This window comes from Vibrio agarilyticus, assembly GCF_012641465.1.
Classification (GTDB): Bacteria; Pseudomonadota; Gammaproteobacteria; order Enterobacterales; family Vibrionaceae; genus Vibrio; species Vibrio agarilyticus.
Map to the genome: position 1 here is coordinate 1 of NZ_JABAIK010000018.1, position 57,671 is coordinate 57,671.

Annotated in this window: 50 protein-coding genes, 2 tRNA genes and 1 rRNA gene (1 of these 53 running past the window's edge); 41 read left to right on the plus strand and 12 right to left on the minus strand. The window is 46.9% G+C overall.

The features are described from left to right. The first annotated feature begins 158 nt into the window (after positions 1-158). The 3 genes from rrf (at position 159) to HGP28_RS15275 (ending at position 524) form a co-directional block, all read left to right on the plus strand. A 5S ribosomal RNA gene (gene rrf, locus HGP28_RS15265) occupies positions 159-275 on the plus strand. 58 nt (positions 276-333) lie between these two features. Next, positions 334-410, plus strand: a tRNA-Asp gene (locus tag HGP28_RS15270). A 37-nt stretch (positions 411-447) separates the two neighbouring features. Then, a tRNA-Trp gene (locus tag HGP28_RS15275) sits at positions 448-524 on the plus strand. Between the two features lie 181 nt (positions 525-705). Here HGP28_RS15275 and HGP28_RS15280 read toward each other — a convergent pair. The 3 genes from HGP28_RS15280 to pulA all read right to left on the minus strand — a co-directional run bounded on the left by HGP28_RS15280 (position 706) and on the right by pulA (position 5,870). Continuing rightward, positions 706-1,128 carry a universal stress protein gene (locus HGP28_RS15280; RefSeq protein WP_168837340.1) on the minus strand — a complete coding sequence of 141 codons (423 nt, stop codon included), beginning with the start codon at positions 1,126-1,128 and terminating at the stop codon, positions 706-708. Then, positions 1,128-1,655: an HPP family protein gene (locus HGP28_RS15285; protein WP_168837341.1), complete on the minus strand. Its 528-nt coding sequence runs from the start codon at positions 1,653-1,655 to the stop codon at positions 1,128-1,130. Before HGP28_RS15285 ends, HGP28_RS15280 begins: the two co-directional genes overlap by 1 nt. Positions 1,656-1,847: 192 nt before the next feature. Continuing rightward, the gene (gene pulA / locus HGP28_RS15290) at positions 1,848-5,870 is read right to left on the minus strand and encodes a pullulanase-type alpha-1,6-glucosidase (RefSeq protein ID WP_168837342.1); all 4,023 of its coding nucleotides are present in this window, start codon (positions 5,868-5,870) and stop codon (positions 1,848-1,850) included. Between the two features lie 460 nt (positions 5,871-6,330). Here pulA and HGP28_RS15295 point away from each other — a divergent pair, with 460 nt between their 5' ends. From HGP28_RS15295 to HGP28_RS15305, 3 genes are all read left to right on the plus strand, one after another. After that, a complete protein-coding gene (locus tag HGP28_RS15295) occupies positions 6,331-6,672 on the plus strand; it encodes a DUF1904 domain-containing protein (protein ID WP_168837343.1) in 342 nt (113 codons plus the stop codon). Positions 6,673-6,817: 145 nt separating this feature from the next. Next, positions 6,818-7,651 carry a penicillin-insensitive murein endopeptidase gene (mepA, locus tag HGP28_RS15300; RefSeq protein ID WP_246225760.1) on the plus strand — a complete coding sequence of 278 codons (834 nt, stop codon included), beginning with the start codon at positions 6,818-6,820 and terminating at the stop codon, positions 7,649-7,651. Positions 7,652-7,961: 310 nt separating this feature from the next. Then, positions 7,962-8,270, plus strand: a complete 309-nt coding sequence (locus tag HGP28_RS15305) for a hypothetical protein (RefSeq protein ID WP_168837397.1) — start codon at positions 7,962-7,964, stop codon at positions 8,268-8,270. Positions 8,271-8,303: 33 nt separating this feature from the next. Here HGP28_RS15305 and HGP28_RS15310 read toward each other — a convergent pair whose 3' ends face one another. Continuing rightward, complete coding sequence (locus tag HGP28_RS15310; RefSeq protein WP_168837345.1) at positions 8,304-8,558, minus strand: YfhL family 4Fe-4S dicluster ferredoxin; 255 nt, start codon at positions 8,556-8,558, stop codon at positions 8,304-8,306. Positions 8,559-8,560: 2 nt separating this feature from the next. Next, positions 8,561-9,961 carry a prephenate-dependent tRNA uridine(34) hydroxylase TrhP gene (gene trhP / locus HGP28_RS15315; protein ID WP_168837346.1) on the minus strand — a complete coding sequence of 467 codons (1,401 nt, stop codon included), beginning with the start codon at positions 9,959-9,961 and terminating at the stop codon, positions 8,561-8,563. 209 nt (positions 9,962-10,170) lie between these two features. Between trhP and HGP28_RS15320 the strand changes: the two genes are divergently transcribed. Beyond that, positions 10,171-11,328: a permease gene (locus HGP28_RS15320; RefSeq protein WP_168837347.1), complete on the plus strand. Its 1,158-nt coding sequence runs from the start codon at positions 10,171-10,173 to the stop codon at positions 11,326-11,328. 148 nt (positions 11,329-11,476) lie between these two features. Here HGP28_RS15320 and rdgC read toward each other — a convergent pair whose 3' ends face one another. After that, positions 11,477-12,382 carry a recombination-associated protein RdgC gene (gene rdgC, locus HGP28_RS15325; protein ID WP_168837348.1) on the minus strand — a complete coding sequence of 302 codons (906 nt, stop codon included), beginning with the start codon at positions 12,380-12,382 and terminating at the stop codon, positions 11,477-11,479. A gap of 346 nt (positions 12,383-12,728) precedes the next feature. Here rdgC and phoB point away from each other — a divergent pair, with 346 nt between their 5' ends. The 3 genes from phoB to HGP28_RS15340 are packed head-to-tail and all read left to right on the plus strand — an operon-like array spanning position 12,729 to position 15,760. Then, positions 12,729-13,418 (plus strand): phosphate regulon transcriptional regulator PhoB, encoded by a 690-nt coding sequence (gene phoB / locus HGP28_RS15330; protein WP_168837349.1) that lies wholly within the window; start codon positions 12,729-12,731, stop codon positions 13,416-13,418. 18 nt (positions 13,419-13,436) lie between these two features. Further along, positions 13,437-14,741 carry a phosphate regulon sensor histidine kinase PhoR gene (phoR, locus tag HGP28_RS15335; protein WP_168837350.1) on the plus strand — a complete coding sequence of 435 codons (1,305 nt, stop codon included), beginning with the start codon at positions 13,437-13,439 and terminating at the stop codon, positions 14,739-14,741. After that, entirely contained in the window at positions 14,732-15,760 is a 1,029-nt protein-coding gene (locus HGP28_RS15340; protein WP_246225761.1) for a PstS family phosphate ABC transporter substrate-binding protein, read from the plus strand. The genes phoR and HGP28_RS15340 overlap by 10 nt, the downstream gene beginning before the upstream one ends. Positions 15,761-15,767: 7 nt before the next feature. Here the strand turns inward: HGP28_RS15340 and ppx are convergent, their stop codons facing one another. Both ppx and ppk1 read right to left on the minus strand, forming a co-directional pair. Continuing rightward, positions 15,768-17,291: an exopolyphosphatase gene (gene ppx, locus HGP28_RS15345; protein WP_168837351.1), complete on the minus strand. Its 1,524-nt coding sequence runs from the start codon at positions 17,289-17,291 to the stop codon at positions 15,768-15,770. Next, complete coding sequence (gene ppk1 / locus HGP28_RS15350) at positions 17,272-19,377, minus strand: polyphosphate kinase 1 (RefSeq protein ID WP_168837352.1); 2,106 nt, start codon at positions 19,375-19,377, stop codon at positions 17,272-17,274. The genes ppx and ppk1 overlap by 20 nt, the downstream gene beginning before the upstream one ends. Positions 19,378-19,893: 516 nt before the next feature. On the opposite strand from ppk1, the gene HGP28_RS15355 reads away from it, so the two are divergent. From HGP28_RS15355 to phoU, 4 genes are read left to right on the plus strand one after another with little or no spacing between them, the layout of a single operon-like run. After that, positions 19,894-22,077, plus strand: a complete 2,184-nt coding sequence (locus HGP28_RS15355) for an ABC transporter permease subunit (RefSeq protein WP_168837399.1) — start codon at positions 19,894-19,896, stop codon at positions 22,075-22,077. Between the two features lie 27 nt (positions 22,078-22,104). After that, complete coding sequence (gene pstA, locus HGP28_RS15360; RefSeq protein WP_168837353.1) at positions 22,105-23,778, plus strand: phosphate ABC transporter permease PstA; 1,674 nt, start codon at positions 22,105-22,107, stop codon at positions 23,776-23,778. Beyond that, on the plus strand, positions 23,778-24,596 hold the full coding sequence (pstB, locus tag HGP28_RS15365) for a phosphate ABC transporter ATP-binding protein PstB (protein WP_168837354.1): 819 nt from the start codon (positions 23,778-23,780) through the stop codon (positions 24,594-24,596). Before pstA ends, pstB begins: the two co-directional genes overlap by 1 nt. A gap of 32 nt (positions 24,597-24,628) precedes the next feature. Then, positions 24,629-25,327 carry a phosphate signaling complex protein PhoU gene (gene phoU / locus HGP28_RS15370; protein WP_168837355.1) on the plus strand — a complete coding sequence of 233 codons (699 nt, stop codon included), beginning with the start codon at positions 24,629-24,631 and terminating at the stop codon, positions 25,325-25,327. 162 nt (positions 25,328-25,489) lie between these two features. On the opposite strand, the gene HGP28_RS15375 is transcribed toward phoU, so the two are convergent. Together HGP28_RS15375 and HGP28_RS15380 are read right to left on the minus strand one after the other, a co-directional pair. Next, positions 25,490-26,239, minus strand: a complete 750-nt coding sequence (locus HGP28_RS15375; RefSeq protein ID WP_168837356.1) for a copper homeostasis protein CutC — start codon at positions 26,237-26,239, stop codon at positions 25,490-25,492. Between the two features lie 264 nt (positions 26,240-26,503). Then, complete coding sequence (locus tag HGP28_RS15380; RefSeq protein ID WP_168837357.1) at positions 26,504-27,112, minus strand: peroxiredoxin C; 609 nt, start codon at positions 27,110-27,112, stop codon at positions 26,504-26,506. Positions 27,113-27,310: 198 nt separating this feature from the next. Here HGP28_RS15380 and HGP28_RS15385 point away from each other — a divergent pair, with 198 nt between their 5' ends. From HGP28_RS15385 to aceA, 3 genes are all read left to right on the plus strand, one after another. Further along, entirely contained in the window at positions 27,311-28,216 is a 906-nt protein-coding gene (locus tag HGP28_RS15385) for a hydrogen peroxide-inducible genes activator (RefSeq protein ID WP_168837358.1), read from the plus strand. A gap of 635 nt (positions 28,217-28,851) precedes the next feature. Beyond that, the gene (gene aceB / locus HGP28_RS15390) at positions 28,852-30,408 is read left to right on the plus strand and encodes a malate synthase A (RefSeq protein WP_439333866.1); all 1,557 of its coding nucleotides are present in this window, start codon (positions 28,852-28,854) and stop codon (positions 30,406-30,408) included. A gap of 281 nt (positions 30,409-30,689) precedes the next feature. Beyond that, positions 30,690-32,015 (plus strand): isocitrate lyase, encoded by a 1,326-nt coding sequence (aceA, locus tag HGP28_RS15395; protein WP_168837360.1) that lies wholly within the window; start codon positions 30,690-30,692, stop codon positions 32,013-32,015. 132 nt (positions 32,016-32,147) lie between these two features. Here the strand turns inward: aceA and HGP28_RS15400 are convergent, their stop codons facing one another. Next, positions 32,148-32,609, minus strand: coding sequence for a CBS domain-containing protein (locus HGP28_RS15400; protein WP_168837361.1), 462 nt, complete (start codon positions 32,607-32,609; stop codon positions 32,148-32,150). 374 nt (positions 32,610-32,983) lie between these two features. Here HGP28_RS15400 and queA point away from each other — a divergent pair, with 374 nt between their 5' ends. The 6 genes from queA to HGP28_RS15430 all read left to right on the plus strand — a co-directional run bounded on the left by queA (position 32,984) and on the right by HGP28_RS15430 (position 39,156). Then, positions 32,984-34,036, plus strand: a complete 1,053-nt coding sequence (gene queA, locus HGP28_RS15405) for a tRNA preQ1(34) S-adenosylmethionine ribosyltransferase-isomerase QueA (RefSeq protein ID WP_168837362.1) — start codon at positions 32,984-32,986, stop codon at positions 34,034-34,036. Positions 34,037-34,091: 55 nt separating this feature from the next. After that, positions 34,092-35,231, plus strand: a complete 1,140-nt coding sequence (gene tgt / locus HGP28_RS15410) for a tRNA guanosine(34) transglycosylase Tgt (RefSeq protein ID WP_168837363.1) — start codon at positions 34,092-34,094, stop codon at positions 35,229-35,231. A gap of 127 nt (positions 35,232-35,358) precedes the next feature. After that, positions 35,359-35,688 (plus strand): preprotein translocase subunit YajC, encoded by a 330-nt coding sequence (gene yajC / locus HGP28_RS15415; RefSeq protein WP_168837364.1) that lies wholly within the window; start codon positions 35,359-35,361, stop codon positions 35,686-35,688. A gap of 22 nt (positions 35,689-35,710) precedes the next feature. Continuing rightward, entirely contained in the window at positions 35,711-37,567 is a 1,857-nt protein-coding gene (secD, locus tag HGP28_RS15420) for a protein translocase subunit SecD (RefSeq protein WP_168837365.1), read from the plus strand. A 14-nt stretch (positions 37,568-37,581) separates the two neighbouring features. Continuing rightward, positions 37,582-38,529, plus strand: coding sequence for a protein translocase subunit SecF (gene secF / locus HGP28_RS15425; protein ID WP_168837366.1), 948 nt, complete (start codon positions 37,582-37,584; stop codon positions 38,527-38,529). Positions 38,530-38,604: 75 nt separating this feature from the next. Next, positions 38,605-39,156, plus strand: coding sequence for an isochorismatase family protein (locus HGP28_RS15430; RefSeq protein WP_168837367.1), 552 nt, complete (start codon positions 38,605-38,607; stop codon positions 39,154-39,156). Between the two features lie 210 nt (positions 39,157-39,366). On the opposite strand, the gene suhB is transcribed toward HGP28_RS15430, so the two are convergent. Then, complete coding sequence (suhB, locus tag HGP28_RS15435) at positions 39,367-40,170, minus strand: inositol-1-monophosphatase (protein ID WP_168837368.1); 804 nt, start codon at positions 40,168-40,170, stop codon at positions 39,367-39,369. 186 nt (positions 40,171-40,356) lie between these two features. Between suhB and trmJ the strand changes: the two genes are divergently transcribed. The 18 genes from trmJ to der form a co-directional block, all read left to right on the plus strand. Continuing rightward, positions 40,357-41,088, plus strand: coding sequence for a tRNA (cytosine(32)/uridine(32)-2'-O)-methyltransferase TrmJ (gene trmJ / locus HGP28_RS15440; protein WP_168837369.1), 732 nt, complete (start codon positions 40,357-40,359; stop codon positions 41,086-41,088). 124 nt (positions 41,089-41,212) lie between these two features. Next, positions 41,213-41,719 (plus strand): Fe-S cluster assembly transcriptional regulator IscR, encoded by a 507-nt coding sequence (gene iscR, locus HGP28_RS15445; RefSeq protein ID WP_168837370.1) that lies wholly within the window; start codon positions 41,213-41,215, stop codon positions 41,717-41,719. 32 nt (positions 41,720-41,751) lie between these two features. Then, complete coding sequence (locus HGP28_RS15450) at positions 41,752-42,966, plus strand: IscS subfamily cysteine desulfurase (protein ID WP_168837371.1); 1,215 nt, start codon at positions 41,752-41,754, stop codon at positions 42,964-42,966. A gap of 60 nt (positions 42,967-43,026) precedes the next feature. Further along, entirely contained in the window at positions 43,027-43,410 is a 384-nt protein-coding gene (iscU, locus tag HGP28_RS15455) for a Fe-S cluster assembly scaffold IscU (RefSeq protein ID WP_168837372.1), read from the plus strand. A 77-nt stretch (positions 43,411-43,487) separates the two neighbouring features. Beyond that, a complete protein-coding gene (gene iscA, locus HGP28_RS15460) occupies positions 43,488-43,811 on the plus strand; it encodes an iron-sulfur cluster assembly protein IscA (RefSeq protein ID WP_168837373.1) in 324 nt (107 codons plus the stop codon). Positions 43,812-43,856: 45 nt separating this feature from the next. Continuing rightward, positions 43,857-44,372, plus strand: a complete 516-nt coding sequence (gene hscB / locus HGP28_RS15465) for a co-chaperone HscB (protein ID WP_168837374.1) — start codon at positions 43,857-43,859, stop codon at positions 44,370-44,372. 167 nt (positions 44,373-44,539) lie between these two features. Further along, positions 44,540-46,393, plus strand: a complete 1,854-nt coding sequence (gene hscA / locus HGP28_RS15470; RefSeq protein WP_168837375.1) for a Fe-S protein assembly chaperone HscA — start codon at positions 44,540-44,542, stop codon at positions 46,391-46,393. 11 nt (positions 46,394-46,404) lie between these two features. Next, complete coding sequence (gene fdx, locus HGP28_RS15475) at positions 46,405-46,743, plus strand: ISC system 2Fe-2S type ferredoxin (RefSeq protein WP_168837376.1); 339 nt, start codon at positions 46,405-46,407, stop codon at positions 46,741-46,743. A gap of 97 nt (positions 46,744-46,840) precedes the next feature. Continuing rightward, positions 46,841-47,035, plus strand: coding sequence for a Fe-S cluster assembly protein IscX (gene iscX / locus HGP28_RS15480; protein ID WP_211092029.1), 195 nt, complete (start codon positions 46,841-46,843; stop codon positions 47,033-47,035). 189 nt (positions 47,036-47,224) lie between these two features. Then, positions 47,225-48,520, plus strand: coding sequence for an aminopeptidase PepB (gene pepB / locus HGP28_RS15485; RefSeq protein WP_168837378.1), 1,296 nt, complete (start codon positions 47,225-47,227; stop codon positions 48,518-48,520). A gap of 143 nt (positions 48,521-48,663) precedes the next feature. Continuing rightward, the gene (gene ndk / locus HGP28_RS15490; protein ID WP_168837379.1) at positions 48,664-49,092 is read left to right on the plus strand and encodes a nucleoside-diphosphate kinase; all 429 of its coding nucleotides are present in this window, start codon (positions 48,664-48,666) and stop codon (positions 49,090-49,092) included. 170 nt (positions 49,093-49,262) lie between these two features. After that, a complete protein-coding gene (rlmN, locus tag HGP28_RS15495) occupies positions 49,263-50,375 on the plus strand; it encodes a dual-specificity RNA methyltransferase RlmN (protein ID WP_168837380.1) in 1,113 nt (370 codons plus the stop codon). A gap of 441 nt (positions 50,376-50,816) precedes the next feature. After that, entirely contained in the window at positions 50,817-51,782 is a 966-nt protein-coding gene (locus HGP28_RS15500; RefSeq protein WP_168837381.1) for a RodZ domain-containing protein, read from the plus strand. 7 nt (positions 51,783-51,789) lie between these two features. Further along, positions 51,790-52,908, plus strand: coding sequence for a flavodoxin-dependent (E)-4-hydroxy-3-methylbut-2-enyl-diphosphate synthase (ispG, locus tag HGP28_RS15505; protein ID WP_168837382.1), 1,119 nt, complete (start codon positions 51,790-51,792; stop codon positions 52,906-52,908). 28 nt (positions 52,909-52,936) lie between these two features. Next, positions 52,937-54,205 (plus strand): histidine--tRNA ligase, encoded by a 1,269-nt coding sequence (hisS, locus tag HGP28_RS15510; protein WP_168837400.1) that lies wholly within the window; start codon positions 52,937-52,939, stop codon positions 54,203-54,205. Between the two features lie 68 nt (positions 54,206-54,273). Then, positions 54,274-54,888 carry a tetratricopeptide repeat protein gene (locus HGP28_RS15515; RefSeq protein ID WP_168837383.1) on the plus strand — a complete coding sequence of 205 codons (615 nt, stop codon included), beginning with the start codon at positions 54,274-54,276 and terminating at the stop codon, positions 54,886-54,888. Positions 54,889-54,901: 13 nt separating this feature from the next. Then, on the plus strand, positions 54,902-56,062 hold the full coding sequence (gene bamB, locus HGP28_RS15520) for an outer membrane protein assembly factor BamB (protein WP_168837384.1): 1,161 nt from the start codon (positions 54,902-54,904) through the stop codon (positions 56,060-56,062). Between the two features lie 209 nt (positions 56,063-56,271). Further along, a protein-coding gene (gene der / locus HGP28_RS15525; protein ID WP_168837385.1) for a ribosome biogenesis GTPase Der crosses the window boundary here: on the plus strand, positions 56,272-57,671 show its 5' portion. 94 nt of this gene lie beyond the right edge of the window; 1,400 of the gene's 1,494 nt are visible here — the first part of the coding sequence; its start codon is at positions 56,272-56,274; its stop codon lies off the right edge, out of view.

The window sequence follows — 57,671 nt, forward strand, 5'->3', positions numbered from 1 at the left end:
CCTGTACTAATTGCCCGTGAGGCTTAACCATACAACACCCAAAGGGTTTTGATGGACTCGATTAAGAACGATTGAATGTGTAGAGAACGCATTAACGGCTTTCCGAATTTTTTGCCTTCAGTTTTTAGAAGAAGCTGAAAGTAAAAGCAAGAATTTTGCTTGGCGACCATAGCGATTTGGACCCACCTGATTTCCATTCCGAACTCAGAAGTGAAACGAATTAGCGCCGATGGTAGTGTGGGGTTTCCCCATGTGAGAGTAGGACATCGCCAGGCTTTGAACATTCATCTGCTTGAAGCGCTTAAGAGATAAGACTTTAAACAGAGACCGTGTGGAGCGGTAGTTCAGTTGGTTAGAATACCGGCCTGTCACGCCGGGGGTCGCGGGTTCGAGTCCCGTCCGCTCCGCCACTTATTCAGAGAGTCGTCTCATAAAATACGAATCAACAGGGGTGTAGCTCCAATTGGCAGAGCAGCGGATTCCAAATCCGCGTGTTGGGAGTTCGAATCTCTCCACCCCTGCCATATTTAAGCCTCAGCAGAAATGCTGAGGCTTTTTTATATCTGGTGCTTTTAAATGAAAACACTCAGTGCTTTCTAGAACCGCGATCTTTCTTCAATGTGGTAACCTACCCACTGTTAACTCTCTAGCGTTGCTGTTTGAGTCTTTCTTTGATTAAAATATTCGCACTATCAATCGAGTGACCTATTGCTCTCTCAGGCTTAAGACATCGCAATGAGCAGCCATACGAATCAAGGTGTCAGGTTTTACAAGAAGATGAAAGTGCGGGTGGCTATGACTGACAATCACCAAGTCGACATCTAGCTGCTGTGCTAGGTGATCTATTGCCATTCCAATCGGGCCATCGACAATGTGGACTTGCTTTTGAGCGATATCCGTTGCTTGAATAAGCGTTGAAATTTGATTTACAACATTTTGTTTTGCATGCTCGCTCAAGGCGTTACCTAGCTCATCGCCAAAATATATCTGATTATCTGTGTAAACCTCACCAAGATTAGTGGCGTATCCTATATGGAACTCTGTATTTAATTGATCTGCGACGGCCTTGGCTTTCAATAAGTTTTCTTTAGACTCAATATCTAATGCATAAAGTACTTTGCGATACATTAACGCTCCTCCTTAGGCTTATTTACCCACGCGTATTCGAGGCGAGATACAAATGCATGATAAAGCAATGCAATAATCACAATTAAGATTGTGCCAGTCAAAATTGGGCTTACGGCGAAGAGAATACTCGTATGGCCCCCCATCATGATTAAAATGGGGTTGCCTCCTGCCGGAGGGTGGGTCACGTTAAAGAGCAACATAAAAAAGATCCCAATACCAACCGCAAGCCCTATGGACCAGTAGTCAACGGGTAATAGGTTGGCCGCTACAATGCCAACAATCGCTGTCGTCAAATGACCTAAAATGACATTCTTTGGTTGAGCTAAAGGGCTTTTAGGCACGCCAAACACTAAAACCATCGTCGCACCAAAGGGTGCAATAAGTGTATAGTCACCGTGCCCGACTTCATCAATGAACGCTAAAATGGCAATACATAAAGCACTGCCAATGCCAGCCACGAGTGCAATACCCCAAGGCGTTGTTGCGACTTTAGGTCGGCGTGTTTCGGGGGGAGAGTTTGTTGTCATTTCGTTGCTACCATCCCATTAGGTATCGTGGGAGTATAGCTGTTCAAAAGGTGATAAGGGGTGTGAGGCCGACTCAAAGTTAAGAGTTTGTGTTTGATGAACTAGATGGCGACTGATGAATAGCGTTTATTTCACGATAGAAAAAGGGAGGTATTACCCTCCCTTTAATAGCCAAACACTGAACGTGTTAGTTTAGTTTGCCGTTACAGTTAGTATCGGTGCTGTCTTATCGGCTGCGTTAAAATGAAAGTTGTAGCTGCCTTCTTCAGGAAGAGTAATTGCAATGTCTGAGCTGCCTGCTCCTACTGCCATCGCAAACTCAGCGTCTAGTTCAATAGCACTGCCTTTATCCCCACCGAAATTTGTGGTTTTATTATTTGCATCCCAGTCTGCTGAAGCAATTTTCATTTGATAGGTGCCCGCTTTAAATTCCATATCGAGTGAGTAAACATCATCTGCGATATAGTCGAACTTTGCAGGAGAATCTGCAGCCGGTGTATCCCATGTTGTGATGGTGCCGCGTAAGAACAGTGCTGTATCTCCAAATGTAGGTGCATCAGCTGCCTTCACAACCGAAATAGTCGGTTTTTCGATATCATCATTTTGCATATGAAGCGCATCGAAAATAAAGGTATATTTACCCGTTTCCGCAACATTGAGCTTACAGTTACCTTCCGTACCTAAATCAATTGAATCCTCGGCTTGTTCTGCCCAAGTACACGGAATATTCACAGGGTTCCAGTCTTTATCACCAAATTTGAAGTCATATTCACCTTTTTCGACAACGGTGGTGAGTGAGTAGCGACCATTTTTCAGGAATGTCATTTCCCAGGCACTATCCACAAGCGGGTCGCTATCCACAAGCCAGCCATTCATTCCGCCACGAACGTAAACCTTGGTGTCGCCGTACGGCGGAATGGCTGAAACGTCTTTGTTTTCGGTATTAACAGGTAGGCCTGCACCTTGTGCATTACCTTGAGGAAGAACAAACACTGCGGTAGTCAATGCAGGAACCGTGAATGTACTATCAGCAAAGCTTGCCTCTTTAACAGTGCCATCCGCGGATTGTTGCTGAATGGAGTGTAATACAAATCCTTCAGCGCCAGCGATTTTAGGTGTTTGTTCATCTTTTGTGGCGTTAATAACGACCACGATAGCATCGTATTTGGTGTCGATATCGCCACCTGCACTCTTACCGTCGTCAATAGACATCACAATCAAACCTTCAGTTTGATCTTTTCCAACGTTACGGAAGTCAACACGAGCCATGACTTCTTGTGCGCTCGGCAAACGGAACAATTCGCTGTCACTACGGATTTTGAGTAGCTCTAAGAATTGCTGTTTGGTCAGCTCGATGTCATCGGTGGTTGGTTTTGCAGTGCTATCGGTTAGAATCGTTTTGATCAGATCCCAGTTCGCGCCATCTTTGTCTTCGCGAGGTAGACCAACGTTCCAGTTGTTGTCACTGCCATCGAAGTAAACACGGTTAAACCAGTCACCAGAGTCATAAGAGTCGCGTTGCATTGATTTTGAACGCAATAGCTCTGAGCCCATGTGAATGAACGGGATACCTTGACCTAGCATGACAGTCGATAGCGATACTGCTTGCATGCGAGCACGCTCTGCCGAAGAAACCCCAGTGCCAATCTTATAGGCGTTATTGTCCCACAGTGTTTGGTTATCGTGTTTCGATACATAAGAAATATTTTCTGATGGATCTTTGGTGTAGCCGGCTGGCGCGCCATTATAGTCGACGTTTTTACCCAGTTTGGTATTGCCTTCAGAGTCAAGTAACACAAAGTCTGCTAAGTTACCTGCCATACCTAAACGAACCAAATCTTGGTTGTGTAGACGGCCTGCAACAGCCTCTGCATCGGTTTTGGTTTCTTCGTTTGGATACGCGGCGTTACCAAAACCTTGGTTGAAACGGATTGGGTGTTCACCATTGGAGTCTACGCCACCATCAAATGGGCTACCACCACGTACCGCGTCGCGAAGACGGTCAGAGAAGGTACCAATTTCAGTTCCGGCCATGTTGATTTGTGTCGCTTGGTCGAAGCGGGCATTTTGTGCTACTTCACCAAAGTCCCAACCTTCACCGTAGAACAACGTATCTTCATCAACTTTACGTACTTGTTCAAGGGCTTCAATCATGACATTTTTGGGTTGGTGTCCCATTAAGTCGAAGCGGAAGCCATCAACCTTGTACTGATCAGCCCATACCACAAGAGAATCAACCATCAGTTTACCCATCATTAGGTTTTCTGTTGCCGTGTTATCACAGCAGGTTGAGTTTTCTACGCCGCCAGTATTGACGTTCAAACGGTGATAATACCCAGGGACGATTTTATCTAATACCGATTTATCATTGACCCCTGACGCGTTGGTGTGGTTATACACCACGTCCATGATCAATTTTAGATCCATGTCATGGGTTGCCTTGACCATTTCACGGAATTCGAGAATACGTTTAGAACCATTGGCGTCGGTCGCATAGCTCCCTTCTGGCACCGTGTAGTGGAACGGGTCGTAACCCCAGTTGAAGCTGTCTAGCATGCGAAGATCGTTCATCAATGCTTGAGCGTCGCCTGTTTCGGGTTTGTAACCATCAAGGACATCTTCAATGATAGAGGCATTGTCTACTTTGCCACACACAGAAGCATTTTTGTTCACTTCACATAACTTGCCAATGGTATCTGTAATATCAACACGTTTTGCTTCATCTTCATCAACGGTTGCAATATCGAAAGCAGGAAGAATGTGAAGCGTCGTTAGACCTGCGTCTTTCAGCGCTTGTAGGTGAGTAACGGACTCACGCTCTGCTTCTGTTAGCGCAAGGTACTTACCGTTGTACTCCGCACTGCCTTTGCTGTCACTGAAGCTGAAGTCGCGAAGATGAGACTCATATAGAACGTGGTCTTCATCTTTTTTTAGGGAAGGAGGCGTGTAATCATCCCAGTCAGCTGGTTTTAGATCGGCTGAATCAAGATCAACAACCTGAGAATAGAGGGAGTTTTGCGATAAGCTTAATGAGTATGGATCAGTAACTTCGCGGGTTTCAACCACGCCGGTCGTTGGATGATACACCTTGACTTGGTAGCGATAGAATTTACCAACAACATCACTTTGAGTCTCAGAGGCCCAAATGCCGGTTTTCGCGTCCGCTGTCATTGCAACTTTCGCTTCTTGTTTTAAGTCAGCATCATAGATAACGAGTTCGACATTTTGGGCTGTTGGCGCCCATAACTTAAATGTGGCGTCGTCACTTTCCACAATAGCGCCAAGCGTTTGACTAATTGCGTTACCCGCGTCTTTGGCTGAAAATACTGCGTCAAGGACGCCTGGTTTTTGTACTTGAGTGGCGGCAATCACTTCACCATCGGCGCTGTATGCGGCCATCACGATTTGTGATTTTAGGATTTCGTTGAATATGTCATCTTCTACGTCCAATTCGGCAGAATGCAGACTGGCAAGATGACGGAAGCGAGTTTTAAGCTCGTCTGAGAGCTCACCTGTGATTGTTAAATCAATGGATTTACCACCGACGATTTGCTTGTCCTCGTCCATGGAAATACCCGCTTCAGGGCTGTAGTGAAGCTTGACGGTTTCTGCGTTGGTATTGGCTTCCCACGCGATTGTTTTCGCATCGAGCCAGTGGGCTTTTTGACCGTCAATCGCTACTGGACGTTCTTCAATTGGCTCGTAAGAAAGTTCGCTGCTACCGTGGAAACCAAAGACGCCTTTAGAGTCACCAAGTTCATCTAACTTGAGCACCATATCATCAGCACCAAATGCTTTTTCGTCCCCCTTATGAACAACAAAGTTCATACATTTGTGAGGATCGGGTGCATCGGGATCGACCTTAAGTACGTAATACGCACCATAAGTCTCACTTATACCATCGAATGGTACAGGGTTTTCCCAAGTTGTTCCTGTCTTGGGAATATTCATAGCCTCTAGATCAGTACTGCTACAGGCACTGTTATTCCATAAATGTATGCCCCATCCCTCGTAATCACTTTCTGATGAGAATGATGCGACATCACGCTTGTAATAGATCACAACTTCATTTTCACCCGCAGGGTGCAAACCGTCATTGGGCGTTGGTGTTGAATTGCCGGAACTATCACTGCCACAGCCACTGATAACAGCAATCGAAATCAGAGGTAATACGGTTTTAGCAACCGTTGATAAGTTAAATTTTTTTTTGTCCACGTTTACAAATCCATTGTTATTGAATTGATGTTTAATCGAGAAAAAGGCTAACACGATGAGCTGGATGCAAACTGTGAGTGAAAATTGTCAAGTTTATTTATGGCAATAAATATCCATTTGATGTGCTCTTGATAACAAATTAGGCCCCAAGACACGAGAGAGAATGAGAGGTTAAGCACGGTTTGCTGAAGCGAAATTGGGTAGGCGTAGAGAAAAAGGAGGAGAGGGGGGGAGGAGTTGCTCAACCTGAAACTTGTGATTTGTCTCGAGAAAAAAAAGGCGATAATTATTTAGGAAAAATAAGTTGGTAAAAACAAAAGCAACAATGGATAACCTCCGTTTGGCTATTTTTCATGTAAGGATAATAATTTGCCGCCAAATGTTGTTGAGCAAAGCTAATATTTAAAGAGGCTTGGGTATATACTCAAATTGTTTTTTACGTTTATTTTAAAGGTATGTTATGCCTCATTTTCGATTTCGCGCGGTTCAGCCAGATCTGGTTCAGACAATTGCTAAGCCACTAACTGATACGCTAGCACCAGTGATGAATTCACCGCGAGAAGATTTCACGTTTGAATATATTCCCAGCACTTTCTTTTTTGATGATGCGATCAGCGCGGCTTATCCTTTTGTCGAAATTCTATGGTTTGATCGTGGTCAATCAACTCAAGATCACGTGGCAAAAACAGTCACGGCGCAAGTTCGTGATGCTCTGGGCGCGGATGTGAATGTCGCGGTGATTTTTACTGCACTCGTACCAAGTGCGTATTACGATAATGCAGTGCATTACGGTAATCCGTAAGTCTGAGAGCGGTGCTGTTGGCGGCTTAAGCTCTTTGGGGGCAACCTTGTTGGTGCTCATCCATAGAGCTTATTATCTTACTCATTTATTGGTAAAGATCGGCTTCTACCACCTTGTTTTTACTATTAAGCGCAGCATCGTTTTTTTGTCATTGTTATCTCATTCGCTATACGCCTCTCCTTGGGAAAATATATTAGAGCCTGAGTTGCCTCCTTCGGAGTCGATCGGCAGCTACGCAAATGGCTGTCTGAAAGGTGCTCACGCATTACCATTAGAGGGAGAGGGGTATCAGGTATTGCGCCCTCAAAGAGCACGTTATTTTGCTCATCCTACCACCATTGCTTTTATTCAAGAGTTTGCTCATCTTACCCATACAAAAACCTCACGCACTATTTTGGTCGGGGATTTATCCTTGCCTCAAGGAGGGCGATTTGCGTCAGGCCACACAAGTCATCAAAATGGGTTGGATGTCGATATTTGGCTCAGGTTACCCAAGGCGCGATGGGCGCGGCGTCAACTCGAGTTGCCTGAGCCCATGAGCGTGGTGAACCTGGACCGCTTTGAATTGAACGAAGAACGCTGGCAAACAATGCACTTTCAACTGGTGAAATTGGCTGCGTTGGACTCTCGTGTCGCACGCATTTTTGTGCATCCTACAATTAAAGATAAATTATGTCGTCAGACTAAAGAGGAATCCGACTGGCTACGAAAAATTCGTCCATGGTGGGGGCACCATTACCATATTCATGTCCGTTTAGCTTGCCCTGAGAGTGATAAGCTATGCCAAGATCAGCCATCGCCTCCTGAAGGGCCTGGATGCGGCGCTGACCTTCGTAGCTGGTGGCCAACACCCCCACCGACAGGAGCGGTTAAAGCTGATTTGGTAAAAAATACAAACTCATCAAAAAAGCCACGCGTGTTGCCTTATGAATGTCAGCGCCTACTCAGTAAAATAATTGAAACCGTGGACGACTTCTAAGACATCAGACGGTTAGCGAGCCGCCTAGCTAGAGAAACTTATCAGCCTTGACTACAGTGGTAATGAGGTGGAAGCGTTTTTGCGTGAAATATGTCGTTATAGAGCTAAGTTATCGCGTATGTATTAAGTACGATAAGACAGACGTTTACCATTCAAAAAAGCCGGTGTTAATACCCACTTTCTTTAGCCGAGCCGCCGCGTTGCCGGATACTCTAATATTTTAGGCTTAGAAAACCGAAGACTTCACTACCTGCCTGTACGCATAATGACTTGGGTATATTGCGCCAGAAATGTCGAGAACTGGGGGATGATCAATATGATATGTGCACGTGAATTTGCCGAATGGTTAATGTTGAGATTTGAGCAAGAAAAACAGTCCATTACTATGACTCGAGAGGATGTGAACCATTTAACTGGGCGGCAGAGCTTTCATATCGGATTTGTTCATGATGTGCACTATGAATTGATGCGCCATGGCATGGCATTTGTCACCGATATGGGGCGAGAAACGTTTCATCTCGTCTCAATTAAACAAGCGCGGCCGTGGCGTGAGTGTTTGGAGCATCAATATGAAAGGGAGTTATTTTGTAATATTTATCCGATTGAAAAGTCGGGATAAAGAAGCAGCCACCGTGAAGGCAGCTGCTGACATCTAGGCAAGACCTTGAATGATTACAAACTTCTCAAATAAAGCGTCATCGCTTTCGATGTGTTGCGGATCCGTAATAATGCACTTATTGATCGGGCAAACTGATTGACACGTCGGTTTATCATAATGTCCTTTGCACTCCGTACAGAGTGCAGGATCAATTTCAAAGATATTCGCACCCATTGAAATCGCGTCATTTGGACACTCAGGTTCACACATATCACAATTGATGCATTTTTCGGTAATGAGGAGTGCCATGATTATTTTCCGGTTGGATTACGAGTATCCTGACCATCATTGAGGTTGCGCATGATCAAGGCAAACTCTAGTGCCAAATCCTCAGGCACGGGAATATAAACAAAGTGGCCATTACCTTTTGCATCATCGATTGCTTCACCTTTACGGTTTTGCATCGCTTCCAATGTGAAATTAACGTTACCTTTTGGCGTCATTAATTCAAGGCTATCGCCGACAACAAATTTATTTTTAACTTCCACTTCGGCCATGCCATCGCGGCGTTTGCCCGTAAATTCTCCGACGAACTGTTGGGCGTCGGAAACGGAGTAACCGTAATCATAATTTTGGTACGCGTCATGAGTGTGGCGACGCAAGAAACCTTCGGTGTAGCCACGGTGCGCGAGGCTTTCCAAGGTTGTCATCAATGTTTCATCGAATGGCTTTCCTGCAACGGCATCATCTATCGCTTTACGATAAACTTGAGCGGTGCGCGCACAGTAGTAGAACGATTTGGTCCGGCCTTCAATTTTAAGTGAATGAACTCCCATCTTTGTCAATCGTTCTACGTGCTGAATCGCTCGCAAATCTTTTGAATTCATGATGTAAGTACCATGCTCATCTTCAAAAGCAGCCATCTTTTCCTCAGGACGATGACTCTCTGACAGTAGCACAACATCGTCAATAGGCTTACCACGACCAATGGTGGTTTCTGGACGACTGTCCGCCACCTCAATAGCGTGCGCTTGTTTGGGATCAAACGCTTCAACAATCTGGCCCGCGTCGTTCTCAGTGCCTTCTTCCACTTTGTATTCCCAGCGACACGCGTTGGTGCAGGTGCCTTGGTTTGGATCGCGTTTATTGATATAGCCAGAAAGCAAACAACGACCGGAATACGCCATGCAAAGCGCACCGTGAACAAAGACTTCAATTTCGGTATTTGGGCACTGTTCGCGAATTTCTTCTATTTCTTCAAGAGATAACTCACGCGATACGATAACGCGCTCAACCCCTTGGCTGGCCCAAAACTTCACTGTCGCCCAGTTGACGGCGTTAGCTTGCACTGACAGATGAATCGCCATGTCTGGAAATGCTTCACGTACCATCATGATGAGCCCAGGATCTGACATGATCAGCGCATCTGGCCCCATTTCGACTACGGGTTTGAGATCGCGGATGAAGGTTTTTAGCTTTGAGTTATGTGGCTGAATGTTGCAAACCACATAAAATTTCTTACCCAAGGCGTGGGCCTCATCGATGCCAATCTTTAGATTTTCGTGGTTAAACTCATTGTTGCGTACGCGCAAGCTATAACGAGGCTGGCCTGCATATACCGCATCGGCGCCGTAGGCAAAGGCGTAGCGCATATTCTTTAGGCTACCCGCTGGGGAGAGAAGTTCTGGTGTAAACATGTCGTTGGTACTCATTCTGATTGCAAATCAGTTCGCATCACCTAGTGATACGAAGGAAAAGCGCGATTTTACGATGTTCGCCGAGTGAACGCCACTATTGGATCTCTTCGCGCATGATCATTGGTGAGATTGGCACGCATTATCGCACGGTTGCACTGTCGTTTGTCCGTTGTGCTCACTACGCTCTAGAAAACCTTACCGAGTTTAAATCAGGAATAAAATGAATGGTTAGCGAGTTATTAGTCGCGGTCGAACACTTTTTACAGACACTCTTCAATATGGTTTGGCAAATATATTGGCCACTTGCGATGGGGCTGATTGTCTCCTCTTTGATTCGTAATTGGTTGCCCGTGGAGGCCGTACTGAAATACTTAGGTAAAACCAACTACAAAAGCGTCGCGACTGCGACGCTAATGGGCATGATGTCTTCATCGTGCTCTTACGTTGCCGCGTCAATGTCACGAACGCTACTGATTAAGCGCGCGGCCGTACCCAATGCGATGGCGTTTTTAGTCGCCAGCACCAATTTGATCCTTGAGATGTTCATCGTGCTCGTAGCCCTACTGGGATGGGCTTTTTTCTGGGGCGAGGTGATTGGTGGTTTGATTTTGATTGTCACTGTAGCGATTGTTTTTCAATTTTTTTACCCTCAAGCGGTCAGTGACGAGCTGAGAGACAATCTAGCGATTCAGGCGCAAAAAGAGGCGCAATCAATGGCAAGTATGCAAAGTGATATGCCAGAGACTGCATCGCCCGAGTCGAGCTCGAAGCCTCAAGTGGCTAAGCTGGGTTTATGGCAGAGTTTGAGTCACTCTGCTGGGTATTATCGAATGGATATCGATATGATTGGTCGCGAAATTCTCTTTGGCGTCGTCGTCTCATCATTTTTGATTGCAGTGGTTCCTCTTGAAGGCTGGCGTTCACTGTTTATTGACTCTGCGACGATATTACCCGGTTGGCTTCACTCCGTGATAGATGTGGTGATTGGCGTATTGGTGGCGGTTATTGCGTATGTGTGTTCGGTTGGTAACCTAATTTTGGCTGCCGCGTTATGGCATGGTGGGATTTCATTTGGCGGTGTAATTGGTTTTATTCTAGCCGACGTGCTTACCATACCTATGGTGCGAGTTTACATCGGCTACTATGGCAAACGTCCGACGCGTTGGATGGTGGCGCTGCTGTTTGTTTCAATCGTATTTACCGGAATCGCGATTGATGGGCTCTTGCACTTAAGTGGCATCGAATTATCCAACACCCACTTGAGGCCGCTCAATCAAGACGGCTTTGGCTGGAATGCGGCAACGATTTTAAACCTTGTCTTTATTCCACTTTCCATTTGGTACTACCGCCTTGGTAAAGGCAAAGGCGAAATGATGATGTGACTCATCCGTCAAGCCTGAAACGCACGCTTGAAATGGTCGATACGCAGGCGTATGTTCTCGGCCCACCACAGAGTTGATTCACATTGGTGGGCCTTGTTCGAGGTTCGCCGTTTCGTCACATCAAGGCGTTGCGGCAAGCTGTTGCTGTTTACTCGTCAAACCCACCGAGTACGTTGATCAAATCAGGTAATAGCGCACCTAACTCGCCGCACATGAGAGAAAAGTCAGCGTCAAAACGCGCCGCTTGATCTTCTCGTGGAATATCTTCGTTTTGCTCGCGTAACGCTTCAGAAAATTTGAGTCGTTTGATACTCATATCTTCATCTAAAACAAACTCTAAACGCTCTTGCCAATCCAGAGCTAACTTGGTGACCATTTTGTCTGCAAGCAAGTGCTGCTGCATTTCTTCGGCGCTGAGATCTTGGCGCTTGGCACGAATGATCCCACCTTCTTCCAATTGGGATTTGAATTCCGCTTCATCGAGTAGAGTAAAACCGGCCGGCGTTTGTGCTGTTTTGACCCATTCTGTCATCGTATTTGCGATCGGGAGTTTAGGAAGTGCAGGCACAACAGGCAGGCTACCCATCGTTTTGCGCAGCAGCGCAATAACATCTTCTGCTTTTTTGTAGCTGCCAGCATCGACTAACAGTAGATCCAGTTTAGGCAAAATTAATAACTGAGTATGGCTCGAACGGCTAAAAGCGCGTGGCAGCAAATCGAGCATGATTTCATCTTTTAATGTCTCTTTTTCTTTCTTTTTCAGAGGTCGCCCTTCGGCCTGCTCAAGTGCATCCACTTTATGGTTCAGTGCGTCTTTAATGACGGAAGCCGGAACCATTTTTTCTTCTTTTTTTGCACGGATCAGAATCGCATCCTCTGCGACATGGGTCATCATATCGCCGTGGCGTCCCATTGCTGTCACCCAACCAAATTTTTGTTTATCTTGGCTGCCACAAGGTGAAAAACGGAACTCTGCAAGTTGGCTTTCAAGCTTTTCGGGGTTGAATTCAATGTCGCGACTGACGCGATAGGCCAAACAGTTTTTAAACCACATGATTGTTTCTCAAAGCGATAAATGAAGTCGCCTATAATAGAAAATTTTTGGGCTTTTGTCTTATACCTAGGTCACTTGAGTATATACCCATCAGCGTTGAGTTATTTGGGGCCAAATTACTTTGAGTTAAAAGTAAATGGCACAAGGTTTTTACTGGCGTAATAGAGCGTAAGGCGTGCAGAGCGTTGTTTGGGCAGAGAAGTATCTATTTGGGTGAATTGTCAAAGAATTTTCGATGAAAATTTGTTTGCAAAGGTCACAAAAGTGTCATAATAAATCGTAATAATGCTTACAGTTGCAAAGGGCTATTGACTCATTTACGTTCATTCTCATAAGGTTAATGATTATGTCTAGAAGGATTCTTGTTGTTGAAGACGAAGCACCAATTCGTGAAATGTTGTGTTTTGTTCTTGAACAAAAAGGGTATCAAGCCGTTGAGGCAGAAGATTACGATACAGCGGTTAGCCGCTTGTCTGAGCCTTTTCCTGATCTGGTGCTTCTAGATTGGATGTTACCTGGCGGCAGTGGTATCAATTTTATTAAGCACATGAAGCGAGATGAATTGACCCGTAATATTCCGGTGGTCATGTTAACGGCTCGCGGTGAAGAAGAAGACAAAGTTCGCGGCCTTGAAGTGGGCGCCGATGATTACATCACCAAACCTTTTTCTCCTAAAGAGCTGGTGGCTCGTTTAAAAGCGGTTATTCGTCGTGTCACGCCTACTGCGCTGGAAGATATTATTGATGTTCAAGGGCTGAAGCTTGACCCGGTATCTCATCGCGTCACCGCAAATGACGACGCGGTCGAAATGGGCCCAACGGAATTTAAGATGCTGCATTTCTTTATGACGCATCAAGAGCGCGTTTATAGTCGTGAACAACTGCTCAATAATGTGTGGGGAACGAACGTGTATGTTGAAGATCGCACGGTGGATGTGCATATTCGACGTCTGCGTAAAGCTCTTGAAGCGGCGGGGCACGATAAGCTTATTCAAACCGTTCGTGGCGCAGGCTATCGATTCTCGACCAAAGCGTGATCCTTTTTGGAGTTTTAAGTGGTTGAAAGACTGACTTGGAAAAAGCTGGCCTGGGAGCTGGCTTTTTTTTACACCCCCTGGCTAATTCTTGGCTGGATTTTTGGGTATATGCCGTGGATGTTGCTGATCGCCACTGTGCTGCAATTGGCGTGGCATCTGCACAATCAAGTGCGCCTGTCTGCGTGGCTTTGGGATGAAAAGCGTTTAACGCCGCCCTCTGGCAGTGGCAATTGGGAGTCACTGTTTAATGGCTTGTATCGATTGCAGCAACGTCAGCGACGTAAACGTAAAGAGCTCACCAATCTTATTCGCCGTTTTCGCAATGGTGCAGAATCTTTACCCGATGCTGTCGTGGTTTTTCGTGCCGAAGGCAATATTGTCTGGTGTAACCGGTTAGCGCAGCATTTATTGGGTTTTCAGTGGCCGGAAGACGCAGGTCAGCCCATCTCTAATTTGATTCGTACCCCTGATTTCATTAAGTACCTCAATCGCCGTAACTTTGATGAACCGCTAGAAATGTCCTCACCGCTCAATGTTGAGCGCATGTTAGAGCTGCGAATTGTGCCTTATACCGAAGGCGAACACTTGATTGTGGTTCGTGATGTGACTCAGCTTAAGCAGCTTGAAGGCATGCGGCGTAACTTTTTTGCCAACGTTTCTCATGAACTGCGCACGCCGATGACGGTTTTGCAAGGTTATCTGGAAATGACAGAAGATCCAGACATGCTAGTCGGCCCGATGTGGAGCAAGGCTCATGGCGTCATGACCGAGCAATTAAACCGAATGAACAGCTTGGTGAATCAATTGCTCACCTTGTCCAAGATTGAAGCCGCGCCAATGCATGAGTTGGATCAAGTCGTTGATGTGCCAGCTATGTTGGAAGTCCTTGAAAAAGAGGCGCACAGTTTAAGTGGCGATAATTTGCATCAGTTGCACTTTGATGTCGATACGCATTTGCGTGTGTTTGCCGATGAAGATCAACTGCGAAGCGCGATTTCCAATTTGGTTTATAATGCCGTGAAATACACGCCAGCGGGCGCGGAAATTTATGTGCGGTGGTTCCAAGTGCCACAAGGCGCGTGTTTGCAAGTTCGTGATACTGGGGATGGGATTGAGCCTCAGCACTTGCACCGCTTGACGGAGCGCTTTTATCGCGTGGATAAAGCGCGATCGCGAGATACCGGAGGCAGTGGGCTTGGTCTTGCGATTGTGAAACATGCGCTAACGCATCACGACTCTCATCTTGATATTCAAAGTGAAGTCGGTGTTGGCAGTCAATTCTCGTTTGTTCTTCCTAATCGTTTGGTGGTGAGATGCGATTAATGGTTGCGTGGTGTTTTTCTGTTGTGATTGCTCTAGGAGGCTTGTTGCCTTTGAGTGCTTATGCTGAAAGTGAATTGCTTCGTGACGCGGTTGTCGCGTCCGACTCGCAAAGTGAATTCACACTGCCCGATTACCAAAAAGTTCCCGGAATAGCGGGCAATTTATTGTCGGTGGGTTCAGATACATTAGCGGGCATGACAACGCTATGGGTGGAAGCATTTAAAACGTATTACCCTAACATTAATGCACAAGTTCAGGCATCTGGTTCATCAACGGCGCCGCCGGCATTAACTGAGCAAACCGCGCAATTTGGTGCAATGAGCCGCGCCATGCGAATGCGAGAGGTGGAGGCGTTTGAACAAGAGCACGGCTACAAACCGACCGCATTAAAAGTCGCCATTGATGCTATTGGGATTTTTGTTCATCAAGATAACCCAATCAAAGGGCTTAACTTTGCGCAAATAGATGCGATTTATTCAGCAACAGGACGGTGCGATGACGCCCCTGCTATCAATAACTGGCAAGCGCTTGGCGTTGATGCGTCGTGGGCAAAACGAAAAATCCAACTGTTTGGCCGCAATTCGGTCTCGGGCACTTATGGTTACTTCAAAAAGAATGCCTTGTGCGGCGGTGACTTTCAGGCTCGCGTGAACGAGCAACCCGGTTCTGCCTCAGTTGTTCAATCTGTTGCGTCTACCATCAGTGGTATTGGGTATTCAGGTGTTGGTTATCGTGTGGCGGGAGTGCGTAGTGTTCCGATTGCAATTCAGGGCAATGACTACATTGAGCCTTCTCGTGACAATATTTTATCTGGTGAGTACCCACTCTCTCGCTACTTGTATGTCTATGTGAATAAGCATCCGAACAAACCTCTTTCGCCAATTGAAGCAGAATTTATTCGTTTTATTTATTCTGCTCAAGGCCAAGCCCTAGTGGATAAAGATGGTTATGTTCCGATTGGTCGCACATTGGCTCAGCAAGAGCTGGCCAAAGTGGGGTTATCGGAACGGGTTAATTAACCACACATCATGAGGTTACAGGGTCAATTGAGAGTGCCCAGCCGGCATGAGCCCATCGCTCTCGCTCTTCCAAAAGATCGGCGTGTAGCAATTTATTATGTTCGAGCCAGTCACGACGACTTGCGCTTAACTGCCAGCCTGATTTTGTGATTGTTAAGTGCATATCCGCAAGTGGTTCAGCTCCCCTTTGACCGTTTAATACAATCGCTAAGCGCAGCAACTTGATAAGACAATGCAGCGCTTCTGGTTTGTAAAGACTGAAACTTGGTAGCTCATTCAGTTTTAATGCCTTACGTTGAAATCGCGCTAGCCAAGCGAGCAGAAGTTGTTGCTCTGAGTTAAAACCAGGCATATTGGTGTGCTGGAGAATATAAGCGGAATGACGATGATAACCTCGCAAGCTGATACTCAGACCCACTTCATGAAGCAAGCTTGCCCACTCGAGCATAGCACGCAGTTCCCGCTTGTTCGTGAGATGACAATCACGAGCAACCTTGTCAAACAGCGCGCTGGCGAGATCTTTGACGCGAGTAGCATGCCTAATATCGACGGCATGTTTGTATGCCAAATTCTCGGTGGTGCGCATTCGAATGTCAGTGCGCGCAAACCGCGCCTCCATCTCATAAAGCAGCCCCTCGCGCAGTGCGCCATCAGAAAAATGCAGCGTTTCGATGGCGAGATCGTCAACTATCGCAGTGAGTATGGCAACGCCTGCGGCAAAAACGGGCTTTCTTTCGTCGGTGAGGCCAGGAAGTTGAATGGTTTCAATCGTGTCAAATTGGCATAGCGTATCGATGAGTTTATATAGGCGCTTTTGGGTGATAAGACCATCCGCGTAACCTTGGCCGATTAAAACTTCACGTATTGCTTTGATGGTGCCCGAAGAACCTAGCGCCATTTCCCAACCAGTCTCACGATAATGGGCAGCAATCGATTCTAATTTTTGCTCAGCGGCCAAAATAGCGCGGCTGAACGCTTTTTTAGATAATTTTCCATTGGCAAAAAAACGCTCGGTGTAACTGACGCAGCCCATCTGTTTGCTGTTCACCCATTCTGCGTCAAAACCTTGGCCTATGATCATTTCGGTACTGCCACCGCCAATATCGATGACCAGTTTAGAGTTCGACTCTGCTTGGGTGTGCGCAACACCAAGGTAAATTAATCGAGCCTCTTCTTCACCAGGAATGACTTCGATAGGATAGGGCATAACCTCAAGTGCACGTTGAATAAAGAGATGGGCATTATTGGCTTGGCGCAGAGTATGGGTTGCCGCAATGCGCACATTATTGGCATCAAACCCTTGTAACCGCTCTGCGAACATTGCCAAGCAAGCCAAGCCGCGTTCGATAGCAGAGTGGGTGAGGTTCATCTCTTTATCCAGCCCTGCTGCAAGTCGAACGCGCTGCTTGTGGCGGCTGATAAGTTGTAAATCATTACCGACGACCTTGGCCACCACCATATGGAAACTGTTTGATCCCAAATCGATGGCAGCAATATGTCGCGTGTTTGGCTCAAGGGACTGTTGGGGCATGCGGCTCGCTCTGTTGCTTTCTCTTACGTGTTTGTTTTTCTATATTTTTAAGATAGTCGTAGATAGCCAATTGCGAACGGACTTTTTTTCTATTGCCGCGTTTGACATATTGATTACTCATCTCTTTATCAATGATACGAGCTTTTACTGTATCAATAAAATGAAATTCAATAATATCAATAATACGCTGTTTTAATCTTGGATCGCGCACGGGCGTTGATACTTCAATTCGATGATCAATATTTCGCGTCATCCAGTCGGCCGATGAAATATATACTTGAGGATCGCCATTATTGTGGGCAACAATCACACGTGGGTGCTCGAGAAAACGGTCAACAATACTGATGATTTGAATGTTTTCACTTACCCCCTCAATGTTAGGGACCAGTGAACACATGCCACGGATCACCATTCTAATTTTAACCCCAGCATTGCTCGCGCCATATAATTTATTAACAATCCCTTTATCAACCAAATTATTCACCTTAATGGTTAACCCTGCCGGTTTGCCTTCGCGTGCATTTACGATTTCGTTATCAATAATGCGATAAAGCTGTTTACGCGAGTTACGAGGTGAAACAAGAAGATGATCAAACCTTACGGGTCGGTAAGGGTTTTCAATATAACCAAATACATTTCTCACTTCGTTGGTTATTTCTTGATCGGCGGTTAAAAGCGAGAAATCAGTGTATATTTGCGCGGTTTTTTCATGAAAATTTCCGGTACCAATATGGGCGTATCGAACAATGGTATTCTCTTCGCGACGACTGATTAACAATAATTTTGAATGAATTTTTAGTCCTGGCGCGCCAAAAATAACGTGTACCCCGGCTTCTGTTAGTAGGCGTGACCAGACAATATTGGCTTCTTCGTCAAATCGCGCTTGCAATTCGACGACAACAGTGACTTTCTTACCGTTGTGTACCGCGTCAATAAGGGAGTTCATTAAGCGAGAATTTTTGGCAACACGATAGATATTAATTTTAATACTGAGAACTTTGGGATCAAAAGAGGCCTGTCGAACCAACTCACTGATATGATCAAAGGTGTGGTAAGGGTAATAGAGTAAAATATCTTGTGCTTTGATAGCGGCAAAGTTATTGGGAAACCCTTCAAAGTCAGCGCATTTCATCGGTGGCAGAGGGCGATTTTCTAAATAATCTCGTCCAACATTGGGAAAGGCGATAAAGTCTTTGAAGTTGTGATAACGGCCACCGGGGATCAAACTGTCAAAATTGGAGATTTTTAGTTTGTCGCATAAAAATGCGAGCATATTTTCCGGCATAGAACGCTCATAGACAAAGCGCACTGGCATCGCGGTTAAACGCTGGCTGACACCTTCAGACATCTGCTCTAAGAGGCTGTATTCTACCTCGTGGCTGAGGTCGTATTCGGCGTCTCGTGTCATTTTCATGGCATAGCCATTGAGCGTGTCGTAGTCGAAAAAACCACGAAACAGATCATCAAGGCAATAGCGAATAATGTTATCAAGTAGGATGATCGTTTTGCGGCGTTTGCCCTTTTGTTCTGGCACCATGACAAAGCGTGGTAAATGGTCGGTTGGGATCTCAAGTAGTGCATATTGAGATTGGTGATCTTTTTCTAGGTCGACAGCGATGTAGGCGTATTCATCTTTTAGAAATTGCAATAGATCAATATCATCAGTGATGGTAAGTGGAGTAATGTGCGGCAGTACTTGCTGGTGGAAATACTTACTAATCCAACGCTTTTGCGTCTCGTCAAGCTGGTGCTCATTGACGAGAAAGATACGCCGCCGCGCCATTTCACGAATTAAGTCACTGTAGAGCTCGTCAAATTTTTCATTGAGTTTGAGTGCCTTTGTTTGCATTTTAGTCAGTAGATGACGTGAGTTGTCATTGGCGCCACGCTCTTGGCTTATCAATATGCGTCTTTTAACGTCAGCGAAACGAACTTTATAGAACTCGTCAAGATTATTGGAAAAAATACCGAGAAAGCGAATGCGTTCGATTAAAGGGACGGATTTATCAGCCGCCTCTTGTAATACTCGCTCATTAAATGAAAGCCAACTTAACTCTTTTTCAATGTATAATTTTTCGCTACTCATGATTCCCTTCCAACTGATTTTTATTTGTTTATACCCAAGTAACCTCAAGATGCATGGTTCAGCGAGAATGACTTGGTTTGTCAGTGAGCCGGCTCTGGATGTCGCATCTTGAAGTTGCAGCGGTGTTGGCTGGCTCTCACAAACCTCATCGCATAGCTCATCTATGCTCAGAGGCTTTGTTCGTTTGCCGCCTACCTGCATCTCCAAGTAGTTTGGGTATATAAGCTAAATCGCGCTCTGTTATGAATTAAAGGGGCACTTTCACAAGTCTCAGTTAGTCGTTTAGCGATGCTCAGCGTATGTGTTTGTGTGTCGCTTATTGGCACAGTAGCGCGATTTCGTCGATGAATTTTTATTGTGTAGAGCAAGAACATTATGTTTTTTTTGTTACACTTTTATTTCATAATATCAAACAGCTAGCACTGGAGTTAAATATAGTCAAGTAAGATCCCTCGTCACATAAATGTCATCTTAGTGACATATTATGTCGATGGACAAGAATGGGTGAATAGAGTAATGGCAAAAGCGGAGTTTACATTGCAGGAGAAGGATCGCGCTCGATTTGTGAAAGATCGAGCGGTTCGTTTTGCCGTCTCCTGTGGTGGTGTTGGTGTGCTTGCCGCTCTAGTGCTGATTTTTATTTATTTGGCTATGGTGATCATTCCACTGTTTTCGGATGCGAAACTAGAGCCCAATATTGCGCATATTCCCTATCAAGGCGCCCCCCTCAGTGCGATAAATATTGATGATTACGGTGAGAAAGCGCTCACGATTGCAAACGATGGCAAGGTCAGCTTTTGGAATATGCAAACCGGGCAACAACTTCGTAGTGAGCAACTTGTTCAAAACCCTGTGCATTTTAGTGCGTCATTGCCAGCCAATGGCTGGTATGGCTTTGTCGATCAGCTTGGCGAGGTGACGCTGTTTCAGCCTAAATTTAACACCGCACTCAGCGGCTCTGAGCAATTGCCAGAGACGCATCGTTTTGAGTCCTCATTAGATCTTAATTTAGCAACCTCAGGTGATGCGGTTCGTGACTTTGCTTTTGGTTTAGCGTCAGACTCACCGACGTTAGCGTGGCAAAATACCCAAGGTGAAGTTTGGGTACGCTGGCTTGATGCCAATGGTGACAATCAATCGTTTCGATTTCCTGCGCAAACAGACTCGTTGGACCAAATGCTGTTAACGCCAAACGGCGCAACATTGTATTTGCGTTATGGCTCAACGCTTGCAATCGCAAAGAAGCAACAGCGCCAATTTGACGTGAGGGAAGTGGTCGACTTAAGCCAAAATGATGCGACCAATCCAGTGCAGTCGATGACCTTTTTGTCTGGAGCGTATTCGCTGTTGGTGACGCAGCAAGATGGTCAGGTCACTCAGTGGTTTGACGCCTCACGCGATCACCGAGCCAAACTCACACCAGTCCGCACGTTTTATTTGGCCAGCGATCTTAAATTCCTGTTGCCTGATACACATCGCAAAGGTTTTTATGGCTTTTTTACCAATGGCACAGTGCAGAGTTATTACACCACAAGTGAAAAATTGGTTTTGTTTTCTCGAGCCTATCAAAAAGCCCCACAATTGGCGGCCATGTCAAACAATGAACGATTTTTGGTAGCGGCATTACCAGATCAGCTGACGGTTGCAGCGGTTGATAATCCTTATCCAGAGATCTCATTTTCATCACTGTGGCATAAAGTGTGGTATGAGGGCTATTCTGAACCGGATTTTGTCTGGCAATCAACGTCCGCTGGCGATGATTTTGAACCTAAGTTTTCGCTGGTGCCCATCACTTTTGGCACCTTAAAAGCGGCAGCATTTGCCATGCTTTTTTCTGTGCCTATGGCGGTGTTGGGAGCGATTTATACCGCGTATTTCATGTCGCCTCGTATGCGACGAGTGGTGAAACCATCGATAGAACTCATGGAGGCGTTGCCAACCGTTATCATCGGATTTTTGGCCGGGTTGTGGTTGGCGCCAATCATTGAAAACAACTTTATTGCGTTCGTGCTCATGCTGATTGTGATGCCGCTAGTGACTCTCATTATTGGCGCCTTATGGTCACTATTACCGCTGCGATTGCGTCATCGCATGCCTAATGGCTGGCACGCACTCATTTTGATGCCGCTGGTGATACTCCTTCTCATCACCTGTGTTTATGTGGCACCGATGATTGAGGTGTTTTGGTTTGGCGGAGATGTGCGATTGTTTCTTACAGATCATGGCTTTAATTTTGAACAGCGCAATGCCTTAGTCGTTGGTTTAGCGATGGGATTTGCGGTGATCCCAACGATTTTTACCATTGCTGAAGATGCGATTTTTTCGGTTCCCAAGCACCTTTCCGATGGCTCTTTGGCACTCGGCGCTACGCCTTGGCAAACGCTGATTCACGTGGTTTTGCTGACGGCAAGCCCTGGCATCTTCTCCGCGATCATGATGGGCCTTGGGCGAGCGGTGGGGGAAACCATGATTGTATTAATGGCGACGGGGAACACGCCACTCATCGACTGGAATATTTTGGAAGGTATGCGCACCTTATCGGCCACCATCGCAGTGGAATTACCGGAATCTGCCGTTGGCAGCGCGCATTATCGTTTACTCTTTTTAGCGGCGTTGCTGCTGTTTGTGTTTACCTTTTTGGTGAACTCAATTGCAGAGTGGGTACGTCAGCGGTTACGAGACAAATACCGTGCATTGTAAGCAAGGAAATCAAACAGGTGGCGAGTCATGCTAAATTGGATTCGCTCTGGCGCACCCTGGATCTGGTTAACTGGTGGTGCGGTTAGCGTCAGTTTACTCTCGGTATTGGGGCTACTTCTATTGATTGGCTGGAAAGGGCTGACCTTTTTTTGGCCAGCGCCATTATTACAGTGGTCGATTGAGCATCCCGCAGGCGCGCTTGCTGATCCGGCTTTTGAACGCCGTTATGTGTTAGGGCAACTCTATGATGGCCACTCAGTGCCAATAGATCAGTTACCCCACTCGCTGCAAACACTTTATGCTGATCAAGTCGAAGAAGCGCAGCGCCTTAGCATCAAAATTGCCAATCGTGAGCATTACGCCAGTGATTTTATTTCGGTTCTTAAAGCTCAGCTAGGCGACCCCGTGATGGCCCAAGATTGGGCGGTGATTGAGCGCACGTCAGGGGGCGATTATTACGGCCGATTAGTCGGGTTCCAGGACGGCAATACGCTTGAAAGAGAGAATATCGAATCGCTGCTGCGAGAAAAGCTTGATTATGCCGATATGTTGAGAGAGACCATTGATGACATTGTTCAAGATGAAATGAAGTCCCTCAGTTGGCAAATGGAGCAATTGCGTCTGGAGCTGCGTAAGCGTGAATTCAATTCACGCGTTACCATGAATTATCTCAATCACTATAATGAGCGCAAGCTGGCGCTTGAGACCTCACTTGAGCAACTTGATGTGCAACTGGATGGGCTAAGATTGCAGTTGGCGGGTTACGCGGTGCTTGTCGAAAATATAAGTGGTCAGATTGTCGGGATCCCACTCAATCAAATGTTGGATTTTTGGTTGCCAAATCAAATGACGCTGGCCGATAAAATCGTGCATTGGGCAAAACAAGTCTGGAAGTTTGTTAGCGAAGCGCCGCGTGAGTCTAACTCTGAAGGTGGCGTGTTACCGGCCATTTTTGGCACAGTGCTGCTGGTGCTTATCATGTCGATAATCGTCATGCCGCTTGGGGTACTTGCTGCAATTTATTTGCACGAATACGCCAAAAATAATGCGTTTACCCGTGTGATTCGAATTGCCGTGATCAACTTAGCTGGGGTGCCATCAATTGTTTATGGCGTATTTGGGCTGGGTTTTTTTGTTTACACCATAGGCAATTCGATTGATTCACTCTTTTATGCAGAGCGTCTGCCGGCGCCGACCTTTGGCACGCCAGGGTTATTATGGGCAGCGCTCACCTTAGCGGTACTTACATTGCCTGTGGTAATAGTGACGACGGAAGAGGGGTTAACTCGCATTCCTAACTCGGTTCGCCACGGCTCATTAGCACTCGGAGCGACTCAGTTTGAAACGTTATGGCGAGTAGTGTTGCCAATGGCAACTCCTGCGATTATCACGGGGCTGATTTTGGCGATCGCTCGAGCTGCGGGTGAAGTCGCACCATTAATGCTGGTGGGCGTGGTGAAATTGGCGTCCAGTTTACCGGTTGATGGGCAATTTCCTTTTGTCCACTTAGATCGAAAATTTATGCATCTGGGTTTTCATATTTACGATGTTGGCTTTCAAACCTCCAATATAGAAGCGGCCCGTCCTTTGGTGTATGCCACATCGTTTCTCTTGGTGACAGTGATAGTCTCACTCAATCTCACCGCAATTAGTATTCGTAATAATCTGCGTGAAAAATACCGAACTTTAGGGCAAGACTGATGTTCTCATTTGATAATTCTTTGAGTTTTCCGCCACTGCTTGATGTGCATAAGTTGACCGACGATCAAACAGCCATTTCGATTGAGGGGCTGAGTTTGCACTACGGGCAACTGCAAGCATTACATGATATTTCAATGCGCATTCCGAAAGGTCGAGTGACCGCATTTATTGGACCGTCAGGCTGTGGAAAATCAACCTTGCTGCGTTGCATTAATCGAATGAACGATTTGGTGGAAGGCTGTAAGGTTTCAGGCAGCGTTCGATTACACGGGCAGAACGTTTACGATCCTAGTGTGGATGTGGCGACGCTGCGACGTCGAGTTGGTATGGTGTTCCAGAGGCCAAACCCTTTCCCTAAATCCATTTATGAAAATGTGGTTTATGGCTTACGATTGCAAGGGGTAAAAAACAGTCGCTTGCTTGATGATGCCGTTGAGCGCTCTTTGCGCTCTGCCGCGCTTTGGGATGAAGTCAAAGATCGTCTGCATGAAAACGCTTTTGGCCTTTCAGGAGGACAACAGCAACGCCTAGTGATCGCACGGGCCATAGCCATTGAGCCTGAAGTGCTATTATTGGATGAGCCGACGTCGGCGCTCGATCCGATTTCAACGCTTACGATTGAAGAGTTGATCACTGAACTTAAAGCTCAGTACACCGTGGTGATCGTCACACATAACATGCAGCAAGCGGCTCGAGTCAGTGATCACACCGCGTTTATTCATATGGGTAAGTTGATTGAATATTCCGATGCTGACACCATATTTACATCACCAAGCAAAACACAAACCGAAGATTACATTACAGGTCGTTACGGGTAATCGCCTGACGGCTCAATACAATAGGGAAACACATGCACTTTGGTCGTCATATTTCTGGGCAATTTAACGTCGAATTGGAGTCGATCCGTACCAATGTTTTGACTATGGGGGGGTTGGTTGAGCAGCAGCTGTCGTTTGCGATGCAAGCCTTGCATAAGGATGACGTTGAGTTAGCGCGTAAAGTGGTGCGTGACGATCATAAAGTAAATGCGATGGAAGTCTCGATTGACGATGCCTGTACGCGCATTATTGCCAAACGTCAGCCGACGGCCAAAGACTTGCGGCTCATCATGGCGATCATTAAAACGATCACCGATCTGGAGCGTATCGGTGATGTCGCCACCAAAATTGCTTACATGGCAATAGAAAGCCCCTCTTCGACTGAACGCCATTTTCAAGTATCGCTTGAGCCATTGTGTCGTCAAGCCATCAGTATGTTGCACCAAGTGTTAGACGCTTTTGCGCGTATGGATGTGGATGCTGCTGCTGAGCTGCATAAAATGGACGATAAATTAGACGCCGAGTATGAGGCCGTGATCCGTCAGTTGATGACCTACATGATGGAAGATCCGAAACACATTCCCAATATTTTGCAGGTGATGTGGTCTGCTCGAGCGATTGAGCGGGTAGGCGACCGTTGCCAAAATATCTGCGAGTACATCATTTACTTTGTGAAAGGCAAAGACGTTCGTCATATGACCGAGCAAGGGATTGACGATATCATCAAATGATACTCACTTGAGCCGCTTGTATCCTCTTTCTACTTGAAGCCGCAGAGGCTTTGCTTGTTTGTCGCCTACCTGTAACTCCTCGTTCTTTTGGGATAAATCAACCGCGATTGCACTCTCACGTGGTTGATTTATCTCTTTTCTACCGGAGTTCGAGGGCAGACATTATTTTACGCGCAGCGCCTCAATGGTGGCGGCAATGACGTTTGGGTTGGTCAGTGGAATAATGAAATCATCGACCGCCTCTGAACCCATTTTACTGGTTGCGCTAATGTAGCCCATTGCGCTTGGGCGCTCTCCTTTTCCTGAAAGATGCACCTCTTGCACGCCACTGCGCTCAACCAGCGTCGCGACATTGCTTGGGTTGACTCCAGCTCCGGCCATAATTTGAATTCGGCCTTGGGCAAAATTGACCATTTGAGCCAGGGTTTCTACGCCGTTTATGGCGCTTGATGCTAGGCCAGATGTGAGCACTCGCTCACATTGCTGCTCGATGAGCCAGTCTAAGGCTTCAATGGGATCGCGACATTGATCAATTGCACGATGAAAGGTCACACTCAAACCTAAGCGATGCGCAAGAGCGATTAGGTGCCCGTTAGCGTCTTTATCGATAGTGCCATCTTGAGTCAATACGCCAAATACGACTCCCTGCAATTTGGCGTGAGCCGCGGCGCGTATATCCTCAACCATCAGCTCGATTTCTGCTTGAGAATAAAGAAAATCGCCCTGACGAGGGCGGATCATTGCGTGGACAGGGACAGAACTGGCTTTCGCCGCACAATTCATAAAGCCAACGCTGGGAGTTAGGCCACCCACGCTTAACGCCGAGCAGAGTTCGATGCGCGTTGCCCCGCCGTCAATCGCCAAACTCAGTGACTCAAGGTTATCTATACACACTTCGATATGTTTTATCATAGAACTCATTCTCAGAAGATTTTGGCCGTTGCGCCCCATTTTATGTGCTTCAGATAATACCTATGTTGAAGAGTGTGGTCTGTGAAATAGAACGTTGAAAAGAGGTAAAGTTTTGCCAACATTTTACCGTTTTTGGCGCATAGAAAAGCCCGCATGACTGCGGGCTTGATTTCGGCTTTACTTTACTGACTGATTGGCGCTGCGCATTATTGCGTCATTGATTTTATTGCGTCCAACCGATGTCCCGTTGAGCGGGGTATCAGCTTATTTTGCTAGGTCGTCTGCGTGCTCAGAAAGAAACGCAGCCACACCATTTGGAGAGGCGTCCATACCGGCTTTGCCTTCTTCCCATTGCGCAGGGCAAACTTCACCATTTTTTTGGTGGAAGTTCAGTGCGTCAACCATACGTAGCATCTCATCGATGTTACGGCCAAGTGGAAGATCGTTAACCACTTGGTGGCGCACTAGGCCATCTTCGTCAATTAGGAATGAGCCGCGGAATGCAACGCCAGCTTCTGGATGCTCTACATCGTACGCTTTACAGATTTCATGTTTAACATCAGCAACCAGAGGGTATTTAACGTGACCAATACCGCCGTTTTCAACCGGCGTATTGCGCCATGCGTTGTGCGAGAATTGTGAATCAATCGAAACACCAATTACTTCTACACCTTTCGCTTTGAAATCGTCAAAGCGGTTATCAAAAGCAATGAGCTCAGATGGACATACGAATGTGAAATCAAGTGGGTAGAAGAAAACAACGGCTTTCTTACCTTTCGTAAACTCTGCAAAGTTGAAATTATCAACGATTTCACCATTACCAAGAACAGCTGCAGCAGTAAAATCAGGGGCTTGACGACCAACGAGTACCATTTTTTTGCTCCTAAATAAAATTATGAGTGCTAAATAAATGCTTAGCTTGATTCGGTCCATTTACGAACCGCCAAAAACTATAGTACAGAGTTTAGGGTGAAAAAAAGCGAATTAAATAGATTGAATTAATCGAAAAAAGCGATAATGATTCAGCTTGTTACCTCGCTCACAACCCTAACGTAAGGTATTTATATAACGATGAATAAATGGCCGAGTCTGAAACAGCTGCATTATTTGGTGACCCTTTTTGAAACTCGACATTTTAGTGAAGCTGCGGATCGCTGCTTTGTCAGTCAATCGACATTGAGTAAAGGCATTCAAAATCTAGAAGAGTTGATTGGTTGTCCGCTGTATGAAAAAAAGGACAAAAAAAGCCCATTAGTGTTTACCGAAGCGGGCGAAATGGTGGTGCAACAAGGCCGTCTATTGTTGGCGAAAGGGCAGGACTTGGTGGATATTGGCCGTTTGTGTCAGGGGAACGGTATGGAAGGGCGCATTCGATTGGGGTGCATTCCAACCATTGCGCCTTTTTTATTATGCTCTCTTGTGCAAGAGGTGAATCGACAATTTCCTCAATTAAACTTGTTGCTTCGAGAAGATACAACGAGCAACTTACTCACGGCGCTGCGCCACGGTGAGCTGGATGTATTAGTCTTGGCGCTGCCAGTTGAGATTGATGGATTAGCGAGCGTGGTTGTTGGGCAGGATCCGTTTAAAATGATCATTAGCCGCGATCAAGCCGATGGTATTTCAGTGCCGATCCGTTATGACGATTTACCGGATGAGTCGGTATTCTTGCTTGAGCGGGAACATTGTCTTACCGAACATGCCGTTTCGGCGTGCCGTTTGACGACAAAATCCAAAATTAATCCTTTCACGGCAACCAGTCTCCATACTCTAGTCCAAATGGTAGCCAACGGTCTGGGGACGACGTTTATACCCCAAATGGCGATTGACCATGGCCTCTTGAATAATCAAAACTTGCTGGTTATTGATCCGCCAGGTCAAAAGGCCTACCGTGATATTGGCTTGGTCTGGCGCTCCAGTTCAACCCGCTCCGCTATGATTGAACGGCTCGCATCTGTAATTAAAGAGCTGCTTTGACCCTTCTTGTTTGCCATAGTGAGTGCCTCTTTGAATGAGGCTCTCGTGTTCAACTCTAGTTTTACTATCTAATATTGAGTCTATTTTTGGATTTTTATTTTGCTGGTAATTTTTGACTAGTAAAATTTCACAAGAAACTTTGAGTGAAGGTTTCATAAATTCAAAAAACTACACACTGTCAAGTTCACAGGTCATTATCGCAATATCATTTTTTCTCAACGTAAAATACGTTTTCTTTATGCTCAATTTCAGCGGGTTAAAAATGGATGCGCTCAATTTGTCAAAACAGTAGCGGCATTACCATCATCTTCGCCATTGTCAGCTGTAACTTAATTACGTCATTTCGTTTATTGAAGCGCCGAAAAATGGTTTTTTGGCTGAACCGAATATTGCTTCGAATTGCGTTTTAGGTTGGATTTTCGCCGTCTTCTCCCTCTAGACTTGAGATGACTTAGCGACAGAAAATTAAGGTCACTTTTTTCGATTACGATGACCGATAAAGGCGCTGTGAGATTGATGATCGGCGATGACAGCGGCACGCAAATAAACAAGGAACGCTTATGACAGCCATGATGCCTGAAAAAACACCCGGTAACCACGCGACTTCGGCGGCAACTTTGACCATAGAAGCGCCGATGACCTCAGAGCAGCAGGCTATTTTTGAAGCGCCAGCGCAGGTTTTTTTGAATACTCTGTGCCAACATTTTGCTGCGCGAGTGCCACAGCTGTTGGAAGAACGCGTGCGTCGGCAACGCAAAATTGACGCCGGTGCTTTACCCGATCTCTTGCCACAAACGCAAGATATTCGCGAAGGGAGCTGGAAGATTCTAGGCGTTCCCGCCGACTTACAAGATCGGCGCGTTGAGATAACGGGCCCCACTGACAGAAAAATGGTGATCAATGCGCTAAATGCCAGAGTGAAAGTCTTTATGGCGGATTTTGAAGATTCGCTTGCACCGACATGGAATCGAGTACTTGATGGCCAAGTCAATTTACGCGATGCCGTTAATGGAACCATCGCATTTGAAGATGAAGCGCGAGGCAAAACGTACCAATTAGATCCCGATCCTGCTGTGCTTATTTGCCGCGTTCGTGGGTTGCATTTGCTTGAAAAGCACGTCCATTTTGACGGTATTGCCATTCCCGCAGCGCTGTTTGACTTTGCACTTTACTTTATTAACAACCACGTCGCACTGTTAAACAAAGGCAGTGGGCCGTATTTCTATCTGCCTAAATTGCAAAGTCATCAAGAAGCGCAGTGGTGGAGTGAGGTGTTTCACTTTACTGAGAGCTATTTTGGTCTCGAAACAGGCACGATTAAGGCGACGGTATTAATCGAAACGCTGCCAGCGGTGTTTGAAATGGATGAAATCCTGTTTGCTCTAAAGGAACATATTGTCGGCCTCAACTGTGGTCGTTGGGATTATATTTTCAGTTATATCAAAACATTAAAAGCCTATCCTGACCGAGTCTTACCCGATCGCCAAGTGGTCACTATGGATAAACCGTTTCTGAATGCCTATTCCCGTCTATTGGTGCGTACATGCCATCGCCGAGGCGCGTTTGCTATGGGGGGAATGGCCGCCTTTATTCCAAGCAAAGATGCTGATGAAAACACTCACGTACTTGCGAAAGTGCGCAACGACAAGTGGCTTGAAGCGCGCAATGGCCACGATGGTACTTGGGTGGCTCATCCGGGCTTAGCCGATACAGCGATGGCGGTCTTTGAAGAAGCTTTGGCTGGCGCGCCAAACCAGCTTAGTGAGCTTCGAAACGATGATGCGCCGATTGATGCCACTATGCTGCTGGCTCCTTGTGAAGGCCCGCGTACTGAGCAGGGAATGCGTCACAATATTCGAGTGGCGTTACGCTACATCGAAGCTTGGATTTCGGGTAACGGCTGCGTTCCTATTTATGGTCTGATGGAGGACGCCGCGACCGCAGAAATTTCACGCACCTCTATTTGGCAGTGGATTCAACACCAAAAAACCTTAGACAACGGACAAGTGGTGACCAACGAGCTGTTTTGCCACTACCTAGTTGAAGAAATTGAAGTGGTTAAACAGGAAGTTGGCGAGGCTTACTTTGCTGCGGGCCGATTTGCTGAAGCCGCGCAATTAATGACGCAACTGACGACCAGTGCGGAGCTCACCAACTTTCTTACAGAGCCTGGCTATGACTATTTGAGTTAGTGCCAAGCGGTTATACCCGTCCTACTTGAAGTTGCAGCGTTGTTGACTGGCGCTCGCAAACCTCATTACATAGCTCACCTATGCTCAGAGGCTTTGCTCGCTTGTCGCCTACCTGAATCTTCAAGTTGTTTGGGTATACAAAAAAATCGGTCGCGAGAAGACACATTAGGGTGCTTACGGTAGCGTTAGCGGTTCTGCCTGGGCGAAAAATAGGGCGCACTTATTTGATGTGCAGGAGATAGCCTGCTTCAACTTAGTGCATTACACCGAAGGGAGACACCATGTCACAGCCAACCCCATCACTGACTCGACAGCAGCAAATTGACGCTTTAGAACACGACTGGGCGACCAATCCTCGCTGGAAGCACGTTAAACGACCTTATACCGCGGAAGAGGTTGTATCACTGCGAGGCTCGTTTGTGGCCGAAAATACTGTGGCGCAACGCGGCGCCGATAAACTATGGCAACTGGTCAATGGCGATGCTAAAAAAGGGTATGTTAATTGCCTTGGCGCGCTGACCGGCGGTCAAGCGGTTCAGCAAGCTAAGGCTGGCATTGAGGCGATTTATTTGTCTGGCTGGCAGGTTGCTGCAGACAATAATACCGCATCAACGATGTACCCTGATCAGTCACTTTACCCGGTAGATTCTGTGCCTGCCGTTGTAAAACGGATCAACAACGCGTTTCGCCGCGCGGATCAAATTCAATGGTCAAACGGGGTGACACCAAGCGATGAACAAGGCGTGGATTACTACCTTCCTATTGTTGCTGATGCGGAAGCTGGATTTGGCGGTGTGCTCAATGCCTATGAGTTGATGAAAGCCATGATTGAAGCGGGGGCTTCAGGGGTTCATTTTGAAGATCAACTCGCCTCAGTGAAAAAGTGCGGTCATATGGGCGGGAAAGTGCTGGTGCCAACGCAAGAAGCGGTACAGAAGTTAGTTGCGGCGCGTCTTGCGGCCGATGTCGCAGGAACAACAACGCTAGTGATTGCTCGAACCGACGCAAATGCCGCTGACCTATTAACCTCCGATTGTGATCCCTACGATCAGGACTTTATTGTGGGTGAGCGTACGGCTGAGGGCTTTTATCGCGTGCGCGCTGGGATTGATCAAGCGATCTCTCGCGGCTTGGCTTACGCGCCTTATGCCGATTTAGTGTGGTGTGAGACCGCAACGCCGTGTTTGGAAGAGGCGCGTAAATTTGCTGAAGCCATTCATGCGGAGCATCCAGACCAACTGCTCGCTTATAACTGCTCACCGTCATTCAATTGGGAGAAAAACTTAGACGCTGAAACAATCGCTAAATTTCAGCAAGCATTGGCTGATATGGGCTATAAATATCAATTTATTACCTTGGCTGGGATTCATAACATGTGGTTCAACATGTTTGAGCTGGCTCATGCTTATGCGCAAGGAGAGGGAATGCGTCATTATGTTGAAAAAGTGCAGCGTCCTGAATTTGCCGCCGCAGAAAAAGGCTACACCTTTGTCGCGCATCAACAAGAAGTTGGCACGGGGTACTTTGATAAGATGACCAATATTATTCAAGGTGGAAACTCGTCAGTGACTGCATTGACAGGTTCAACCGAAGAAGATCAGTTTTAAGTCTGGCCACAGTGCCAAACGTGACCATCAATAATTAATGGTCGATAACGCTTTCCAATGTTGCCCTTTAAGGTTGTTTCACCTTCGCCCACTTGTCAGCCTTCGCAAGTGGGTGATTTTTTTTAGATAAGATTACACAGATGTGCCTGCCTCTGTGTCGACTTCCTCGGGTTCATTTTCTTCTTGCAGTTCAAGTAAATTGATAGCGATTGCGACAAAGTCACTGTCAGTAATAATGCCCACCAAGCGCCCTTTTTCGACCACCGGAAGACACCCAATTTTATGCTTTTGCATTTGTAAGGCGCTTTGACGTAATCCTGCTCGAGGATCTGCGGTGATAGTATTGGTATGCATAATTTCGTACAGCGGCGTGTTTTGAGTAAAGGAGTCATCCATTGAGTGATGGACAAGGCTTGAGTCTTGCGCCGCCAAAAGGTCACGCTGTGTCACCACACCAAGCAAATGCTGGTGGGCATCCACAATCGGAATATGCCGAATATGCAGCGCGGTCATCATATTTTTTGCATCGGCCAGAGTATGGTGGCGCAGCAGAGTATGCGGCGAGCGTGTCATTAAATCAGCCACTTTAATCATAATACCTCCGAGTTCAGCGAGTCTGATTTGACTATAGTTTGCCCAAGGCGAAATAACTGGGATCTCGCTCATTTTCATCAACAAAAGTCATGAGATCGCGACGGCAGTTTACTTTGTCGCTTGTGCAAAAAATATCACGATGAAGCCGTTCAATTTGGCTTGAGAGCGCGAAAGTGCAGATCGAACAATTTGACTAATATGGGGTCGTTTAAGCGCGGCGGGCATGGCGTGAGCTAGGCGATAATCATATGGGTTCGAAATTCTTACACTTGGAAACGCCGCACCACTTGCTATTGCAATGATGCGGCCTATACTAGCCGCTCGCTAAATTTTCATCCAGTCGGCGCGCTGGGCAACGAGACAAGAGCTGTATCATGCAACTATCTGACTTCCACTTCGAACTTCCGGATGAGCTTATTGCTCGCTATCCCCAAGCGGAGCGTACTGCGAGCCGTTTATTGCAACTTGATGGTAACAGTGGCGCGCTGACCGACAGCACGTTTAAAGCCGTGTTGGATTTGGTTCAACCGGGCGATCTTATGGTCTTTAACAACACTCGAGTGATCCCTGCGCGCATGTTTGGCCGCAAAGCCTCCGGTGGTAAACTGGAAGTTCTGGTTGAGCGCATGTTGGATGATAAACGTCTGCTGGCGCATGTCCGTTGTTCTAAATCCCCTAAACCGGGTAGCACGATTTTTCTTGGTGAACAGGACGAATTCTCTGCCGTAATGGTTGCACGCCATGATGCGTTATTTGAACTGGCGCTAGAAGGTGAAACCCCGGTACTGTCGGTTCTTGAGCAAATCGGTCACATGCCATTGCCGCCCTATATTGATCGCCCAGATGAAGAGGCTGACAAAGAGCGCTATCAGACTGTTTATAACCAAAAACCCGGCGCAGTGGCTGCGCCAACAGCGGGTTTGCATTTTGATGATGCGTTGTTGGAACAAATTCAAGCCAAAGGCGTCGAATTAGCGTATGTAACATTGCATGTCGGCGCAGGCACGTTTCAGCCCGTTAAGGTAGATAACATCCTTGAGCATCACATGCACGCAGAATACGTGGAAGTGAGCGACGATGTTGTCGCTGCAATTGCGGCAACACGTGCACGTGGTGGCCGAGTGATTGCGGTTGGAACGACCTCAGTACGCTCACTTGAAAGTGCTGCGCAACATGCGTTGAAGCAAGGCACGCCATTAGCGCCTTATTTTGATGATACTGAGATTTTCATTTATCCAGGATACGAGTATCAAGTGGTGGACGCGTTGATTACCAACTTCCATCTACCTGAATCTACGCTGATCATGCTCGTTAGCGCCTTTGCTGGTTACGAGCATACTATGGCCGCGTATCAGCACGCGGTGGCGAATCAATATCGCTTCTTCAGTTATGGTGATGCGATGTTCATTACCAAACAAACACAGTAAATCGGGGTTTGCCCCACAATTGAGTCAGACTGTTTCTCTGACACTTGGAGCTTTCATGAAACTGAAATTTGATTTGAAAAAGACCAACGGCAATGCACGCCGTGGTCAGCTTACGTTTGAACGTGGCACAGTACAGACACCAGCTTTTATGCCAGTAGGTACCTACGGCACAGTAAAAGGAATGACACCTGAAGAGGTGAAAGAGACGGGCGCTGAAATTTTGCTTGGCAATACGTTCCACCTGTGGCTGCGTCCTGGCCAAGAAGTGATGAAAATGCACGGTGATTTGCATGATTTCATGAACTGGCAAGGCCCTATCTTAACCGATTCTGGTGGTTTCCAGGTGTTCAGTCTTGGCGATATTCGTAAGATCACGGAAGAAGGTGTCCATTTCCGCAACCCGGTTAATGGCGATAAGATTTTCATGGACGCAGAAAAGTCGATGGAAATTCAAAAAGATCTCGGTTCAGACATCGTCATGATTTTTGACGAATGCACGCCATACCCAGCCACCCACGATGAAGCCAAAAAATCGATGGAAATGTCGTTGCGTTGGGCGCAGCGCTCTCGTGATCATTTTGATAAATTAGAAAATCCCAATAACTTGTTTGGTATTGTTCAAGGTGGTGTATACGAAGATTTGCGTGATGTGTCAGTGAAAGGTCTTACTGAGATTGGCTTTGACGGTTACGCTGTTGGCGGCTTAGCCGTCGGTGAGCCAAAAGAAGACATGCATCGCATCTTGGAACATACCTGTCCACAATTGCCAACGGATAAGCCACGTTACCTAATGGGTGTGGGCAAGCCAGAGGATTTAGTTGAGGGGGTACGTCGCGGTATTGACATGTTTGACTGTGTTATGCCAACGCGAAATGCGCGCAATGGACACCTCTTTGTGACCGGAGGTGTGATCAAGATCCGCAATGCGGTACATAAAACCGATACAACACCTCTCGATCCGCATTGTGACTGTTACACTTGCAAACACTATTCTAAGTCGTACTTACACCACTTAGATCGTTGTAATGAAATTTTGGGTGCTCGATTGAATACTATCCATAACTTGCGTTACTACCAACGCTTAATGGAAAGCATTCGTCGTGCTATTGATGAAGATCGTTTTGACCAGTTTGTGGAAGAGTTTTACGCGCGACGTAATCGTGAAGTACCGCCGCTGGGTCAAGATTCAAATTAATTTTTTGCGTCATTGGCGTGAAAATTGGGTGAACCTTGTGATTCTGTGACCTTTGTCGCTTGAAAAGTGACAAGGTTCCCCCCAAGTTTCAAGAATTATCAATACAAATAATAACGAGGATATTTCCATGTTTATTTCTCAGGCTCACGCTGCGGCAGAAGGCGCACAACCAGGTGGTGGTTTTGAAATGTTGATCATGCTTGGCATGTTCGCAGTGATTTTCTACTTTATGATTTACCGCCCACAGGCCAAGCGTGCTAAAGAGCACAAAAGTTTGATGGCTTCGATGGCAAAAGGTGATGAAGTTCTGACCAATGGCGGTCTTGTTGGCAAAATCACCAAAGTGTCGGAAGAGAATGATTACATCTCTATCGAACTTAATACCAACAACGAAGTTGTGATCAAAAAAGATTTCGTTACTGCCGTGCTACCTAAGGGCACAATGAAGTCTCTATAAAGACGGCTTAAGGATCCTCGCTGTGTTAAATCGATACCCGTTATGGAAGTACATAATGGTGATGCTTGTTATAGCTGTCGCCGCGCTGTATGCCCTTCCTAATATTTACGGTGAAGATCCAGCTATTCAAATCACAGGGGCGCGTGGCGCCTCTGTTGATATGGCCACGCTGGACGACGTCACTCAAGCGCTCAAAAAAGATAACCTTGCTTATAAGACCGCGGCCCTGGAAAACGGGACCATTCTTGTTCGTTTTAATGATACCGACACGCAGATCAGTGCGCGCGATGTGATCAGCGAAGCGTTAGGCAAAAACACCATCGTTGCGCTGAACTTAGCGCCAGCCACACCACATTGGTTGGAAACGATAGGTGCCTCTCCCATGAAACTCGGCCTTGACCTTCGCGGCGGTGTGCATTTCTTAATGGAAGTGGATATGGACGCGGCAATGGAAAAGTTGGTCGGCCAGCAAGAAGAAGCGTTTCGCACCGAGCTGCGTGAAGAGCGTTTACGCTATCGCGCGATTCGTCCGATTGGGCGTGATGGTGTTGAAGTTTTGATGCGTAACGCTGAGCAGTTAGCTCAAGCGCAAGCACTACTTGAAAAAAATCATCCAGACATGATTTTTACTGCAAGTGATGAGCCAGGACGTTTTGCTATCACTGCAATGTTTACCGAAGCTCGCTTGCAAGAAATTCGCAATTACGCCGTTGAGCAAAATATCACTATTTTGCGTAACCGCGTGAATGAGTTGGGTGTTGCTGAGCCGTTGGTACAGCGCCAAGGTGCGAATCGCATCGTGGTCGAATTACCGGGTGTGCAAGATACCGCTCGTGCAAAAGAGATTTTGGGTGCTACGGCAACACTTGAATTTCGCGAAGTTGATGATAAAGCGGATCTTGCGGCAGCCGCAAACGGTCGCGCGCCAGCGGGTAGCGAAATTAAACAAGATCGCGATGGTCGTCCTGTCGTACTTAAAAAACGTGTGATCTTAAGTGGTGCAAGCATTACTGATGCAAGTTCTAGCGTCGACGAGTATGGCCGCCCACAAGTTAACATCTCGCTTGATAGCGAAGGTGGCAACAAAATGTCGGCGTTTTCGAAAAAGAATATCGGTAAGCTCATGGCGACCGTATTTGCTGAGTACAAAGACAGTGGTCGCCGCAATGCTGACGGTAAAGTAATTCTGAGTAAGCACGAAGAAGTGATAAACCAAGCCACTATTCAGTCGGCTTTGGGACGCAACTTCCGCATTACTGGCATCGACTCCGCAGCAGAAGCGCATAACTTAGCGCTGCTATTGCGCGCTGGTGCACTGATTGCGCCAATCTCTATAGTAGAAGAGCGCACGATTGGTCCATCAATGGGCCAGCAAAATATCGACATGGGTATTCAAGCGTGTATTTGGGGTATGCTTGCGGTCATGCTGTTTGCCGTTGTTTATTACCGTAAGTTTGGTCTGATTGCTAACCTCGCATTAATGGCCAACCTTGTGCTGATTATCGGTATCATGTCGATGATTCCAGGGGCGACGATGACGCTACCTGGCATTGCCGGTATCGTATTAACGGTCGGTATGGCGGTCGATGCGAACGTGCTCATTTTCGAACGTATTCGAGAAGAGTTACGTGAAGGTCGCAACCCGCAACAAGCGATTCATCAAGGTTATGCCAACGCCTTTAGCACCATTGCTGATGCAAACATTACCACCTTGATCACGGCAATTATTTTGTTTGCGGTGGGAACCGGCGCAATCAAAGGCTTTGCAGTAACGCTGTCGATCGGTATTTTAACCTCGATGTTTACAGCGATTGTGGGTACACGTTGTGTGGTGAATTTTCTGTACGGCGGTAAACGCATCGATAAGTTGTCGATCTAAGGTTAGGTATCATTATGTTTCAGTTACTTAAAGCAGAAAAAACGATCGACTTTATGCGCTGGTCCAAGGCGGCCTTTGCACTATCGCTTATTGTGATTGCGGGTTCGATTTTTTCACTCTCAACCAAATGGTTGAACTGGGGGTTGGACTTCACCGGTGGGACTTTAATTGAAGTCGGTTTTGAAAAACCGGCTAATTTAGAGAACATTCGTGCAGCCCTTAAAGCCGAAGGCTTTGGTGATGCGACGGTGCAAAATTTTGGCTCCGCTCGTGATGTCATGGTGCGTTTACGCCCACGTGAAAATGTGGCAGGTGAACAACTTGGCGCGCAAATTATTGCGGCAATTAAGACCGGAACAGGTGAAGACGTTCAAATGCGTCGTATCGAGTTCGTCGGTCCAAACGTCGGAGATGAGCTTGCTGAGGCGGGTGGCCTTGCGATTTTGGTCGCGCTGATTTGTATCTTAATGTATGTCTCAATGCGTTTTGAGTGGCGTCTAGCCGCGGGTGCGGTTATGGCACTGGCTCATGACATCATTATCACGCTAGGGATATTCTCCATTTTACAAATTGAAGTGGACTTAACGATCGTCGCAGCCTTGTTGACGGTTGTTGGTTACTCACTCAACGATACCATCGTGGTTTTTGACCGTATTCGTGAAAACTTCCGCAAGATGCGTAAAGATGAGGCTCCTGAGGTACTCAATAGCGCCATTACACAAACGCTGAGCCGTACACTTATCACGTCGGCAACCACGCTGTTTGTGGTCATTGCTCTGTTCACTCAAGGTGGTGCGATGATCCACGGTTTTGCGCTGGCACTATTGCTTGGTATTACCGTTGGTACTTACTCATCAATTTACGTGGCATCAGCATTGTCACTTCACCTTGGTATCAAGCGTGAGCATTTGATGCCACCTCAAGTGGAAAAAGAAGGCGAAGAGCTCGATCAGCTGCCATAATCTTCATCAAAGTCAAAAAAGCTACTGCAAGTCAGTAGCTTTTTTTATTGGCGGCAACTCGATGAGGAGGTAAAGATGACCCATCATAATGCGCATTCGCGTTTGGCCTTGGTCATGATTGATATTCAAAATGGTGTGTTGAGTTTACCTTTGGCGCACGATCCCGATCATTTGGTGCAAAGAGCGGCGCAGCTTGTTTCACTCTTTCATCATAATGAGTTACCTGTTGTTGCCGTGAATGTGGCAGGGCGGCCTTCAGGTCGTACCGATCAGGTTCAGGCTCATGTTGATATGAGTGGTCGTTGGAGTGAGTTGGACTCACGCTTGCCTTTGAAGGCTGATGATATCTATGTGACCAAGCATTGCTGGGGTGCATTTACTCAATCGACGCTCCATCAGCAGTTGCAATTCGCCGGAGTGAATCAAATTGCACTGGTAGGTGTTTCGACCAGCATTGGGGTTGAGAGTACGGCAAGGCAAGCGTTTGATCTTGGCTATAACGTACTTTGTTTAACCGATGTGATGACCGATGTGCATCTTGATAATCACCTCTACAGTTGTGAGCATATTTTCCCGCGTTTGGGTGAAGTCATAGAGAGTGCGACCTTAATCAGCCAAATGAATTAAATGGATATAAAAAAAGCCTGCTTTGATAGCAGGCTGTCATATACCCTTTCCACTTGAAGTTGCAGCGTTGTTGGCGGGCTCTCACAAACCTCATCACATAGTCTGTCTATGTTCACGAAGTGCTCAGAGGCTTTGCTCGTTTGCCGCTTACCTGTATCTTTAATTGGTTTGGGTATAGGTAGTTTGAGCTTATCGCTTAGTGAGCGGCAATTATTTTAGAATCGCAGCGTTACCGTTTTCACGGATATGTTTAAGAATGATCTTAACGCCACGCGCACTTGATGCCACCACGTTACCAGATTGCATGTAATCCACGCCACCGGCAAAGTCAGTGACGATAGCGCCAGCTTCGCGAGCAATCAATTCACCTGCTGCGGTATCCCAAGGCTTTAGACCAAGCTCAAAGAAACCGTCAACACGGCCAGCGGCCACGTAGCAAAGGTCTAATGCCGCTGAACCAGTGCGGCGGAAGTCGGCCACATCAACAAACAATGCACTTAGAATTTTTAGGTAAGATTCTGAATGTTGCTTTTGCTTGTACGGGAAACCCGTTGCCAGTACCGCACCATTAAGATCTTTTGGTTGTGGAATTCGAATACGGGCGCTGTTGAGTTGCGCGCCAGAGCCACGTTGAGCGGTGAAAAGCTCATTAAGCATTGGATCGTAAACACAGGCAACTTCAGTACGGCCTTTAATGCGAACCGCAATAGAGACAGAAAAATGAGGTAAACCTTTTACGAAGTTGGTCGTGCCATCCAGTGGGTCGATGATCCATTGAACGTCCTTATCTTTACCATTGATAAGGCCTTTCTCTTCAGCAACGATACAGTGCTCTGGATAAGAGTTCTTAATTGTATCGATGATGATCGCTTCAGCTTCTTTGTCGACGTTAGTCACAAAGTCATTAGTGCCTTTTTGTGACGATTCAATTTTGTCAGCGTGTTCAAGCGATTTAGCAATATGATTACCTGCTTTTCGCGCAGCGCGAATAGCAATGTTTAGCATTGGATGCATACGAATTTCCCAACGGATGTTAAAGAACGATAGAAAGCGGCGCGCAGTATACCAAAGCGTAGCAAAAAAGGAAGTGGGTATTTTTTAAGCGGCCCTGAGTAGGGAGTGAGGGGAGCCCTGTCATACTAGGGTTCAATGATTTTGTATGGTATTATTTGTCGGTTTTTTACTTACATTTGGGCGGTTATGTTAGATCAGGTCAAAATCATTCTTGTTGGCACATCCCACTCGGGCAATATTGGCTCTGCAGCGCGGGCGATGAAGGTGATGGGTATTGAACATTTGGTCCTGGTTGATCCGCAATGTGAGGTTGACGCTCAAGCCATTGCGATGGCCTCAGGGGCTTCGGATATTGCACTAAATGCCACGACGGTAGCAACGCTTGACGAAGCAGTTGAAGATTGCACCTTGGTTGTCGGCTCTAGCGCTCGCTCGCGCACGTTAGAGTGGCCTATGCTCACCCCAAGAGAATGTGGTGCGAAGTTTGCCAAAGAAGGGTTGCAAAACAAAGTGGCACTCGTTTTTGGTCGTGAACGTACTGGTTTAACCAATGATGAGTTGCAAAAATGCCACTATCACGTTTGCATTCCAGCCAATCCAGAGTATAGCTCACTCAACTTAGCCATGGCAGTGCAAACTTTGTGTTATGAAGTGCGAGTGGCTCATCTCGAGCAGGAGCAAGCGCATTTTCATGCCGATGTAGAAACCGAGTACCCGCGTCATCAGGAACTTGAACGCTTTTATCACCATTTAGAAACGGTATTGCTTGAAACTCAGTTTATTAAGCCAGAGCAACCAGGCCAGGTAATGAATAAATTGAGACGTTTATTCAGCCGCGCTCGTCCTGAAGCGCAAGAGTTGAATATTTTACGTGGCGTGCTGACGGCAGTGGAAAAGCGATTTCGTCATTCCAAATGATGTGTTAATGACCTTGTCATAAGAAGGGATGAATACCTGACTAAAGTGGTCAAATAAAAACTTGACCATTTTAGTCGGTTATGGAAAAATCGTAACCATTACATAACAGTGTGGGTACGGTGACATGAAATTAACATCTAAAGGAAGATATGCAGTGACAGCAATGCTAGATGTTGCGCTGCATTCACAACAAACTCCTGTTCCGTTGGCAGATATTTCGGAAAGGCAAGGCATTTCACTATCTTATCTTGAGCAGTTGTTCTCTAAATTGCGTAAAGCGGGTTTGGTAGCGAGTGTACGCGGCCCAGGCGGTGGTTATCGTCTCGGCGCTGAGCCACATCAGATCGCGATTGGTACGGTGATTGCAGCCGTTGACGAATCGGTTGATGCGACCAAATGCCATGGGAAAGGGGATTGTCAGGGTGGCACTCGCTGTTTGACCCACACGTTATGGCGCGATTTGAGCGCACGTATTAGCGAATTTTTGAACAACATTACACTGGGCCAATTAATGAGTGATAATGAGGTTCTTGAGATTTCCGATCGTCAAGACTTTGACTTGGCACTAAGCCATGGGTTGGCAAATAAAAAACTCAGCACCGCACCCATCGGTGTAAATGTCCGCTCTTAATGAGTGGTCCGCTGTAGACATTGGAGTAGAGAATGAAACTGCCTATTTATCTAGATTATTCGGCAACCTGTCCTGTTGATCCTCGTGTGGCTGAGAAAATGATCCAGTGCATGACGATGGAGGGGACCTTTGGTAACCCTGCCTCACGTTCGCACCGTTACGGTTGGCAAGCTGAAGAAGCGGTCGATACCGCACGCGAGCAAATTGCGGATCTGTTAAATGCTGACCCTCGAGAGATTGTTTTTACCTCCGGTGCAACTGAGTCGGATAACTTAGCCATTAAAGGCGCTGCGCATTTTTACGCAAAGAAAGGTAAGCACGTTATTACATGCAAAACCGAGCATAAGGCTGTGTTGGACCCATGCCGCCAACTTGAGCGTGAAGGGTACGAAGTGACTTACCTTGAACCGGAATCAAACGGTATTATTGATCTGGCTAAGTTGGCCGCTGCGATGCGCGACGACACTGTCTTAGTATCGATTATGCACGTTAACAACGAGATTGGCGTGGTTCAAGACATCGCCGCCATTGGTGAAATGTGTCGTGAACGCAAGATTATCTTCCATGTTGATGCGGCGCAATCTGCGGGTAAACTGCCTATCGACGTTCAAGAGATGAAAGTGGACTTAATTTCGCTATCCGCCCATAAGGCCTATGGTCCGAAAGGTATTGGTGCTCTGTACGTTCGACGCAAACCGCGTATTCGCCTAGAAGCACAAATGCACGGTGGTGGCCATGAACGCGGCTTCCGCTCAGGGACATTGGCGACGCACCAAATCGTGGGTATGGGTGAGGCGTTCCGCATTGCAAAAGAAGAGATGGATCAAGATTACGCTCATGCTTTGACATTACGTAATCGACTGCTCGATGGCATTCGCGACCTTGAAGCTGTAACGGTGAATGGCGATCTAGAGCAGCGCGTTCCACATAATCTCAATGTGAGCTTTGCCTTTGTTGAGGGTGAGTCGTTATTGATGTCACTGAAAGATCTCGCCGTATCATCGGGAAGTGCTTGTACTTCTGCAAGTCTTGAGCCTTCTTATGTATTACGAGCGTTGGGCCTTAATGACGAGTTGGCACACAGTTCGGTGCGTTTTTCATTTGGTCGCTTTACGACAGAAGAAGAAATTGACTACGCCGTTGCACAAATCCGTACAGCGGTGAATAAATTGCGCGATATGTCGCCACTTTGGGACATGTACAAAGAGGGTATCGACCTGAACACGGTTGAGTGGGCGCATCACTAATTATGACCCCTACTGACATAAAAATCAGTGGGATGAAGTCAAGGATTCGAGGTAACTATCATGGCATACAGCGACAAAGTAATTGATCATTATGAGAACCCACGTAACGTTGGTTCATTTGATAAAGAAGACCCTTCCGTGGGCAGTGGTATGGTGGGCGCTCCCGCCTGTGGTGATGTGATGAAGCTGCAGATCAAGGTAACGCCAGAAGGCATTATTGAAGATGCAAAATTCAAAACATATGGCTGCGGCAGTGCTATTGCGTCTAGCTCACTTGTAACGGAATGGGTAAAAGGCAAGTCGATTGACGAAGCAGCAGCAATTAAAAATGCTGAGATTGCTGAAGAGCTTGAATTACCACCAGTCAAAGTGCACTGCTCTATTTTGGCGGAAGACGCCATTAAAGCTGCGGTCGCAGATTATAAGAAAAAACATCAACAATAAGCATTGAACGTTGCGTGATCACTGGTGTGGTCACCGACGCTCAGCCCATCGCTTTACTAAGAGAACATAGGTGCAGTATGGCCATTACACTAACCGAAACCGCAGCAACTCGCGTAAGAACCTTTCTTGAGAATCGAGGCAAAGGCGTCGGCTTGCGTCTGGGGGTGAAAACCACCGGTTGTAGCGGCATGGCTTATGTGCTCGAATTTGTCGACGAATTAAATGATGAAGATGAAGTTTTTGAAGATCATGGTGTTAAAGTCATTATTGATAAGAAGAGCTTGGTCTACCTTGATGGCACTCAACTTGACTATGTCAAAGAAGGGCTCAATGAGGGGTTTGAATTTAATAATCCGAACTCAAAAGGCGAGTGTGGCTGTGGCGAAAGTTTTAACGTTTAATCGATGATGGCTGCGCAGTCGCGCAGCACATTAGGATGGTGTGTGATGAACCATTTTGAATTATTTGGGCTACCAACTCAGTTTGCGCTGGATGGTAGCCTTCTTTCTTCTCAGTTTCGCGCGTTACAAAAGCGTTTTCACCCAGATAATTTTGCCGCTGCATCAGAGCGTGACCGTTTAATGGCGGTGCAAAAAGCTGCGCAAATTAACGACGCTTATCAAACGCTAAAACAGCCGCTGTCGCGTGGTGAATATCTTTTGAGCTTAAATAATGTTGAGTTGCGTGGTGAGCAGCAAACCTTACAAGATCCGATGTTTCTCATGCAGCAAATGGAGCTGCGTGAAGAATTGGAAAACTTGGCCCAGCGCACTGATGTGGAAGATTTGTTGTTTGACTTTGATAGTAAAGTCAACAAAATGTATCAAATTGAATTAGCAGCACTCGAGCAAGAATTGAATCAAACATTATGGCTTGAGGCGGCAGATCGGATTCGAAAATTGAAATTTATTGTTAAATTGCAACACGAAATCGAATTGGTCGAAGACACGTTAGAAAGATAAAAAGAACTATACCCAAACAACTTGGAGATGCAGGTCGGCGGCAAACGAGCAACGCCTCAGAGCATAGGTAGTTTATGTAATGAGGCTGGTGAGAGCCAGCCCCCTAATTTTTTAAAGAAAAGCGCTGCAGCTTCAAGTCGAACAGGTATAGGTAACAAGGATTCAGCATGGCATTACTTCAAATAGCAGAGCCGGGACAAAGCTCAGCGCCTCATCAACATAAATTAGCAGCTGGGATAGACCTTGGTACCACCAATTCATTGGTCGCAACCGTTCGCAGCGGTCAGGTCGCAACCCTAAATGATGACAAAAATCGCGCGATTTTACCTTCAGTGGTGAATTATGCTGGCGATCACGCTATCGTTGGCGCTGACGCAATGGCTCGCGCGGAAAAAGAACCTCATCAGACGATCATCTCAGTAAAGCGGCTTCTCGGTCGAAGCCTGACTGATATTCAAACCCGTTACCCTTCTCTCCCTTATCGTTTTATTGCTAGCGACAATGGCTTGCCCCAGATCGAAACCCGCCAGGGGAATAAAAATCCAGTTGAAGTTTCGGCTGACATTTTGCGCGAGCTGGGTGCTCGAGCAGAGCAAGCTCTCGGTGGTGAGTTGGCGGGTGTTGTGATCACCGTGCCGGCTTATTTTGATGATGCGCAACGCGCAGGCACCAAAGACGCCGCCAAATTGGCGGGTTTGCATGTGTTACGTTTGCTTAATGAGCCGACTGCAGCGGCAATCGCTTATGGGCTGGATTCGGGACAAGAAGGCGTTATTGCGGTATACGACCTCGGTGGAGGGACGTTTGATATCTCAATCTTACGATTATCGCGAGGCGTGTTTGAAGTGCTCGCCACTGGTGGTGATTCAGCGCTTGGCGGCGATGATTTTGACCATTTATTGGCCGAGCATCTGCATCAACAAATCGGTACTGAAGGCACGCTTAGTGCAGAGCAAAATCGCGCGCTATTAAATGAAGCGACTCGGGTTAAAATCGCGCTGTCAAACCATGATCAAGTTGGGGTTGATGTTCTAGGGTGGCAGGGCCATGTGACTCGAGCTCAATTTGAAGCATTGATCCAGCCATTAGTGAAAAAAACCTTACAATCATGCCGTCGCGCTCTAAAAGACGCCGCAGTAGCGGCCGATGACGTCATGGAAGTGGTGATGGTCGGTGGCTCGACTCGTACCCAACTTGTGCGCGAGATGGTCGGTGACTTTTTTGGTCGAACGCCCCTCACTAGCATTAACCCTGATGAAGTTGTTGCGCTTGGCGCAGGCATTCAAGCAGACATTTTGGTCGGCAATAAACCTGACAGTGAAATGTTGCTTCTTGATGTGATCCCGTTGTCGCTGGGTATTGAAACCATGGGAGGACTGGTTGAAAAAATCATTCCTCGCAACACCACCATTCCCGTGGCACGCGCTCAAGAGTTCACCACTTTTAAAGATGGGCAAACCGCCATGAGCGTGCATGTGGTTCAAGGTGAGCGTGAAATGGTGAATGATTGCCGTTCATTAGCACGCTTCTCGCTCAAAGGCATTCCTCCAATGGCCGCTGGCGCCGCTCATATTCGCGTGACTTATCAGGTGGATGCTGATGGCTTATTGTCTGTGACGGCGATGGAAAAAAGCACCGGGGTGCAATCTGAAATCCAAGTTAAACCCTCGTATGGTTTAAGTGATGATGAAGTCGCCAACATGCTGAAAGACTCGATGACGTTTGCTAAGGAAGATATGGATGCACGTGCGTTGGCAGAGCAACGTGTTGAGGCGGATCGAGTGATCGAAGGGCTGCTCGCAGCAATGCAGGCCGATGGCGATGAACTGCTCGATGATGCAGAGCGGGCGGCACTGCTTTTAGCCATAGAGTCACTCATTCAGCTTCGTAATGGCGATAACGCGAATGCGATAGAAGCGGGTATCAAAGCGACGGATAACGCGAGCCAAGAATTTGCGTCACGCCGTATGGACAAATCAATTCGTGCTGCACTGGCTGGCCAGTCAGTGGATGACCTTTAAGAGAAAGTATTATGCCTAAGATAATTGTATTACCCCATGATGATCTGTGTCCGGAAGGGGCGGTATTAGAGGCCCAGACTGGTGAAACGGTACTCGATGTTGCGTTAAAAAATGGCATCGGTATCGAGCATGCCTGTGAAAAATCCTGTGCTTGTACCACATGCCATGTGATTATTCGCGAAGGATTCGATTCGCTGGAAGAGAGTGAAGAGCTTGAAGATGACATGCTGGATAAAGCATGGGGTCTGGAACCTGAATCGCGTCTTGGATGTCAAGCCAAAGTGGCAGATGAAGATTTGGTGGTAGAAATTCCGCGTTACACGCTCAACCACGCTTCAGAAGATCATTAAGTCAACGTCGATTGCAGCAAACTTGGCGTTGCAATCGACCCAGCACGAGTACACACTGAATTCAGATTGAACCTCAAGGAAAAGGAGCTGTGCAATGTTGAAATGGACCGACTCACGCGAGATTGCGATTGAGCTGTGCGATAAATATCCGGATACGGATCCGCAAACGGTACGGTTTACTGATCTTCATTCGTGGATCATGGCATTAGATGATTTTGAAGATGATCCCAATCACTCCAATGAAAAAATTCTGGAAGCAGTCATTTTGTGTTGGATAGACGAACGCGACTAAACCAAACATGTGATTTGAATAAGTTAACGGACCTGAGTGTCCGTTTTTTTATTCCATTGACAAATGAACTATACCTAATGCTAACATCAGAACATTGTCTATACCTAAGTGACCTTATCTTGTAAAAAAGAGTCGATACTATCGAGGTCATTGTAACTATTCACACTGCATTTTGGGCAAGGAGAAACCATGTCGACAGTGATGCCAGTATTTTTAAGTGACAAGGCTGCGGCAAGCCAGTGGGGAGACGCCGCTCTGCTCTCCTTTACCGAACATGGCGCGACCGTACATATCAAACTCGAGAACGCGCTAGATCAGATCCAAATAGCTGCGCGAAAATTAGACAATCAAGGTGTTAGTGCTGTCGCACTGAGCGGTGATGGTTGGGACTTAGAACGAATTTGGGCTTTTTATCAAGGCTACCGCTCGCCAAAGAAACAGAATCAAATGGCGTGGCCTGCGCTTGAGGATTCAGCCCAGCGAGAATTGAACGGCCGAATTCAAGCGACCGATTTCACGCGCGATATCATTAATAAACCAGCAGAAGAAGTGGCACCGCGTCAACTCGCGACTATGGCTGCGGAATTTATTAAATCCATCGCACCTGAAGGGACAGTGACCACACGGATCGTGAAAGATAAAGATCTGCTCGCGGAAGGTTGGGCTGGCATATTTGCTGTAGGGCGCGGCTCTGAACGCACCTCGGCAATGCTGCAACTAGATTTTAACCCAACGGGAGACAGTGACGCTCCAGTTTATGCCTGTATCGTCGGCAAAGGGATCACATTTGATTCGGGTGGTTACAGTTTGAAGCCGTCCAATTTTATGACATCAATGAAAGCGGATATGGGTGGCGCGGCATTGGCAACCGGTGGTTTGGCATTGGCAATTATGCGTGGCCTAAACAAACGCGTGAAATTGGTATTGTGCTGCGCGGAAAATATGATCTCTGGTCGCGCGCTCAAGCTTGGTGACATTATTACTTACAAAAATGGCAAAACCGTTGAAGTAATGAACACCGATGCGGAAGGGCGTCTTGTGCTTGCCGATGGTTTGATTTATGCCGAGGAGCAGCAGCCTCAACTGATCATCGATTGTGCCACACTCACTGGCGCGGCAAAACACGCTCTAGGAAACGATTATCACGCTTTGCTCAGTTTTGATGATGAGCTGGCACACAGAGCGTTAACTGCAGCCAAAGAAGAGCATGAAGGTTTATGGCCTTTGCCATTGGCTGAGTTCCATCGTGAGATGTTACCGTCCAATTTTGCCGACCTTTCGAACATCAGTTCCGGTGAATATTCACCAGGGGCAAGTACCGCGGCCGCCTTTTTGTCGTATTTTGTGCGCAATTACCACAAAGGCTGGGTACACCTTGACTGCGCGGGTACATATCGCAAAGCGGCTTCGGATAAATGGGCTGCGGGTGCCACCGGAATGGGAGTGCGCACTTTAGCGCGTTTATTAACAAATGAAGTAAAATAAACGCCAATAATACTCCGTTGTCTGTGTAACCATGTGTGGCAAGGCAGTAGCGGTAGTGTTAAGTTGTTAAAACGAGTGGCCTCGGCGACAGTATTATCGCCGATGGTCATTTTAAATTGATTAGATTACGCAAAGGACCTGTTATGGCATTAGAAAGAACTTTCTCAATCATTAAGCCCGATGCAGTAAAACGAAACCTCATTGGCGAGATTTATCACCGAATTGAAACCGCAGGGCTGCAAGTGATTGCGGCTAAAATGGTGCACTTGAACGAAATTCAAGCAAGCGGGTTTTACGCAGAGCACGAAGGTAAACCCTTTTTTAATGACCTTAAGGCGTTCATGATGTCTGGCCCAATCATGGTACAAGTGCTTGAGGGCGAAAACGCTATCGCACGCTATCGTGAGTTAATGGGGGCGACCAATCCCGAAGAGGCCGCTTGCGGTACGATACGCGCTGACTACGCATTGAGTATGCGACATAACTCGGTACACGGCTCTGACAGCCCAATGTCCGCTGCGCGTGAAATTGAATTTTTCTTCCCTCATTCAGAAATTTGTCCGCGAAGCTAACAAAAATGTAGGCGCTTAAGCCTACTTTTTTTGTCCCCTCACACGGCGAGAACGTGATACCTATTGATCGAAAAGCACAATCAAATGCTGCTTTTTTCACCCCTTGTTGTTGTTGAGTAAAGGCAGTACAATTCGCGCCCATTAATTAATGTTTCGTCGTGAGAGGCTACATGACTACTGAAAAAATCAACCTGCTGGATTTTGATCGCCAAGGTTTACGTCAGCTGTTTGCTGATGAGTTGGGCGAAAAAGCGTTTCGCGCAGAGCAGGTGATGAAATGGATCTACCATTTTGGTGTCGATGACTTCGATAACATGACCAACATTAATAAACAGTTGCGCGAAAAACTGAAGCAGAAATGTGAAATCAAAGCCCCCGTGGTTTCCGCAGCCCAACACTCAACGGATGGCACCATTAAGTGGGCGATGCGTGTGGGCGATCAAGATGTTGAAACCGTCTATATTCCTGAAGAGGATCGTGCGACATTGTGCGTATCATCTCAGGTAGGCTGTGCCTTGGAATGCAAATTTTGCTCAACAGCGCAGCAAGGTTTTAACCGCAACCTCAAAGTCTCGGAAATTATCGGTCAAGTTTGGCGAGCGGCGCGTGAAATTGGCTTAGAAAAAGAGACCGGCCGTCGTCCTATCACCAATGTGGTGATGATGGGCATGGGCGAGCCGTTACTCAATATGAAAAACTTGATCCCATCATTGGAAATCATGTTGGATGATCTTGGGTTTGGCCTATCAAAACGTCGTGTTACTGTTTCAACGTCAGGCGTGGTATCAGGCCTTGATCAAATGACAGGTAAAATTGACGTTGCACTGGCTATTTCGTTGCATGCGCCGAATGACGCATTACGAAGTGACATTATGCCAATCAATGATCGTTGGGATATTCAGGCATTTTTAGCATCGGTACGTCGTTACATTGCTTCATCAAATGCGAACCGTGGCAAAGTGACGGTAGAGTATGTTTTGCTTGATCATGTGAATGATGGTACTGAGCATGCTCACGAGTTAGCGCAGTTGATGAAAGAGACGCCGTGCAAAATTAACCTGATCCCATTTAATCCATACCCAGGTTCACCGTACAAAAAGCCCAGCAATTCACGTATTGACCGATTCCAAAAAACATTGATGCAATATGAGCATACCGTCACTGTCCGTAAAACACGGGGTGATGATATCGACGCTGCATGTGGGCAATTGGTGGGTGATGTGATTGACCGCACCAAACGCACTAAAGTGAAAATGGAGTCGATTCCAGTAAAAACGCTCTAATTAGCGCCATTTTAATGACAAGCCAGACAAAGTTCTGGCTTGTTGTCTATTATACCCAAGTAACCGCAGTCTCGGGAGAACACATACCGTATTAATAAAATTGTCGAACAAGTCCCGAGTTCGCATCGTGTTTGTGTCAAGATTTGGACAAATTTGACCGAAGACGGTAAATTTCAACACGAACCCTTTTTGTCCTATCAGGGGGTTGGCTTATTATGAACCTTTGATGACTACGGTGGTCAAAAGGGTAAGTTAGTACTTACGTAACGGTATAGATAGTAGCTTGCTATTATCGCCAATATAACGATTCCGATGACTAGAGCGTGTTTGTCGCTGTCGAGGGTCGTAAATGACGCATATTTTCTGTGCTGCATTAGCGTTGATAAAACGATGATAAAAACCAAGTTGACGCGTGGCACACTCACAACCAAATGATTTGCTATGACAACAGAACAGACAGCCCCACAAGAAACTACGCCGCCAGTCGAAGCGGGAACGCTATTAAAAAATCGCCGAGAAGCGATAGGCATGACGCAAAAAGAGGTTGCCAATAAACTGCGACTCAGGATCGCCGTCGTCGAACAATTAGAAGCCAATCAATTTAAAGGCGATCAGGTCGCGACATTCACTCGTGGTTATTTGCGTTCTTACGCGAAGCTGGTCGGCTTAGATGAGCACGTTGTGCTGAGCGCGCTTGAGCAAACGGCGGATGTTCAGCCACAAGAGCAAGTTATGCAAAGCTTTTCTCGAAAAACCTCACAAGCTCAGCACAACAGCCGCATTACTTGGGTGACTTGGGGGGTGTTCCTTACCATTATCGGGATATCTTCGATTTGGTGGTGGCAGAACCAACAAGACAATAGTTTAAATGTAGCCGTTGCCACACAAGAAAGTGCGCAAGAGCGCGCGATTATCGAGGAGATTACCGTGGCGGCGCCAGCTCCTGCTGCGGCAGACATTTCTGCTCAGCCTCAGAGCCGTGTCGATAATGAACTTGTGCTTGCAAGCGACAGCGCGGAACTAAACGCAGCGCCCACAGTAACGACATTGGTCGCAGAGCCTGAATCGAGTGCTGCGCAACTTGAGCCAACGCTTGTTACCACGACATCTGAACTTATCGATGTCCAACCTGCGGTTATTGAACCTAGTACACCTGCCACACAAAATGGACTGCCTGTTACAGTGATGAATTTTACCGCAGACTGTTGGATTCAAGTTAAGGATGCCAATGGACGGGTCCTTGCAGAAGGGCTGAAAAAAGCGGGTCAACGAGAGGAATTTTCAGGTAAATCGCCTCTTAAAGTCATCTTAGGTGCCCCTGAAGGGGTCCAAATGACATTTGCGAGTGAACCTGTTGACCTTTCTGGTTATACTGCAGGCAAAGTTGCACGATTTACCTTACCTTAGAAACATTATGCATTCAGAATCCCCGATTGTGCGTCGTAAGTCGACGCGAATTTATGTTGGTGACGTACCAATTGGTGATGGCGCGCCGATTTCCGTTCAATCCATGACCAACACGCGTACCACTGATGTTGAAGCGACAGTGGCACAAATCAAAGCGTTGGAAAATGTTGGCGCAGACATTGTTCGTGTCTCTGTTCCCACAATGGAAGCGGCGGAAGCGTTTAAACAAATTAAGGCGCAAGTCCGTGTGCCTTTGGTCGCTGATATTCATTTTGATTATCGTATCGCGTTAAAAGTTGCCGAATATGGCGTTGACTGTTTGCGAATTAATCCAGGTAATATTGGTAATGAAGAGCGAATTCGTTCGGTTGTGGATTGCGCGCGAGACAACAACATTCCAATTCGAATTGGGGTAAATGGCGGCTCGCTTGAGAAAGACATTCAGATGAAATATGGCGAGCCGACACCAGAAGCGCTGGTGGAATCGGCGATGCGTCACGTTGATATCCTCGACAGACTTAACTTTGATCAATTTAAAGTGAGCGTAAAAGCATCGGATGTGTTTCTAGCGGTGGACTCCTATCGCTTACTGGCGCAAAAGATTGATCAACCACTTCACCTTGGTATCACCGAAGCCGGTGGCGCTCGCGCTGGAGCCGTAAAATCTGCGGTTGGCTTAGGTTTGCTTCTTTCTCAAGGTATTGGTGATACTTTGCGTATTTCGCTTGCTGCCAACCCTGTAGAAGAGATCAAAGTCGGTTTTGATATCCTGAAATCTTTGCGTATTCGCTCGCGTGGGATCAATTTTATTGCCTGCCCAAGCTGCTCACGCCAAGAGTTTGATGTTATTGGCACGGTTAACGCCCTTGAGCAGCGTTTGGAAGACATCATTACACCGATGGATGTCTCTATCATTGGTTGCGTGGTAAATGGACCGGGTGAAGCTGAAGTCTCTCACCTTGGGCTGGCGGGTAGCGCGAGAAAAAGCGCATTTTATGAAGACGGTCAACGTCAAAAAGAGCGATTTGATAACGACGATCTCGTTAATCAGCTGGAAGCGAAGATTCGTGCAAAAGCAGCACGGTTAGATGAAGAAAATCGCATCCAAATCACAGTTAAAAATTAATCATTTCAACGAAATAACGGTAAGTATTGTGGCAAAAACCATTCAAGCAATTCGAGGTATGAACGATTGCCTCCCCACTCAATCGCCACTGTGGCAGAAATTAGAGAACACAGTAAAACAAGTAGTCAGCGCGTATGGCTACAGCGAAGTTCGTATGCCCATCGTTGAAATGACTCATCTCTTTAGCCGAGCGATTGGTGAAGTTACCGACGTAGTTGAGAAAGAGATGTATACATTCGACGATCGCAACGGAGACAGCTTATCGCTGCGCCCTGAAGGGACCGCAGGTTGTGTGCGTGCCGGGATCGAAAACGGTTTACTTTACAATCAAGAACAGCGTCTATGGTACATGGGCCCAATGTTCCGCCATGAGCGTCCACAAAAAGGTCGCTATCGTCAATTTCACCAATGTGGTGTCGAAGTATTTGGTCTTGAGGGGCCAGATGTTGACGCAGAGCTGATTATGATGACTGCGCGCTTGTGGCGCGAGCTTGGTATTGATAAACATGTGCGCTTGGAGCTTAACTCCATTGGCTCACAAGCCGCTCGTGCAGATTATCGCACCGCCTTGATTACATTTTTAGAACAGCATATCGATGTGCTCGATGATGATAGCAAACGTCGCATGCATACCAATCCGCTGCGTGTGCTTGATAGCAAAAACGCAGACGTGCAGGCGATTTTAGTCGATGCGCCTAAATTGGCAGATTATCTCGACGCCGAATCCAAAGCGCATTTTGCGGGGTTATGTGAACTTCTTGACGCTGCAGGTATCGAATATAGCGTCAATCAACGCTTGGTGCGTGGACTTGATTATTACAACCGCACGGTATTTGAGTGGATCACCGAGAGCTTGGGAGCGCAAGGTACAGTATGTGGCGGTGGCCGCTACGATGGCTTGGTGGAACAGCTTGGTGGTAAACCGACCACCGCAGTTGGGTTTGCTATGGGCCTTGAGCGTTTGGTACTGATGCTTGAAACGTTGGAATTGACCGACGTTCGTCGCGGTGTCGATGTGTATGTGGTGACCGCAGGTGAAGGCACCATGATGGCGGGAATGAAGCTTGCGGAGCAGCTTCGTGAATCGATTGCTGGCGTGCGAGTCATGAACCATTTTGGCGGCGGCAACTTTAAGAAACAGTTTAAGCGTGCAGATAAAGTGGGCGCAGTCGTTGCTCTCGTTTTAGGTGAAAACGAAGTCGCAGACGGCACTGTCGTTCTGAAAGATTTGGTTGGCGGCGAGCAAACAACTTACGCGCAAAGTGATGTCGCAGAGCGCATCGCGGCGTTGATTTAACGCTCAAAAAACAAACTTATTTTTGTGGTCGCAGCAGCGGCCACGACACGTTTTTAAGAGGACAGGAAGTGGAACTTTACGATAGCGAAGAGCAACAAGTAGAAGCGATCAAAAACTGGTGGCAAGAGAACGGTAAGGCCGTAATTATTGGCGCGGTTGTTGGTTTAGGTGGGCTTTTTGGTTGGCGTTATTATCAAGACTCGATGATTGAAGCACGTGAAGTGGCTTCGCAAAATTATGCAGTGGTAGTGGCTGAGTTGCAAAGTTCAGGTGTTATTGCTGCGGATCAAGCGCAAGCGTTCATTGACAGCAATGATGTTAAAGAATATTCCGTTCTCGCGGCAATGCAGTTAGCCAAAGTACAGGTGGAAGCGCAAGACTATCAAGCGGCCCTCGAGCAGCTTAATTGGGCGAAAAATAACACTCAAGATGTTGCTATGGCTCCGCTTTTAACTTATCGCATTGCGCGCATTGAAGCGCAATTGGGTAATTATGCAGCTGCAACGGCGGCGCTTGACAGCATTACAGACACAAGCTGGGCTGGTCGTGTGGCCGAGCTGCGTGGTGATATTGCGTTAGAGCAAGGTGAACTTGACGCGGCGTATGCTGCATATAGTGAAGCACAACAGGCTGCTGATGCGAGCCAATTGCTGCAAATGAAGCTTGATGATCTTGCAAAGTAAGGTGAATGGCTGAATGAAGTCACTGTTGAAAAAAGTTTCATTGGGTGTATTAACTCTGGGCATCTTAGCTGGGTGCTCGAGTGAAGAAGACACCATTGTGATGGCACCGCTGCCAAGTGTTTCAAGCCAATTTGAGCCAGAGCAGTTGTGGGAAACCTCCGTGGGTGATGGTGTCTCGCACTATTTCTCTCGTTTAGCGCCGACTTTTGCGTACGACAAGATTTTTGTTGCAAGTCGCGATGGGGTGGTTAAAGCTCTGGACCCGGCAACGGGTAACGAACTGTGGCAAATTGATGTTGTTGATGGAAGTCAGCCTCGTCTTTCAGGCGGTTTGACTGCGGCTTACAGTAAGGTGTTTGTTGGCAGTGAAAATGGCGATGTTATTGCGTTAAACGAACAAACTGGCGAAGAGCTGTGGCGAACTGCGATTCAGGCCGAAGTCCTGAGCACGCCGATTGCGGATGCTGGGTTAATTTTACTCAACACCGGTAATGGTGCGCTAGTGGCGCTCGATCAAGAAACGGGTGAGTCTCGTTGGACCATTAGCACCGAAGTGCCTAATTTGACCTTGCGTGGCGCCAGTACGCCTGTAGCGGCTTCAGGGGGCGTTTTCTGGGGTACGGCAAGTGGTCGTTTAGCGGCAGCCATTGTCGAACGTGGCCAACTGTTGTGGCAACAGCCGGTTGGAACGCCAAAAGGTGCGACGGAAATCGATCGATTGATCGACGTCGATGCTGCGCCATTATTGCTAGGCAGCACGTTGTACACCATTGGCTTTAACGGTCAATTGATTGCGATTGACTTACGTTCTGGTCAAGCGTCGTGGAAACGTAATTACTCGTCGGCCACTGATATGGGGACCGATGGTAGCCGCTTATTTGTTGTGACCGACAAAGATCATCTTGTTGCAGTGGATGCGCGCAGTGGTACTGAGCTTTGGCAAAATACCGCGTTAGAATATCGCCAACTTACGGCACCAGTGGTCATTGACGATTATCTTGTCGTTGCGGATACATTGGGCTACTTGCACTGGCTGAATCGAGATACGGGTGAGTTTGTGGCTCAGCAGTTGATCGATGGTAGTGGTATTGCCGTTGCCCCAATACGTTTGAGTGATGGCTACCTTGTGGTGAGTCGCAATGGTGATGTAAAGAAACTCACCATCAAACAATAATTTCGTGATACAATTCACAAACGGCTCCTGGCTGGAAACAACCAGGAGCCGTTTTATTGCGCTCATTTTGGTTTTTTGAGCGTATAGTAACAATATGTTGTGTCGCTATATTCCCAAGTGACTTCACGTTAAGGCTTACACGGTATTTGATGTGAGCTTAGGTGATTTGGGTATAACGACATCAAGCTGATAGTGATATAGAGGTTATTATGGTCCCTGTTGTCGCGCTGGTCGGGCGCCCAAACGTCGGTAAATCTACTTTGTTTAACCGATTAACTCGCTCGCGCGATGCGCTTGTTGCGGATTTTCCTGGTTTAACTCGTGACCGCAAATATGGTCAAGCGAAAATTGGCGAGCACGATTTTATTGTGATTGATACCGGCGGTATTGATGGCAGTGAAGAGGGTGTTGAAACCAAAATGGCAGAGCAATCCCTCGCAGCGATTGATGAAGCGGATGTTGTGCTGTTTTTAGTTGATGGCCGTGCGGGCCTGACTGCCGCAGATCAAGCCATTGCGACTCATCTGCGTAAGATTTCAAAACCGGCTATGCTCGTGGTTAACAAAATTGATGGTATTGATGCAGATGCAGCTTGCGCTGAGTTTTGGCAGTTGGGTGTGGGCGACATGTACCAAATTGCCGCCGCTCATGGTCGTGGCGTTACCGCTTTGATTGAGCGTGCTCTGGATCCTTTCTTTGATGGATTACTGAGCAGCGAAGGCCAAGACGGTGAGATTGAAGATCTGACTGAATTTGAAGATCTTGAGGATGAGTCACTCGATTACACCGAAGAAGAAGCGCAGGCGGCTTTTGAGCGTCTACAAGCTCAGCCAATCAAGTTGGCAATTATCGGACGTCCAAACGTAGGCAAATCAACATTAACTAACCGAATTTTGGGAGAAGAACGTGTTGTTGTTTACGATATGCCGGGGACCACGCGCGATTCGATCTTTATTCCGATGGAGCGTAATGGCCGTGAATATGTTCTGATTGATACGGCAGGTGTTCGTCGCCGTGGTCGAATTAATGAAACGGTTGAAAAATTCTCAGTCGTGAAGACCTTGAAAGCGGTTGAAGAGGCGAACGTCGTTCTCCTTGTGATTGACGCGCGCGAGAACATCTCAGATCAAGATCTTAGCTTACTTGGCTTTGCGCTTAATTCTGGCCGTTCAATCGTGATTGCGGTGAATAAATGGGATGGTCTGACAGAAGAGATCAAAGAGAGCGTGAAAAAAGAGCTGGATCGCCGTCTCGGTTTTGTTGATTTTGCGCGCATTCACTTTATCTCTGCACTGCATGGTACTGGTGTCGGTCACCTATTTGAATCGGTTGATGAAGCGTATAAATCTGCCACCACGCGTGTTGGGACTTCAGTACTGACTCGTATTATGAAAATGGCAACTGACGATCACCAGCCTCCAATGGTGCGGGGTCGTCGTGTTAAGCTGAAATACGCTCACGCCGGCGGTTATAACCCGCCTATTGTTGTCGTGCATGGCAATATGGTGAAAGAGTTACCAGATTCATACAAGCGTTATCTAATGAACTACTACCGTAAGTCATTGGAAATAATGGGTACGCCAATTCGAATTCAGTTCCAAAACAGCGT

Coding starts and splice junctions, on each gene's coding strand:
- rlmN (WP_168837380.1), top strand. CDS start 49,263: ATGACTACTGAAAAAATCAACCTGCTGGATTTTGATCGCCAAGGTTTA.
- HGP28_RS15430 (WP_168837367.1), top strand. CDS start 38,605: ATGACCCATCATAATGCGCATTCGCGTTTGGCCTTGGTCATGATTGAT.
- trhP (WP_168837346.1), bottom strand. CDS start 9,961: ATGAGTACCAACGACATGTTTACACCAGAACTTCTCTCCCCAGCGGGT.
- aceB (WP_439333866.1), top strand. CDS start 28,852: ATGACCTCAGAGCAGCAGGCTATTTTTGAAGCGCCAGCGCAGGTTTTT.
- HGP28_RS15310 (WP_168837345.1), bottom strand. CDS start 8,558: ATGGCACTCCTCATTACCGAAAAATGCATCAATTGTGATATGTGTGAA.
- pstB (WP_168837354.1), top strand. CDS start 23,778: ATGTTCTCATTTGATAATTCTTTGAGTTTTCCGCCACTGCTTGATGTG.
- HGP28_RS15380 (WP_168837357.1), bottom strand. CDS start 27,112: ATGGTACTCGTTGGTCGTCAAGCCCCTGATTTTACTGCTGCAGCTGTT.
- trmJ (WP_168837369.1), top strand. CDS start 40,357: ATGTTAGATCAGGTCAAAATCATTCTTGTTGGCACATCCCACTCGGGC.
- HGP28_RS15400 (WP_168837361.1), bottom strand. CDS start 32,609: ATGATTAAAGTGGCTGATTTAATGACACGCTCGCCGCATACTCTGCTG.
- ndk (WP_168837379.1), top strand. CDS start 48,664: ATGGCATTAGAAAGAACTTTCTCAATCATTAAGCCCGATGCAGTAAAA.
- HGP28_RS15500 (WP_168837381.1), top strand. CDS start 50,817: ATGACAACAGAACAGACAGCCCCACAAGAAACTACGCCGCCAGTCGAA.
- fdx (WP_168837376.1), top strand. CDS start 46,405: ATGCCTAAGATAATTGTATTACCCCATGATGATCTGTGTCCGGAAGGG.
- bamB (WP_168837384.1), top strand. CDS start 54,902: ATGAAGTCACTGTTGAAAAAAGTTTCATTGGGTGTATTAACTCTGGGC.
- secF (WP_168837366.1), top strand. CDS start 37,582: ATGTTTCAGTTACTTAAAGCAGAAAAAACGATCGACTTTATGCGCTGG.
- queA (WP_168837362.1), top strand. CDS start 32,984: ATGCAACTATCTGACTTCCACTTCGAACTTCCGGATGAGCTTATTGCT.
- ppk1 (WP_168837352.1), bottom strand. CDS start 19,377: ATGAGTAGCGAAAAATTATACATTGAAAAAGAGTTAAGTTGGCTTTCA.
- HGP28_RS15340 (WP_246225761.1), top strand. CDS start 14,732: ATGCGATTAATGGTTGCGTGGTGTTTTTCTGTTGTGATTGCTCTAGGA.
- yajC (WP_168837364.1), top strand. CDS start 35,359: ATGTTTATTTCTCAGGCTCACGCTGCGGCAGAAGGCGCACAACCAGGT.
- HGP28_RS15450 (WP_168837371.1), top strand. CDS start 41,752: ATGAAACTGCCTATTTATCTAGATTATTCGGCAACCTGTCCTGTTGAT.
- tgt (WP_168837363.1), top strand. CDS start 34,092: ATGAAACTGAAATTTGATTTGAAAAAGACCAACGGCAATGCACGCCGT.
- ispG (WP_168837382.1), top strand. CDS start 51,790: ATGCATTCAGAATCCCCGATTGTGCGTCGTAAGTCGACGCGAATTTAT.
- pstA (WP_168837353.1), top strand. CDS start 22,105: ATGCTAAATTGGATTCGCTCTGGCGCACCCTGGATCTGGTTAACTGGT.
- suhB (WP_168837368.1), bottom strand. CDS start 40,170: ATGCATCCAATGCTAAACATTGCTATTCGCGCTGCGCGAAAAGCAGGT.
- ppx (WP_168837351.1), bottom strand. CDS start 17,291: ATGCCCCAACAGTCCCTTGAGCCAAACACGCGACATATTGCTGCCATC.
- phoU (WP_168837355.1), top strand. CDS start 24,629: ATGCACTTTGGTCGTCATATTTCTGGGCAATTTAACGTCGAATTGGAG.
- HGP28_RS15355 (WP_168837399.1), top strand. CDS start 19,894: ATGGCAAAAGCGGAGTTTACATTGCAGGAGAAGGATCGCGCTCGATTT.
- HGP28_RS15280 (WP_168837340.1), bottom strand. CDS start 1,128: ATGTATCGCAAAGTACTTTATGCATTAGATATTGAGTCTAAAGAAAAC.
- iscU (WP_168837372.1), top strand. CDS start 43,027: ATGGCATACAGCGACAAAGTAATTGATCATTATGAGAACCCACGTAAC.
- HGP28_RS15320 (WP_168837347.1), top strand. CDS start 10,171: ATGGTTAGCGAGTTATTAGTCGCGGTCGAACACTTTTTACAGACACTC.
- HGP28_RS15375 (WP_168837356.1), bottom strand. CDS start 26,239: ATGATAAAACATATCGAAGTGTGTATAGATAACCTTGAGTCACTGAGT.
- HGP28_RS15385 (WP_168837358.1), top strand. CDS start 27,311: ATGAATAAATGGCCGAGTCTGAAACAGCTGCATTATTTGGTGACCCTT.
- aceA (WP_168837360.1), top strand. CDS start 30,690: ATGTCACAGCCAACCCCATCACTGACTCGACAGCAGCAAATTGACGCT.
- hscB (WP_168837374.1), top strand. CDS start 43,857: ATGAACCATTTTGAATTATTTGGGCTACCAACTCAGTTTGCGCTGGAT.
- HGP28_RS15285 (WP_168837341.1), bottom strand. CDS start 1,655: ATGACAACAAACTCTCCCCCCGAAACACGCCGACCTAAAGTCGCAACA.
- hscA (WP_168837375.1), top strand. CDS start 44,540: ATGGCATTACTTCAAATAGCAGAGCCGGGACAAAGCTCAGCGCCTCAT.
- HGP28_RS15295 (WP_168837343.1), top strand. CDS start 6,331: ATGCCTCATTTTCGATTTCGCGCGGTTCAGCCAGATCTGGTTCAGACA.
- iscR (WP_168837370.1), top strand. CDS start 41,213: ATGAAATTAACATCTAAAGGAAGATATGCAGTGACAGCAATGCTAGAT.
- iscA (WP_168837373.1), top strand. CDS start 43,488: ATGGCCATTACACTAACCGAAACCGCAGCAACTCGCGTAAGAACCTTT.
- pepB (WP_168837378.1), top strand. CDS start 47,225: ATGTCGACAGTGATGCCAGTATTTTTAAGTGACAAGGCTGCGGCAAGC.
- rdgC (WP_168837348.1), bottom strand. CDS start 12,382: ATGTGGTTTAAAAACTGTTTGGCCTATCGCGTCAGTCGCGACATTGAA.
- phoB (WP_168837349.1), top strand. CDS start 12,729: ATGTCTAGAAGGATTCTTGTTGTTGAAGACGAAGCACCAATTCGTGAA.